This is a genomic window from Bradyrhizobium sp. 1 (assembly GCF_023073315.1).
In the GTDB taxonomy this organism is placed as follows: Bacteria; Pseudomonadota; Alphaproteobacteria; order Rhizobiales; family Xanthobacteraceae; genus Bradyrhizobium.
Window position 1 is genome coordinate 1 of sequence record NZ_JADPJH010000036.1, and the last position, 57,547, is coordinate 57,547.

At 59.8% G+C, this 57,547-nt stretch carries 51 protein-coding genes, 1 tRNA gene and 3 pseudogenes (1 of these 55 cut by a window edge); 38 read left to right on the forward strand and 17 right to left on the reverse strand.

Annotated features, from left to right (window positions below; translation table 11 throughout):
* From IVB29_RS33950 to IVB29_RS34030, 17 genes and pseudogenes are all read left to right on the forward strand, one after another.
* Positions 1–921, forward strand: a 921-nt coding sequence (locus tag IVB29_RS33950) for a lyase family protein (protein ID WP_247507786.1), incomplete at its 5' end; no start/stop codon positions are given.
* A gap of 990 nt (positions 922–1,911) precedes the next feature.
* Positions 1,912–2,901, forward strand: coding sequence for a hypothetical protein (locus tag IVB29_RS33955; protein WP_247507787.1), 990 nt, complete (start codon positions 1,912–1,914; stop codon positions 2,899–2,901).
* A 474-nt stretch (positions 2,902–3,375) separates the two neighbouring features.
* Entirely contained in the window at positions 3,376–5,067 is a 1,692-nt protein-coding gene (locus IVB29_RS33960; RefSeq protein WP_247507788.1) for a methyl-accepting chemotaxis protein, read from the forward strand.
* Positions 5,068–5,222: 155 nt separating this feature from the next.
* Complete coding sequence (locus tag IVB29_RS33965; RefSeq protein ID WP_247507789.1) at positions 5,223–6,086, forward strand: IclR family transcriptional regulator; 864 nt, start codon at positions 5,223–5,225, stop codon at positions 6,084–6,086.
* An 83-nt stretch (positions 6,087–6,169) separates the two neighbouring features.
* Entirely contained in the window at positions 6,170–7,519 is a 1,350-nt protein-coding gene (locus IVB29_RS33970; RefSeq protein ID WP_247507852.1) for an MFS transporter, read from the forward strand.
* 26 nt (positions 7,520–7,545) lie between these two features.
* Positions 7,546–8,571: an amidohydrolase family protein gene (locus IVB29_RS33975; RefSeq protein ID WP_247507790.1), complete on the forward strand. Its 1,026-nt coding sequence runs from the start codon at positions 7,546–7,548 to the stop codon at positions 8,569–8,571.
* A gap of 62 nt (positions 8,572–8,633) precedes the next feature.
* Entirely contained in the window at positions 8,634–9,785 is a 1,152-nt protein-coding gene (locus IVB29_RS33980; protein WP_247507791.1) for a Gfo/Idh/MocA family oxidoreductase, read from the forward strand.
* Between the two features lie 8 nt (positions 9,786–9,793).
* Positions 9,794–10,993, forward strand: a complete 1,200-nt coding sequence (locus IVB29_RS33985; protein WP_247507792.1) for a dihydrodipicolinate synthase family protein — start codon at positions 9,794–9,796, stop codon at positions 10,991–10,993.
* Position 10,994: 1 nt separating this feature from the next.
* Complete coding sequence (locus tag IVB29_RS33990) at positions 10,995–11,858, forward strand: sugar phosphate isomerase/epimerase family protein (protein ID WP_247507793.1); 864 nt, start codon at positions 10,995–10,997, stop codon at positions 11,856–11,858.
* A gap of 61 nt (positions 11,859–11,919) precedes the next feature.
* Positions 11,920–12,177, forward strand: a pseudogene (locus tag IVB29_RS33995) (DUF4147 domain-containing protein); the annotation flags it as partial.
* A 726-nt stretch (positions 12,178–12,903) separates the two neighbouring features.
* A tRNA-Lys gene (locus tag IVB29_RS34000) sits at positions 12,904–12,981 on the forward strand.
* 865 nt (positions 12,982–13,846) lie between these two features.
* Entirely contained in the window at positions 13,847–15,178 is a 1,332-nt protein-coding gene (locus IVB29_RS34005; RefSeq protein ID WP_247507794.1) for a cation:dicarboxylase symporter family transporter, read from the forward strand.
* 43 nt (positions 15,179–15,221) lie between these two features.
* Positions 15,222–15,770, forward strand: a complete 549-nt coding sequence (locus tag IVB29_RS34010; protein WP_247507795.1) for a carboxymuconolactone decarboxylase family protein — start codon at positions 15,222–15,224, stop codon at positions 15,768–15,770.
* Positions 15,771–15,846: 76 nt separating this feature from the next.
* Positions 15,847–16,647, forward strand: a complete 801-nt coding sequence (locus IVB29_RS34015; protein WP_247507853.1) for an SDR family oxidoreductase — start codon at positions 15,847–15,849, stop codon at positions 16,645–16,647.
* Between the two features lie 11 nt (positions 16,648–16,658).
* Entirely contained in the window at positions 16,659–17,570 is a 912-nt protein-coding gene (locus IVB29_RS34020) for an amidohydrolase family protein (protein ID WP_247507796.1), read from the forward strand.
* A 22-nt stretch (positions 17,571–17,592) separates the two neighbouring features.
* Positions 17,593–18,903 carry an MFS transporter gene (locus IVB29_RS34025; RefSeq protein WP_247507797.1) on the forward strand — a complete coding sequence of 437 codons (1,311 nt, stop codon included), beginning with the start codon at positions 17,593–17,595 and terminating at the stop codon, positions 18,901–18,903.
* Between the two features lie 146 nt (positions 18,904–19,049).
* The gene (locus tag IVB29_RS34030) at positions 19,050–19,715 is read left to right on the forward strand and encodes an alpha/beta fold hydrolase (RefSeq protein ID WP_247507798.1); all 666 of its coding nucleotides are present in this window, start codon (positions 19,050–19,052) and stop codon (positions 19,713–19,715) included.
* Between the two features lie 155 nt (positions 19,716–19,870).
* On the opposite strand, the gene IVB29_RS34035 is transcribed toward IVB29_RS34030, so the two are convergent.
* The 7 genes and pseudogenes from IVB29_RS34035 to IVB29_RS34065 all read right to left on the reverse strand — a co-directional run bounded on the left by IVB29_RS34035 (position 19,871) and on the right by IVB29_RS34065 (position 24,819).
* On the reverse strand, positions 19,871–20,815 hold the full coding sequence (locus IVB29_RS34035; protein WP_247507799.1) for a LysR family transcriptional regulator: 945 nt from the start codon (positions 20,813–20,815) through the stop codon (positions 19,871–19,873).
* A gap of 54 nt (positions 20,816–20,869) precedes the next feature.
* Positions 20,870–21,280, reverse strand: a complete 411-nt coding sequence (locus IVB29_RS34040) for an IclR family transcriptional regulator C-terminal domain-containing protein (RefSeq protein ID WP_247507800.1) — start codon at positions 21,278–21,280, stop codon at positions 20,870–20,872.
* Positions 21,271–21,711: a helix-turn-helix domain-containing protein gene (locus IVB29_RS34045; protein WP_247507801.1), complete on the reverse strand. Its 441-nt coding sequence runs from the start codon at positions 21,709–21,711 to the stop codon at positions 21,271–21,273. Before IVB29_RS34045 ends, IVB29_RS34040 begins: the two co-directional genes overlap by 10 nt.
* A gap of 411 nt (positions 21,712–22,122) precedes the next feature.
* Positions 22,123–22,356, reverse strand: a pseudogene (locus tag IVB29_RS34050) (enoyl-CoA hydratase/isomerase family protein); the annotation flags it as partial.
* A gap of 165 nt (positions 22,357–22,521) precedes the next feature.
* The gene (locus IVB29_RS34055; protein ID WP_346731322.1) at positions 22,522–22,995 is read right to left on the reverse strand and encodes a hypothetical protein; all 474 of its coding nucleotides are present in this window, start codon (positions 22,993–22,995) and stop codon (positions 22,522–22,524) included.
* A gap of 236 nt (positions 22,996–23,231) precedes the next feature.
* Positions 23,232–24,377 carry a thiolase family protein gene (locus IVB29_RS34060; RefSeq protein ID WP_247507803.1) on the reverse strand — a complete coding sequence of 382 codons (1,146 nt, stop codon included), beginning with the start codon at positions 24,375–24,377 and terminating at the stop codon, positions 23,232–23,234.
* 22 nt (positions 24,378–24,399) lie between these two features.
* Positions 24,400–24,819 carry a hypothetical protein gene (locus tag IVB29_RS34065; protein ID WP_247507804.1) on the reverse strand — a complete coding sequence of 140 codons (420 nt, stop codon included), beginning with the start codon at positions 24,817–24,819 and terminating at the stop codon, positions 24,400–24,402.
* Positions 24,820–24,916: 97 nt separating this feature from the next.
* Here IVB29_RS34065 and IVB29_RS34070 point away from each other — a divergent pair, with 97 nt between their 5' ends.
* The 8 genes from IVB29_RS34070 to IVB29_RS34105 all read left to right on the forward strand — a co-directional run bounded on the left by IVB29_RS34070 (position 24,917) and on the right by IVB29_RS34105 (position 31,674).
* Entirely contained in the window at positions 24,917–25,573 is a 657-nt protein-coding gene (locus tag IVB29_RS34070) for a TetR/AcrR family transcriptional regulator (RefSeq protein WP_247507805.1), read from the forward strand.
* Positions 25,570–27,123: an AMP-binding protein gene (locus tag IVB29_RS34075; protein WP_247507806.1), complete on the forward strand. Its 1,554-nt coding sequence runs from the start codon at positions 25,570–25,572 to the stop codon at positions 27,121–27,123. The genes IVB29_RS34070 and IVB29_RS34075 overlap by 4 nt, the downstream gene beginning before the upstream one ends.
* Positions 27,120–27,911, forward strand: coding sequence for an SDR family oxidoreductase (locus IVB29_RS34080; protein ID WP_247507807.1), 792 nt, complete (start codon positions 27,120–27,122; stop codon positions 27,909–27,911). The genes IVB29_RS34075 and IVB29_RS34080 overlap by 4 nt, the downstream gene beginning before the upstream one ends.
* 12 nt (positions 27,912–27,923) lie before the next feature.
* Positions 27,924–28,697: a crotonase/enoyl-CoA hydratase family protein gene (locus IVB29_RS34085; protein ID WP_247507808.1), complete on the forward strand. Its 774-nt coding sequence runs from the start codon at positions 27,924–27,926 to the stop codon at positions 28,695–28,697.
* 80 nt (positions 28,698–28,777) lie between these two features.
* Positions 28,778–29,674 (forward strand): nitronate monooxygenase, encoded by an 897-nt coding sequence (locus IVB29_RS34090; RefSeq protein WP_247507854.1) that lies wholly within the window; start codon positions 28,778–28,780, stop codon positions 29,672–29,674.
* 26 nt (positions 29,675–29,700) lie between these two features.
* On the forward strand, positions 29,701–30,921 hold the full coding sequence (locus IVB29_RS34095) for an ABC transporter substrate-binding protein (RefSeq protein WP_247507809.1): 1,221 nt from the start codon (positions 29,701–29,703) through the stop codon (positions 30,919–30,921).
* A 113-nt stretch (positions 30,922–31,034) separates the two neighbouring features.
* A complete protein-coding gene (locus IVB29_RS34100) occupies positions 31,035–31,235 on the forward strand; it encodes a hypothetical protein (RefSeq protein WP_247507810.1) in 201 nt (66 codons plus the stop codon).
* A 16-nt stretch (positions 31,236–31,251) separates the two neighbouring features.
* Positions 31,252–31,674, forward strand: coding sequence for a hypothetical protein (locus IVB29_RS34105; RefSeq protein WP_247507811.1), 423 nt, complete (start codon positions 31,252–31,254; stop codon positions 31,672–31,674).
* A gap of 683 nt (positions 31,675–32,357) precedes the next feature.
* On the opposite strand, the gene IVB29_RS34110 is transcribed toward IVB29_RS34105, so the two are convergent.
* The gene (locus tag IVB29_RS34110) at positions 32,358–32,825 is read right to left on the reverse strand and encodes a hypothetical protein (protein ID WP_247507812.1); all 468 of its coding nucleotides are present in this window, start codon (positions 32,823–32,825) and stop codon (positions 32,358–32,360) included.
* A 567-nt stretch (positions 32,826–33,392) separates the two neighbouring features.
* On the opposite strand from IVB29_RS34110, the gene IVB29_RS34115 reads away from it, so the two are divergent.
* The 5 genes from IVB29_RS34115 to IVB29_RS34135 all read left to right on the forward strand — a co-directional run bounded on the left by IVB29_RS34115 (position 33,393) and on the right by IVB29_RS34135 (position 39,192).
* Positions 33,393–34,205 (forward strand): ABC transporter ATP-binding protein, encoded by an 813-nt coding sequence (locus IVB29_RS34115; RefSeq protein ID WP_247507813.1) that lies wholly within the window; start codon positions 33,393–33,395, stop codon positions 34,203–34,205.
* Entirely contained in the window at positions 34,202–35,080 is an 879-nt protein-coding gene (locus IVB29_RS34120; RefSeq protein ID WP_247507814.1) for an ABC transporter permease, read from the forward strand. Before IVB29_RS34115 ends, IVB29_RS34120 begins: the two co-directional genes overlap by 4 nt.
* Positions 35,081–35,195: 115 nt before the next feature.
* Positions 35,196–36,203: an ABC transporter substrate-binding protein gene (locus IVB29_RS34125; protein WP_247507815.1), complete on the forward strand. Its 1,008-nt coding sequence runs from the start codon at positions 35,196–35,198 to the stop codon at positions 36,201–36,203.
* A 102-nt stretch (positions 36,204–36,305) separates the two neighbouring features.
* Positions 36,306–37,940: a GMC family oxidoreductase N-terminal domain-containing protein gene (locus IVB29_RS34130; RefSeq protein ID WP_247507816.1), complete on the forward strand. Its 1,635-nt coding sequence runs from the start codon at positions 36,306–36,308 to the stop codon at positions 37,938–37,940.
* Positions 37,941–38,007: 67 nt separating this feature from the next.
* Positions 38,008–39,192, forward strand: coding sequence for an ABC transporter substrate-binding protein (locus IVB29_RS34135; RefSeq protein WP_247507817.1), 1,185 nt, complete (start codon positions 38,008–38,010; stop codon positions 39,190–39,192).
* Positions 39,193–39,271: 79 nt separating this feature from the next.
* Here IVB29_RS34135 and IVB29_RS34140 read toward each other — a convergent pair whose 3' ends face one another.
* The 3 genes from IVB29_RS34140 to IVB29_RS34150 all read right to left on the reverse strand — a co-directional run bounded on the left by IVB29_RS34140 (position 39,272) and on the right by IVB29_RS34150 (position 43,366).
* Positions 39,272–39,811 carry a DUF2272 domain-containing protein gene (locus IVB29_RS34140; protein WP_247507818.1) on the reverse strand — a complete coding sequence of 180 codons (540 nt, stop codon included), beginning with the start codon at positions 39,809–39,811 and terminating at the stop codon, positions 39,272–39,274.
* Between the two features lie 585 nt (positions 39,812–40,396).
* Positions 40,397–41,962: an AMP-binding protein gene (locus tag IVB29_RS34145; RefSeq protein WP_247507819.1), complete on the reverse strand. Its 1,566-nt coding sequence runs from the start codon at positions 41,960–41,962 to the stop codon at positions 40,397–40,399.
* Between the two features lie 195 nt (positions 41,963–42,157).
* A complete protein-coding gene (locus IVB29_RS34150) occupies positions 42,158–43,366 on the reverse strand; it encodes an ABC transporter substrate-binding protein (protein WP_247507855.1) in 1,209 nt (402 codons plus the stop codon).
* Between the two features lie 294 nt (positions 43,367–43,660).
* On the opposite strand from IVB29_RS34150, the gene IVB29_RS34155 reads away from it, so the two are divergent.
* The 6 genes from IVB29_RS34155 (at position 43,661) to IVB29_RS34180 (ending at position 49,172) form a co-directional block, all read left to right on the forward strand.
* Positions 43,661–44,119: a nuclear transport factor 2 family protein gene (locus tag IVB29_RS34155; RefSeq protein WP_247507820.1), complete on the forward strand. Its 459-nt coding sequence runs from the start codon at positions 43,661–43,663 to the stop codon at positions 44,117–44,119.
* Complete coding sequence (locus tag IVB29_RS34160) at positions 44,116–45,165, forward strand: phosphotransferase family protein (RefSeq protein ID WP_247507821.1); 1,050 nt, start codon at positions 44,116–44,118, stop codon at positions 45,163–45,165. The genes IVB29_RS34155 and IVB29_RS34160 overlap by 4 nt, the downstream gene beginning before the upstream one ends.
* The gene (locus IVB29_RS34165; RefSeq protein WP_247507822.1) at positions 45,162–45,638 is read left to right on the forward strand and encodes a hypothetical protein; all 477 of its coding nucleotides are present in this window, start codon (positions 45,162–45,164) and stop codon (positions 45,636–45,638) included. The genes IVB29_RS34160 and IVB29_RS34165 overlap by 4 nt, the downstream gene beginning before the upstream one ends.
* Positions 45,639–45,681: 43 nt before the next feature.
* On the forward strand, positions 45,682–46,806 hold the full coding sequence (locus IVB29_RS34170; RefSeq protein WP_247507823.1) for a hypothetical protein: 1,125 nt from the start codon (positions 45,682–45,684) through the stop codon (positions 46,804–46,806).
* A 58-nt stretch (positions 46,807–46,864) separates the two neighbouring features.
* A complete protein-coding gene (locus IVB29_RS34175; protein WP_247507824.1) occupies positions 46,865–48,427 on the forward strand; it encodes a long-chain fatty acid--CoA ligase in 1,563 nt (520 codons plus the stop codon).
* Positions 48,428–48,503: 76 nt separating this feature from the next.
* The gene (locus IVB29_RS34180; RefSeq protein WP_247507825.1) at positions 48,504–49,172 is read left to right on the forward strand and encodes a TetR/AcrR family transcriptional regulator; all 669 of its coding nucleotides are present in this window, start codon (positions 48,504–48,506) and stop codon (positions 49,170–49,172) included.
* Between the two features lie 626 nt (positions 49,173–49,798).
* Here IVB29_RS34180 and acnA read toward each other — a convergent pair.
* The 3 genes from acnA to IVB29_RS34195 all read right to left on the reverse strand — a co-directional run bounded on the left by acnA (position 49,799) and on the right by IVB29_RS34195 (position 54,708).
* Positions 49,799–52,396 carry an aconitate hydratase AcnA gene (acnA, locus tag IVB29_RS34185; RefSeq protein WP_247507826.1) on the reverse strand — a complete coding sequence of 866 codons (2,598 nt, stop codon included), beginning with the start codon at positions 52,394–52,396 and terminating at the stop codon, positions 49,799–49,801.
* Between the two features lie 11 nt (positions 52,397–52,407).
* On the reverse strand, positions 52,408–53,721 hold the full coding sequence (locus IVB29_RS34190) for an MFS transporter (RefSeq protein WP_247507827.1): 1,314 nt from the start codon (positions 53,719–53,721) through the stop codon (positions 52,408–52,410).
* A gap of 111 nt (positions 53,722–53,832) precedes the next feature.
* On the reverse strand, positions 53,833–54,708 hold the full coding sequence (locus IVB29_RS34195; protein ID WP_247507828.1) for a GntR family transcriptional regulator: 876 nt from the start codon (positions 54,706–54,708) through the stop codon (positions 53,833–53,835).
* Between the two features lie 290 nt (positions 54,709–54,998).
* Between IVB29_RS34195 and IVB29_RS34200 the strand changes: the two genes are divergently transcribed.
* A complete protein-coding gene (locus tag IVB29_RS34200; protein ID WP_247507829.1) occupies positions 54,999–56,075 on the forward strand; it encodes a lactonase family protein in 1,077 nt (358 codons plus the stop codon).
* Between the two features lie 78 nt (positions 56,076–56,153).
* Here the strand turns inward: IVB29_RS34200 and IVB29_RS34205 are convergent, their stop codons facing one another.
* The gene (locus IVB29_RS34205; RefSeq protein WP_247507830.1) at positions 56,154–56,339 is read right to left on the reverse strand and encodes a hypothetical protein; all 186 of its coding nucleotides are present in this window, start codon (positions 56,337–56,339) and stop codon (positions 56,154–56,156) included.
* Between the two features lie 20 nt (positions 56,340–56,359).
* Between IVB29_RS34205 and IVB29_RS34210 the strand changes: the two are divergent.
* Positions 56,360–56,638: pseudogene (locus IVB29_RS34210) on the forward strand (ArdC-like ssDNA-binding domain-containing protein); the annotation flags it as partial.
* A gap of 72 nt (positions 56,639–56,710) precedes the next feature.
* Here the strand turns inward: IVB29_RS34210 and IVB29_RS34215 are convergent.
* Positions 56,711–57,217, reverse strand: coding sequence for a hypothetical protein (locus tag IVB29_RS34215; RefSeq protein WP_247507831.1), 507 nt, complete (start codon positions 57,215–57,217; stop codon positions 56,711–56,713).
* 18 nt (positions 57,218–57,235) lie between these two features.
* Positions 57,236–57,547, reverse strand: partial view of an antibiotic biosynthesis monooxygenase family protein gene (locus tag IVB29_RS34220; protein WP_247507832.1) — the 3' portion only. It continues 57 nt past the right edge of the window; only the last 312 of its 369 coding nucleotides appear in the window; the start codon falls outside the window, past its right edge; the stop codon is at positions 57,236–57,238.

Sequence of the window (57,547 nt, forward strand, 5' to 3'; positions counted from 1 at the left end):
GCAATCATTACGAAGAATTATGGCCTCGATCGGCCGTTAGTGGTGCCGCTGAACCGCCAGCGCGTCTCGGACCTGCTCGGCTTCGATTCTCCGCTCTCGCACACAATGGATGCCATCCTCAGCCACGATCTGGAGATGGAATATGCCGGTGTGCTGGCGGTTCTTGCTCAGAATGTCGGTCGGTTGGCCGATGACCTCTTTATCTGGTCGACGATGGAATTCAACATGGTCGAACTCCCCGACCGCTACTGCGGCACGAGCTCGATCATGCCGCAGAAGAAGAATCCCGACGGGCTCGAGGACATTAAGGGCGTCGCCGCGCAATCACTCGGCATCGTCGCCACGGTGATGATGGCGGAGAAGGGCCCTACCGGTTTCCCGATCATGGAGCGCCGCAACAGCCAGGCGATCCTGTGGGACCTGGGTCGTTCACTCGGCGTGCGCCTGGAGACGTTGTCGCCGCTGATGCGCGACCTCAAGGTCAAGGTCGAACGCATGCGTGAGCTCGCCGGCGCCAATTGGGCCCAGGTCACCGACCTTGCCGCGGCGCTCGTCCGCGAGAAGGGGATCGACTGGCGCAATTCCCACCAGATCGTCAGCGTGTTTGTACGCCGCAACATCGCCGCCGGCATCCGACCGGACAAGGCGACGTCTGCCTCACTGGATGAAGCCGCCGCCGAATTTGGCGTCGCCGCGCCGGGTCTGCCGGCGGCTGTTTTTTTCGATGCTATGGACCCCGCCGCGTTCGTACGTCGCCGCAGACTCCTGGGTGGGCCGGCTCCCGAAGCGATCAGTCGTGAAGTAGGCACGGCTCGTGGCAAGCTCGATCCAGATGTAAAACTGCTCGAAGGCTTGGAAGATCAGGTCGAACGCGCTCACAAGGCGATGGAGACAGCAATTTCCGCTTTCATCGCAGGTTGAACCGTCCGCCACGTCATTCCATGCCGCGAGTGCGGGAGGCATCGAGTAATCCATGCCTCTACTTGAATCCCGTACCGCTGGAGGACGTGCTGATCGCACTAAGTGCGCTTGAGGGGACATTACATTCAATGGTGACCGGTCAGCCGGTGATTTGCGAGTAGATGTCGGCGTAAGTCGCTAGTCCTCGTTGGAGCGCGATGGCGTTTCATCGGCCGTGAGTATGACCGAACTTCTTTGGGTAACGGGTGTTTCGTCGCTCGAAAGACCCCAGGTCTCATTGAATGACGGCCGGCCAGCGATTGATCTACGTTGTACACTCGAATCGCCTCGTCCTTGGGCGTCCCTCGGTCTCGCCTTGTAGCCGAAGGTTCGAAGGCGCAATTGTCGACATGAGCTGTTGGGGCCTAATTTGTCGAAGTGAGTGAGCGGCTTTCTCCCCGTTGCATCGGGCGCCGAGGGTGTCGAAATCCGGTTCGTTGAAGATCGACACTGCCCTCAAGGTGCCGTTCCACCATAATGGCGTCGATGTGCTGCGAATGATCCGTCTCGGAGGCGTCGCGTTTTCTTGGATGGGTGGCGGTTCTGTTCGGCGTCTATCGCTTTATGTCGACCATTGCGACCAACAACATGATCGGCAACAGCATCGCAGCAGTCGTGATTGCGAAAAGTTGTCGAGTTCGACGAGACCAGTTCGTCGCTAGGCAAACTTTTGCCGCAGCCCAGCAGTCAGTGCGACGGAATACCCGCTACTTCAGTATTGAAGTGGCGCGCCCGACACGATTCGAACCTGTGGCCTCCACCTCCAGAGGATAGCGCTCTAGAGATCGTGTTTTGAGTTTCATGGCAACTTTGAAGGGACGCTTGACGAAGAAGTGAATAACTTCTAGCTTCTGTATAACGAAAAAAGTTTCGCTATCCGAAATATGGAAACGCTGTAACGCCGAGTGATCTCTCTTCACCTGGTCAATCTTCGTCGTTTGGGGGACATCTATGAGAATCTATAAGTCGACGATCGCCGCCCTTATTGTCCTAGCAAATGGTGCGTATGCAGCGCACGCTGGCGATCCGGCAGTCAAGGCTATGCCAGCCGCGACGAATACGCCGTTCTTCTTGGTGAACGATAACCGCCTGACGTATTCCTACATATTCAATGCAGCAGATCCGGGGGTGACGAGTAACACTGCAAAGCAGGGCTATTCGTTTACTCATTTTGACGCATGGGCTTACGGCACGAACTTCCTCAATGCCACCATGTGGAGGGCGGATAGCAACGCGCCTGCGAATGGCTGCAAAGGGGCGGGCCAGGGATGCGCAGGTGCCACCGAATTCTATGGCATATTGCGTAGTACCTTTGGCTTCAACGAGCTCTTCAATACCAGAGTGTTCACCTATGGCCCCCTGCGCAACGTCTCGTTCGAGATCGGTGCGGATGCCAAGACCGTCAATAATGCTGTTGCGTCCGACAAGCGGGCCTTGTTCGCCGGGCTGCAGTTTGCATTTGACCTGCCGTACAAGGGCTTCATCAATCTCGCTCCCATGTACTATCAGGAACTCAACCACAACTCAGTCGTGCAGGGGCCGGCACTTCCAAGTGGTCAGATCCGCTATAACCCTACGTGGGCATTTGAAGTCAATTATTACATGGATCTCGGCTTCCTGCCGTCATATCTGCCTCTATCGGTCAGCGGTCGCGCGAGCATTATTGGCCCCAAAGGACCGCAGACATCTCCAATTCCATTCAATCCCATCACGAACGTTCAGACGACGACCGAAATCAACAGCGAACCGATCCGTCTGACACTCGACACCAGCCGAATGATTTGGGGAGACAAATACTCTCACTTCCTCGATGTGTGGGTTGCCTATCGTTACTGGGGAAACAAATACGGCATTTCGCCGGACTCACTGAGCTGCAAAGGCGTAGGTCTTAATAGCTGTACCGAATCATCCCTCTACAGTGGCGTGACCGTCAAGTTTTAGGAGGCGTTCCGGGCAGAGCTGAGGAAACGGCTCTGCCCGGTACGACCAGAGCATTCACCTTTCAAAGGCGGGCGCGCATTCAAGTACTTCTGTTGTGTTCGGATGCAACACATCCTCCCGAAATTCGGTATCGATCGGCCTCGAGTGGGAGTTTCCAGCCTGGGTAAATCACGACCGCTTTTTCGCGGCTGAGCCTCAGCAAGCGGTTGTCGATCGCCGCAATTCATCACGGCGGCACCGCGATTCACCGAAGTCGACTCAATTGCAGACGAGAGAGACAAGAGTAGCGTTTCGTCGAGCTATTGGCTTTGTAGCCGATGGGCTGGAACGCCCCAGATCCTAAGTCTCGTGTAGTCGTGGCGACTTCGGAATGCGAAACTTGGCTTCATTGTCGTTTTACTCGTTCTTGGTAGTATTTATCTGCTGCGATTAGGCATTTGTCGGTTGTATTCACGCGGTAAGGACCATCGCGCCATGCTCACTAGAATCGCTGTTCGAACAAAGATCGTTTTCGTCGTATCGATTCTCATCGTCGTGATGATTGGAAGTGGGCTGTGGTCGGCGCGGATGATGCGGTCAATCAATGCAAAGGTATCCGACATTCAAACAAACTGGTTGCCGTCCGTTCGCACGCTCGGAGAACTCCGGGCCAGCACCATTAACTATCGGAACGTCATTAGGGAACACATTCTTTCAGAGACCGCTGAGTTGAAGCTTGCGGCGGAAAAGACCTTGCAGAAGCCGACCGATCAGGGAAACGCTGCCCGTGCTAAATATGAGAAGCTGATTACTTCGCCGGAGGAGCGCGCGTTGTTCGAGCAATGGTCGAAGCTGTGGGACGAGTATGTTTTTGGAACCGGCAAGGTGATGCAGTTGTCGCGCGAAGAGGCGGGTAAAATTCCGCTTGGGGCGCATGATTTGAACCGCAAGGTAGTCAACCCCATTAGCCTGCAGGCCGACGAGTATCTGATGAAGGCGATCGACTTGAAAAACAAGGGCGCGGACGCAGCGGGTGCCGAAGCAAGCGAGAGCTACGAGTCCGGCTTTAAGATGTTGGTCTTGGTGATCGTGTCCGCCGCGATCGGAGGGATCAGCGTTGCGATTCTACTTGTCCGCGACGTTTCGAAAGGAATCGCGTCCATCATCCGCCCTATGCAAGCGCTCAGTGATGGCGACCTCACCGCGGAGGTATTACACCGCGGCGAGCGTACCGAAATCGGTCAGATGGCCGACGCCCTGCAGGTGTTCAAAGAAGCTCTAATCGCCAAACGGGCGGCAGATGAGTTAGCTACGGCTGAGGCGCAAGCCAAGGCTGCACGTAGCAGTCGTGTCGACGCGGTCACGCGGACTTTCGAAGCGTCGGTTTCGGAGATAGTAGAGACTGTGTCGTCCGCATCAACAGAACTTGAGGCATCGGCGACGACGATGACGAATGCGGCCGATCATTCGCTGGAAATTGCGACCGGCGTCGCGTCCGGCTCTGAGCAGGCCTCCTCAAATCTTCAGTCGGTGGCGTCCGCAGCCGAAGAAATGGGGTCTTCCGTCAACGAGATCGGCCGGCAGGTCCAGGAATCGGCAAGGATTGCAGCGGAGGCGGTTGACCAGGCGGGAAAGACAAACGATAGGGTCGCTGAATTAGCGCGGGCGGCAGCGCGGATCGGCGATGTGGTGGAGTTGATCAATAGTATAGCGGGTCAGACCAACCTGCTGGCGCTGAATGCCACTATCGAAGCTGCGCGCGCCGGCGAGGCAGGCCGCGGCTTTGCGGTGGTTGCTACCGAAGTGAAAGCGCTGGCTGAGCAGACGGCCAAGGCGACCGGTGAGATCAGCCAGCAAATTTGCGGGATTCAGACGGCCACACAAGAGGCGGTTGGCGCCATCAGGGATATCGGCGACACAATCGGCCGAATGTCCGAGATATCGGCGACGATCGCCTCTGCGGTGGAGGAGCAGAGCGCAGCCACGCATGAAATTTCGCGTAATGTCCAAGACGCGGCTCTTGGCGCCGCGCAGGTAACGTCCAATATCCTTGAAGTACAGCGGGGTGCTTCTGAGACCGGTTCGGCCTCGGGCCGGGTACTTGACGCCGCGCAATTACTGTCTGCGGAGAGCTTCCGACTGAAACGTGAGGTCGAGAGTTTTCTCGCCTCCGTCCGCGCAGCCTAGGTGCATATTCTCCAAGAACTGATCGACATGGCGAATTCAACGGGCACGCATAATCTTGAACACGCGGCCTCGGCGAGCACTTGACGGCGAATGTTAGAACTTCTAGTTTTCTGATAACGAAAAAAAATTCGTAATCCGAAAAATGGAAACGCTACATGGCAAATGTCCGTGCGAAAGGTGAGGCCCCGCGAAGACGGTCTGACCAGCCGAAGGAGGTTCGCGGCGCCACCGACCAGCGTAGCACCGTTCAATCTCTGGCCAAAGGATTTCGGCTGCTTGAGGCGTTCGGACCGGACCAAGAAGAGCCAACACTCAGCGAATTGGCGCTTGCGGCGGGGTTGGATCCAGGAACGACTTACCGGATGCTCAATACTCTCGTCGATCTTGGCTATGTCGACCGTGTTCCGGACAGTCGGCGCTTTCGTCTGACGCTTAAGGTTCTCGATCTTGGATTTCACGCCATTGCCCACCGCGATTTGCGCGCAATCGTTCGGCCGGTACTGCGAACGCTCGTGAACGACACAAGCGAGGCCGCAAGCTTTGGCGTGCTCAATGGCGCCGAGGTACTGTACATCGAGCGTGTTCGTGCCGGCGTCACCCGGCTTGGGGTCGACATACGGCTTGGCACAACAGTGCCGGCGCATCAGAGCATTATCGGCCACAGCATCCTGGCGTTCCTTCCGGAGAGCGAGTTGGCGCGGTTGGCGGAGCTTCCGCAACGCCAGACCTTATCGGCGAAGCGGCGCATCGAATGGCGTGATGTCGGTCAATCGCTGGCAGCGATCCGAAAGGCCGGCTATGCCCTCGGTGCCTCGACCCTGAGCGAGGGATTGCGCATTCTCGCGGTACCGGTGCGCGATGCCGATGGACTGGCTGTTGGCGCGATTAGCATCGCGGCGCCGGCGGGACGCAGCTCGGAGGCCGAGTTCCGAGCGCTCGCACTGAAGCCGGCGAAGGCCGCCGCGCGTGACGTGGCTCGCGCTATCGAGGCGTCCGGAAGCATCGGAACAAGTCACTGAGTATGACGGCAGGGCGGCGCGAGGGCGAACCTCGCCGCGCGTCCATTGCGCGAACGAGGGAGGTAATCTTGTTGCAAGCCGTCATGTCGTCGCACACCGTCGAATCCATCAGCGCCCGTATTGAACGGCTGCCGGTAACGCGGCAGCTATCCACGATTCGGTTGGTTATCGGGGCGGCAACGTTTTTTGATGCCTACACCGTGTTGGCGATAGCGTTCGCGATGCCCGTGCTGGTGCGCGAGTGGAAGTTGTCGCCGACAGAAGTCGGAATGATCCTCTCATTCGGCTACATCGGGCAACTGCTCGGCGCCGTCGCGTTCGGCTGGCTCGCCGAGCGAATCGGTCGGCTGCGGGTACTTTGGCTAACGATCACGCTGTTCGTCACGATGGACATTGCCTGCCTGTTCGCGACCGGCGCAGTTTCGATGATCATCTGCCGCTTTATTCAAGGCATCGGTACGGGCGGTGAGGTTCCGGTTGCGAGCGCCTATGTCAACGAGATGGTCGGCGCGCAGAAACGCGGTCGCTTCTTCCTTCTCTACGAGGTCATCTTTCCGATCGGCCTGATGTTCGCCGGGATGGTCGGTTATTTCCTGGTGCCCGCCTATGGCTGGAAGGCTATGTTCCTGGTTGGACTGGTTCCCGCCGTGCTGATGATCCCCCTCCGTCTACTGATGCCGGAGTCGCCGCGCTGGCTCGCGTCGCGAGGTCGGCTGGAAGAAGCGGACACGATCGTCGCCGCTTTTGAAGCATCAGCGGAAGCTCGCGGCGCGGTGTTGGCCGAGCCGCGGCTGGCTCCTCAGTTGAGCAAGTCTCGAAGCGAATGGCGCGAACTGTTTCGCGGCATTTATCGGGGCCGGACGCTGATGCTCTGGGCGTTGTGGTTCTGCGTCTACATGGTGATCAACGGCATGATCACGTGGATGCCTACGCTCTATCGCGAGGTATTCAAGCTCCCGCTTCAGACCAGTCTCGCTTACGGCTTTATCACTTCTGCCTGCGGTGTCGTAGCCTCGATCGTATGCGCTCTGCTGATCGACCGCGTCGGACGAAGACGCTGGTACGCCTCGGCCTTTGCGCTTGCTGTCTTCCCGCTCGGCGCGCTCGCGCTCTCTGGCGCCGACACCGTGATGCATGTTCTGGTTCTGGTATCGCTGGCCTATGCCATTGTTCAGACCATCGCCTTCTCGCTTTATCTGTATTCGGCTGAACTGTATCCGACCAGACTCCGGGCCTTCGGGACCGGCTGCGGAAGCGCTTGGCTACGCCTGGGATCTTCCGCCGGACCGCTGGTGGTCGGCTATTTTTCCGCAGGCTTTGGCATAGGTATGGTGTTTGCCGTCTTTGCCTGTGTGCTTGCCCTTGGCGCTGCCGTGACGATGCTTTTTGCCGTCGAGACGGCGGGCAAGCCCCTTGAGACGCTATCGCCCTGATCCATCCGCCATTCCGGAGCATACCCTTGTCTGAACGTATCGACGCCTGGACCCACATTTTTCCGCCGGCCTATTTCGCTCGACTGCAGACCATGGCGTCGGCGGCCGGGCCACTGCGGCGGTGGCTCGAACTCACGTCACTTTACGATCTCGACCGTCGGTTCAGGCTGATGGATAGTTTCGACGGCTACCGACAGATACTGACGCCTTCGATGCCTCCCATCGAAGATCTGGCTGACGGAACCGTCGCCGTCGATCTTATGCGGCTGATGAACGATGGCCTGGCCAAACTAGTCGCCACGTATCCTGATCGTTTCCCAGCTTTCGCGGCCGCGTTGTCACTTCACGACATCGATGCGGCGCTTGAGGAAATCGGCCGCGCCGACGCGATGGGTGCGATCGGTTTCCAACTCTGTACCCACGTGCGCGGACGGCCGCTTGATCATTCCGACTTCGCGCCGGTTTTCGACGAGATCGCACGGCGGAGATTGGCGATCTGGCTGCATCCGGTTCGCGGCCCGACACCGGACTACCCTAGCGAAACCAAGTCGCGCTTCGAGATATGGTGGTGCTTCGGCTGGCCCTATGACAGCAGCGTCGCGATGGCACGACTGGTGTTCTCTGGACTGTTCGATCGCCATCCGGATCTGAGGATCGTCACCCATCACATGGGCGCAATGATTCCCTATTTTTCGGGCCGGATCGTGCAGGGGTGGGGACTTGAGATGGGCACACGGACACCGCCCGGCGATGCTGGTTTGTTGCCTGGTCCTCTGCAGCGACCCGCTGAGGAGTATTTCAAAATGTTCTTCGCCGACACCGCGCTGTCGGGCGCCGTTGGCGCCACACGTTGCGGGCTCGATTATTTCGGCGCTGACAGGGTGCTGTTCGCGAGCGATTTTCCGTTCGACGCCGAGGGCGGGAGCTATCTGGTGCGCGAGACGATCAAGGCACTGGACGCGCTCGAACTGAAGAGCGGTGTCCGCCAGCAGATCGATATCGGAAACATATCGCGCATCATGAGCCGAGCGTCCGCCTTGGTCTTGGTCTGAAGACCGGCGATCAGAGCTTTCGCGCTCAGAGTAACTAACTAGATAATTAAAAGGAGCAACGAATGTCTACGCAGCGTCTCGGCATCATCATGAACGGCGTCACTGGCCGTATGGGTCTCAACCAGCATCTCGTACGCTCGATCGTTGCGATCCGTGCGCAGGGCGGCGTGACCCTGAAGAACGGCGATCGCATGATGCCGGATCCGATCCTGGTCGGCCGCAATGCCGAGAAGATCGAAGGCCTCGCCAAGAAGTATGGCATCGAGCGCTGGACCACCGATCTCGACAAGGCCTTTGCCGACGAGAACGACAGTATCTTCTTCGACGCGGCGACGACGCAGGCGCGCCCGGGTCTGCTCAACCGCGCCATCGAGGCCAGCAAGCACATCTATTGCGAGAAGCCGATCGCGACCAATCTCGAAGCCGCGCTCGACGTCATCAAGAAAGCCAACGCGAAAGGCCTCAAGCACGGCACGGTGCAGGACAAGTTGTTCCTGCCCGGCCTGAAGAAGCTGGCGATGCTGCGTGACAGCGGCTTCTTCGGCAAGATGATCTCGGTGCGCGGCGAGTTCGGCTACTGGGTGTTCGAAGGCGACTGGCAGGAAGCCCAGCGCCCGTCGTGGAACTATCGCGCCGAAGACGGTGGCGGCATGATCCTCGACATGGTTTGCCACTGGCGCTACGTGCTCGACAATCTGTTCGGTGAAGTCGAGAGCCTGACGTGCCTTGGCACCACCGACATCCCGGCGCGCTGGGACGAGCAGGGCAAAAAGTATACTGCCACTGCGGACGACTCGGCCTATGCGACCTTCAAGCTGAAGGGGGGTGTCATCGCGCACATGAACATGTCCTGGGCCACGCGCGTCTATCGCGATGACCTCGTGACCTTCCAGGTCGACGGCACCCATGGTTCGGCGGTGGCCGGTCTCACCGAGTGCATGATCCAGGCCCGTCAGGCGACGCCACGTCCGATCTGGAATCCCGACGAGAAGCGCACCCACGATTTCTACGCCGACTGGCAGAAGGTTCCGGACAATGCCGTCTATGACAACGGCTTCAAGGAACAGTGGGAAATGTTCATCCGTCACGTCTGCGAGGATGCGCCTTACAAATACACGCTGCTCGAGGGCGCCAAGGGCGTGCAGCTCGTGGAATGCGCGCTGGAAAGCTGGAAGGAGCGTCGCTGGATCGACGTTCCGACACTCAAGGTCTGAGGTTCGCCATGAACAGGCCCGTCATGTCCACGTCCACCGGCTCAACGCTGTCGCTGAAACTGCCCAAGGCCGATCGTTCGATCGAGACCTATCGGCTGGCGGCGTCGCGCACGTTTCCCGCCAAGCTCGAAGGCACGCTGAACCGCATCGCTTTCTCGGCGGCGCATATCGTTGCCGACCCGCTGGCGGAATGCGATCCGTGGCTCAATCAGACCATCGATTGGGACCGCACCATCGCGTTTCGTGAACACGTCTGGAACCTCGGTCTCAGCGTGGCAGAAGCGATGGACACCGCGCAGCGCGGCATGGGCATGGACTGGCCGACCTCGCTGGAACTCATCACTCGCTCCGTTGCGGCGGCCAAGCCGCGCGGCGCGCTGGTGTTCTCGGGCGCGGGCACCGATCACCTCGCGGTCGAAGACGCGAAGTCGATTGATGACGTGATCAAGGCCTATGAACAGCAGTTCGAAGCCATCGAGAAAGTCGGCGGCCGCATCATCCTGATGGCGTCGCGGGCGCTAGCCAAGCTCGGCAAAAACGCCGAGGACTACGGCCGCGTCTATGATCGTATTCTCTCGCAGTCGGCGCAGCCGGTGATCATCCACTGGCTCGGCGATATGTTCGATCCGGCGCTGGCCAATTACTGGGGTACGCCGAGCCTCGACACCGCGATGGACATCGCCGTCGACGTCATCAACCGCAACGCCGCCAAGGTCGATGGCGTCAAGGTGTCGCTGCTCGATGCACAGCGTGAGATCGACATGCGTCGTCGTCTTGATCTCAAGGTCAAGATGTATACCGGCGACGACTTCAACTATGCCGAACTGATCGCCGGCGACGACAAGGGCTTCTCGCACGCGCTGCTCGGCATCTTCGATGCCATCGCCCCTGCGGCATCCTACGCGCTATCGCGTCTGGCGGCGGGCGACGAGGCCGGCTTCCACGATGTGCTCGGTCCGACGGTGCCGCTGTCACGTCATATCTTCAAGGCGCCGACGCGATTCTACAAGGCGGGCATCGTGTTCATGGCCTATCTCAACGGCCATCAGGACCACTTCACCATGATCGGCGGCCAGGAAAGCACGCGCTCGACCCAGCATCTCGCCGAACTGTTCCGTCTCGCCGACAGAGCAGGCCTGCTGGCCAATCCCGAACTGGCGACGCAGCGCATGAAGGCGATCATGGCCACGCGCGGGATCGAGGCCTGAGATGCGCGATTTCACGAACGACCATCACTGGCTGTCGCTGAACACGGCGACGGTCCGCGAGCAGGGCGACTTTGTCGCCATCGCCGAGGCCTGTGCACGTCACAAGATCCGTGGCATCAGCCCGTGGCGCGATCAGGTGGCGGCCGTCGGCCTCGACAAAGCCGTGAAGGCGGTGCGGGACCATGATCTCGAACTGTCCGGTTATTGCCGCGGCGGCATGTTCGTGTCCGACGAAACCCATCGCCAGCAGCAGCGCGATGACAACCGCCGCTGCGTCGACGAGGCCGTCGCATTAGGCTCGCCATGCATCGTGCTCGTGGTCGGCGGGTTGCCGCAATATTCACGGCCGGGCTCTGCGCCGTCGAAGAACATTATCAATGCGCGCGCGCAGGTCGATGACGGCATCGCCGAGATGATGGAATACGCCGGGCAAGCGAAGATGCCGCTGGCCATCGAGCCGCTGCATCCGGCCTACGCGGCCGATCGCGCCTGCGTGAACACCACCGAGCAGGCGCTCGATATCTGCGATCGGCTCGATCCCGGCAGCTCGGGCAAACTCGGCATCGCGTTGGATATCTATCATGTCTGGTGGGACCCTATGCTGATGACGCAGATCGGCCGCGCCGGCCGGGAGCGGCTTCTCGCCTTTCATGTGTGCGATTGGATGGTGCCGACAAAGGACATCCTCAACGATCGGGGCATGATGGGCGATGGCGTTATCGACATTCGGGGAATCCGTGCTGCGGTCGAGGCTGAGGGCTTCGCCGGCTATTCCGAAATCGAGATTTTTTCCCACAACTGGTGGGGCAGACCGATAGATGATGTGATTGCCACCTGCATCTCGCGGCACAAAACAGTCGTGTGATCTCGACAAAATCGGACCCGGTGGCCGCGCCGTCGCCGCAACGACCTGGACAATATCCGGTATGACCGACAAACGTCCTCTCCTTCGTGCTATTTTTTGTGCTGCCGTCGACGCTGCCCATCCCGACTTCGTGCTGCCGGCACATCTGCTGTCGATGCCGAGAGGCGGCCGCGTGATTTGCCTTGCCGCTGGCAAAGCAGCGGCGGCGATGGTTGTCGCCGCCGAGCAGCATTATCTGGATGAACACAATGTTGAACCGTCGCGCCTGCTGGGCACCTCGACCACCCGGCATGGCCACGGTCTGCGCGGGCCGTCGCGCTATGGCTGATATCTCCAGTCACGAATTCCTGGTCTCGAGATGCGGTCCTCAGCTCTCTCTCGACCTGCCATCGTGCCGGATCCGAATGGTAGGATACAGTCGTTTCGGACAGCCATGGCGGAGTGTGCCAAGAAGAAACCGTCCCAGGTTTCGAGAGGCTTAGCTCTTGGGGGCGGTCTGAGCCACGTTTCCATACCCAAAGTAAAGGGTGTTGTTTTCGTTCCATTCCCCGATCGGGTGCGGATGGATATATTGAAGGCCTTCTAGGCAGGGCAGGGCAGGGCAGGACGGACAGCAGCTTGGGGCCCAAGGCGTGTTTTTCCGCGACCTTTAAGTAGCCAAATATGCGGTGATGCCGGTGCGTGTGTTTCGGCGTGGGGTCTCGACGCCAATCGGCGTGGAGTCCAATGAACCAGGTTCAATGCAATCAATGGCCTGAAGGGGCCACGAAGACGCCGCTGGGGGCCATTTCCATCAGCATCCACAAACCGGCAGCAGCTCAGGATAACGCTGTCTCATTGCATCTAGTTGGACATAGGTTACTGGGGCTAGCTCAAACTTGTCCATGATGGACTGGAGCGAGAGTTCAAGCCTCTCAGCCGGTTAAGACGCGGCGTGTGCACGACGTGTGCACAGGGAGATCAAGAAAAATACATTGACGGCAAGCGTGGAGGCAATGTGATGTCTACAGAAGCTAGAGCGCTTCAGCCTTCCAATTTTCACAGTGGGTGAATGCACAGCGAAGGTTCTCAGAGCAGCTGACTTTTAATCAGCGGGTCCCAGGTTCGAGCCCTGGTGCGCCCACAAGCAAGATCAATCGCTTGGAAGGTTTGTGCCTGGGAACAGGCGTTCCGGTTGGAAACTTAGGTTGATCGATCCTCTCTGTGGTCTTAGACTAAGTCACTCATCCATTTTGGCTCTGTCCTCCCTGTGCGTTCGAAGCATGAGATACTGCGCGAACGTTGCGTGGTACAGGCGGATAAATGACCGTCGCAGATTAGGACAATTTAGCGAGCAAAACGGACGTCCGAGAGTCTATTGCTATTTGCGTGCGAGGCGATCCCTGCGCGAAGAAGCTCCTGGCGTAGGTGCGAAAACCCAAAGCCACCACTAAAAAGGGGCCTTGTGCGTTCTGGCCACAAGAGTTGTGCTGGGCCTAACGGGCACGATGGTCCCGCCTTCCGATGGCTTGGGTTACGCGATCGCCGCAGTCCAGCAGTGCTTTCACCTGATCGCTCGTTTTCCGGTGTGGGGTCTCGGCGCCGTTCGGCGCTCCAAACCCTTGATGGAACACATGTGCACGGGGGCTCCGCGGCAGCGGGCCCGCCCCATGCCAGTCAGATCTCCACAATCGCTCGACGCTTAGTTCCGTGATGTTACCCCAGGCTCGGAGGAAGAATTTGGGTTGAGGAATTTGGCGCGCAGAGCTCGATCTCCGGAGGCCAGACGCGCAACGCGAACTATGCCGACCCGGCATAGGATGCGATAGCGCCAAACTATTGGACAGCAATTTGGCCGTTCATATTGTGCGGGCGGAAGGCAGCGTCGCGCACTTGGCTGACCCACGCGGTAGATCGGAAAATGAGCGCCAGATGAAAATTACAAAAGCTTAGAATCTCTGCCTTCTCTTCCGTCGCTTGGCGCGTGGAACTGTCGAAGGCGGGAGACAATGGCGGCGCAAGCCCCAAACGAGGAAACGGATCAAGATATGGCGCGGCTCAAGCAGCTTTATATTCAGGTCGTCATTGGAATCCTGGTCGGGATCGTTCTGGGCCTTGCGGCGCCGGACGCGGCCGTCGCAATGAAGCCGCTAGGAGACGCTTTCATTGCGCTGCTGCGGATGATGCTCGCCCCCATCATATTCTGCTCGGTCGTGCTTGGCTTGACGCATGTCGCCGATATGCGGCAGCTCGGCCGCCTGTCGTTGAAGGCGCTAATCTATTTTGAGGTCCTGACGACGGTCGCAATGGCGCTTGGATTCATTGCGGTCAACGTGGTCCAGCCCGGCGTCGGCCTTCACGCGACTAATCTCGCAGTGAACGAAAGCGTTTCGAAAATTGCGGCCAATGCCAGTCATTTTACTGCGATCGGGTTTTTCCTGAGTATCATTCCCTCGACCATGGTGGATGCGTTCGCCAAGGGTGAGATACTGCAGGTCCTTCTGATCTCGCTGCTAACGGGCGCAGCTCTCAGCATCGGTGGCATCAAAAAGGACTCGATCCTGTTACGAGGAATTGACGAGGCGCAGACCATCCTGTTCCGAATTCTCGGCTTTATCATGCGCCTCGCGCCGATCGGTGCATTTGGGGCCATGGCGGCGGCTGTAGGGGCATTCGGCGCGGCGACGTTGCTCTACCTTGCGAAATTGGTGATCTTGTACTGGACGACGTCGCTGGTCTTTGCGGTTGGCGTGCTCGGCGCTGTGTCGGCTTCGATTGGGCTTTCGATTTTCAAGATACTACGGCTCATTAGGGACGAACTGCTCATCGTGCTTGGCACAGCTTCGAGCGAGGTCGTGCTGCCGCGTCTGATCGAAAAGCTCGAACGGGTCGGTTGCGACGAGTCCGTCGTTGGGTTCGTGATACCGAGCGGTTACAGCTTCAACCTGGATGGCACCTCGATCTATATGGCCATCGCCGTCGCATTCATTGCACAGGCGACGGACACTCCCTTTTCTCTGGGACAGCAGATCGGCGTCCTTGCGATTCTGATGCTGACTTCCAAAGGGGGAACCACGGTCGCGGGCGGCGCCTTCATCAAGCTCGCAGCAACGCTGCAGACGGTGAAGGCGTTGCCGTTGAACGGGCTCGGCCTGCTATTCGGCGTCGACCGGTTGATGGCCACCTGTACCGCACTGACCAATGTGATCGGAAACACGGTCGCGACGTTCTACATCGCAAAATGGGAAAAGATGTTCGATCAGGCCAAATGGGAGGCCTGGCAGAGGGGTGTCGCAGCTGACCAGGTCGCTGCTTCCGGTGCCACCGTGGTCCACAAGTGAACGCTTGCAAAGCAAGGCCGGCACGCAGCCCGCAGGAGTGAAAATGCGCATTCGCGATATTGCCCACGATGATATGACTGAAGCGCAGCGGCGCGTGGCCGACGAAGCGGTGTCAGGCAAACGCGGCCGAATGCCGGCTCCCCTGCGGGCTTGGATCCACAGCCCTGAGCTCGGGCAACGAGCCCAAAAGCTAGGAGAGCTGTTGCGATACGATACGGTGCTTGAACCAAGATTGTCTGAGCTTGCAATCCTCGTCACCGCGCGATTTTGGACCTCTCACTATGAGTGGTTCGCTCACCGCGGTGAGGCGCTCAAGGCCGGCCTCGAGCCGGGAATCATCGAGGCGATTGCCGCACGTTCCGAGCCACATTTTTCGGATGCCCGGTCACGAGTGGTCTACGACTATGCGAAGCAATTGCATCAAGCCCACGAGATTACGTCCGATCTGCACGCCGGAGCGGTACGCGAATTGGGAGAGCAGGGCGTCGTCGAACTCGTCGGACTGCTTGGATACTACACGCTGGTCGCGATGACTTTGAACGCGTTCGAGATCGGAGTTCCCGTAGGAGCGGAGAGCGAACTTCGTCCCTGACAGACGGGTTTATGGAATTGGGAGCATGCTACTTGCGTTGTTGGCTCTTGAAAGCGAGATCACAGGAGACACCAAAATGACGAGACGACTTCAGGATAAAGTCGCCATCATCAACGGGGCAGGTTGTGTCGGGCCGGGGTGGGGCAACGGACGCGCCACTGCAGCGATCTTCGGTCGCGAGGGAGCGAAGATCTTTGCCGTCGATCTTAGGGCCGATGCCATGGAGGAGACCGTGGCAGCGACGCGAGAAGCGGGCGGCGAGATCCGTACTCATACCTGCGATGTGACGGAGAACGATCAAGTCGCGGCCATGGTTTGCGCCTGCATCAAGTCATACGGACGGGTCGATATCCTCGTGAACAACGTCGGCGGTTCGGCCGCGGGCGGCGCGGTTGCTTTGTCAGAGGAGGCCTGGGACCGGCAGATCGACCTCAACCTCAGGAGCGTCTTCCTGGCCTGCAAGCACGTCATTCCCGAGATGGAGAAGGTTGGCGGCGGTGCGATCGTGAACACCGCCTCGACTTCGGGGTTGCGATGGACCGGTTCGGCTCAGGTTGCATACGCTTCTTCGAAGGCGGCGATCATCCAGTTCTCGCGCGTGACCGCGGTCGAATACGCTAAAAAGAACATCCGCGTGAACACGGTCGTACCGGGCCAGATGCACACGCCGATGGTCGAGGTTCGCCTTGCCGGTCAACGAACGGGCGGCGACGTAAATGCCCTGCTGCAGTCGCGAGTCGCGCGAATTCCTCTCGGTTTCATGGGGGACGGCCGCGACACTGCGCATGCTGCACTTTTCCTGGTGTCGGATGAGGCGCGCTTCGTCACCGGAACAGAAATCGTCGTCGATGGCGGCATGACCGCGCGTTGCGATTAAAGGGAGTAGTCATGTCGCTACCGACACCGGCCGGGCAGCCGATCCCCGATGGACCGCCGCCGCTGGCTAACCCCCGCAAGCCGAAAATTGCGCTTCCCCCGGGTGCCTGCGACTCCCATTGCCACATCTACGGCCCTTTCGCGCGATTTCCACTTCCGCCGGAACGGAGCTTTACGCCGAACGACGCGCCCGAGACGGCGCTCCGCCGGCTGCACGATCACCTCGGATTTGCGCGCGCCGTAATCGTGCAGAGCCAGGGGCATGGCCATGATCACGAGCCGCTCCTCGATGCACTGGCTGTCGGGCGAGGGCGCTATCGCGGGGTTGCGCTGCTGCGGCCCGGTGATAACCCGGACCTCATTCGTCGTTTTGACGCCGCCGGTATCTGCGGCGTGCGGTTCAGTTTCATGTCCCATCTAGGCTTCCCGGACCTCGACGCGGTCCGCTCGGTCATCACGATGGTCGAGCCGTACGGTTGGCATGTCGCCATTCACGTCGCCGGCTCCGGGCTCATCGATCTCGAGGACTTCATCGGCTTGATTCCGACACCGGTCGTGATTGACCATATGGCACGGCCGGATATTGGCGAAGGCGTGGAGGGCCCCGTCGTGAGGGCTCTGCTTCGCTGTCTCGAAAACGGCCGCGTCTGGGTCAAGCTGAGCGGCGCCGAGCGTCTCTCCAAGCTGCATGCGCCTTACGAGGACGTCGCTCCAACGGTTCGCCGTCTCATCGCGAACGCGCCCGAGCGGTTGTTGTGGGGTAGCGACTGGCCTCACGTCAATCTTCATGGGCCGATGCCCGACGACGGCGACCTGGTCGACTTTCTCGGACGCCTGACGACGCCGGGCTTGCGGCGGCGCATTCTCGTCGACAATCCGGCCGCGTTCTTCGGGTTTCCGGCCATTGACGCGAAAACGGCATAAAGCGAAGACATCGAGGCTGGGCATGACCGCACGACCGCTCGAACGGGCCGTCGATCGACAAGATGCATCGCGCGACGCGCCGTTGAACAACGCGATTCGCAAGAACATCGTCCAACTTGTCCCCGTTCTGGCGATCGCCTACTTCTTCAATTACATCGACCGCACCAATGTCGGGTTCGCGGCGCTGACGATGAACCACGATATCGGGCTGACGAATACCCAGTTCGGAACGGCTGCGGGACTTTTCTTCGTGGGCTATTGCCTGCTGGAAGTGCCCAGCAATCTCGCCCTTTACCGATTTGGCGCGCGACGTTGGCTGGCGCGCATCATGATCTCCTGGGGACTGTTGTCAGCTGCGTGTGCGTTCGTCAGTGGCCCGACCAGCTTCTACGTCCTGCGCATCGCGACGGGTGCGGCGGAGGCGGGATTCTTTCCCGGGGTCGTCTTCTATCTGTCGTGCTGGTTTCCAGCGCGCGCGCGGATCAGGGTGCTCACCTGGTTCCTGGTGGCCATTCCGCTTTCATCTGTCGTTGGCGGGCCGGTCTCCGTCTGGATTCTCGCACTCGACGAGCTTGCCGGTCTGAAGGGATGGCAGTGGCTTTTTCTGCTGGAGGGGCTGCCGGCCTGTATTATGGGGTTTGTTACCCTGCGCTTGCTCCGCGACGATCCAAAAGATGCGAATTGGCTCAGTGACGGGGAGCGCACCGCCTTGTTGGAGGCGCTGGCCGAGGAGCAGGCAAGCCGGCCAAGAAAGGACTTTCTCGCCGCGCTCCGCGATACCAAGGTTGCGATCCTGACGGGTATCCTGTTCTGCTACTGGATCGGCATCAACGGAATCGCGATCTGGCTGCCGCTGATTCTGAAGTCCCATGGACTCGGCAATACGGAAATAGGCATCTTCTCCGCAATGCCTTATCTGATTGCCACTTTCGCCATGATCGCCTGGGCGCGCGTCATGGAGCGGAGCGGGCAACATCTTCTCAACATGGTCGCGGCCTTCGCTTTGACTGGTGCCGGCCTCGCCTTCGCCGTCTACGACAGCGCACTTTGGCCCGCCATGGCCGGCATCACGATGGCTGTGATCGGCCTGAGCTCGATACGTCCGGCGTTCTACAGCTTGCCGTCCCGCTATCTCTCCGGGGCGGCGGCCGCCGGCGGCATTGCCCTGATCAACGCCATTGGCAGCCTGGGTGGCTATGTCGGACCATGGATGGTGGGAGTGCTGAAGGATCAGACCGGATCGTTCGAACCCGGGATGTCGGCGATGGCCGTCATGCTCGGCGTCGCCGGCGCGCTAACATTGGTGTTGAAGAGGATCACCCGCGAAGCCTAGGGCCCACTTGGGTTGACGGAAAAATTCTCGCGAAAGGAAATTGTCGTGAACAAATGGCTCCCGTTTTGTTGTTTCTTCTCCTGTCCAGCGCGGCCGCGGCCGCCGACCTTGGCGCAGTGGACCATGTGAGCGTGACGCGTGGCGAGGTGACGATCGACGTGCTTGCCCAGGGCGAGGGACCGGCGATCGTCATCCTTCCCTCGCTCGGCCGATCAGGAAATGATTACGATGCGGTCTCCCGCATTCTTGCCGCGGATGGCTTTCGCGTCTTGCGGCCGCAGCCGGCATCGGCGACAGTCGGGGGGCCCATGGAGAATCTCACCATGCATGACCTTGCGGCCGACGTCGCGAGCGTTATCGCGCACGAGCATGCGGCTCCTGCCGTTGTAGTTGGCCACGCCTTCGGCAACTTCGTCGCCCGGCAGGTGGCTGCCGATCGCCCTGATCTCGTGAGCGGCGTCGTCCTCGCCGCTGGCTCCGCCGGCAAGGTTCCGCCGCGTTCCAAGGAGCTTCCGATCGGACCTGAGATGCGCCAAGCCATCGACGGTCCTTCGGAGACGTCGCTGCCCGAGAAAAAGCGGATTGAATACCTCAGGATCGCGTTCTTCGCGCCAGGTCATGATCCGAGCGTTTGGCTCGGTGGATGGAACACCGCCGTGCATCATATGGAATCCCATGCGCGTGAGCGTCCGCCGGTGACGACTATTTCGCCGGCGGCAAAGCGCCGATCCTCCATCTCCAGGCCGAGCACAATCCGGTCGCACCGTGGCGCTTTGCCGGTGTCCTCAAGTCGATGCTGGGAGATCGGGTGACCATCGTGGTGATCCCGGATGCCACCACGCGCTCGTGCCCGAACAGCCAGCGGCCGTCGGCGCCGCGATTGCCGAGTTGCGCGCAAGGTCGCTGCACGATGAAACCGAGTTGATGGTCATTCAACCACCGGGCGGGCGTTGGTGCCTGCCAGCCGCTACTCTTGGCTCACTGCTTCGGCCAGCCTCGCGCCCACCCAGATTTTCTCCGTAACCAATTGAGCGATAGAGGCCTTCAGCAGCCGCGCAACCTCGAGGGTCAGCCAGGAGGCATGCGCCTCGTGCGGCATCGCGATCCAAATCGTAGAGGTCAGGGGAGGGCGCTCGATTGCGCGTGTAACCAACTCGCCGCGAGCCGCTTCTGCGGCAACGCCGGCCAGAGTCTGAATCGTGGCGCCGTCGCCGCTCTTTACCATGGCCTTGATCAGCGGAATGCTATCGACCTCCAACGCGAGCTTGAGACGAATGTTGTGTCGCGTGGCGGCTCCCTCGATCAACCGCCGGTTGCTATGCGGCAGGCTCGGCAGGATCAAGGGGATTTGCGCAATGTCCTGAAGGCGGATTCCCCGCCTGGATGCCGCAGGATGATGAGGTGCGCAGGCCAGCACCATGCGCTCCTTCAGCACCGGCGTCATATGAATGCCGCCGAGCGGCGAGGGGTTGTGGAGGACGGCGACATCGATCCGCCTGTCCACCAGCCATTCTTCCAGAAACGAGCTGATGCCTTCCCTGATCGCAAGCGTGGCGTGAGGCCAGCGTTCGCGAAGTGCAGCGACCATCCGCGGAACGATCAGTAGGCCCGAGGTCGGCGGCACGCCGATCGTGACTTGACCGGCAAAGCTCTGATGTCCCTTCTTCAGGACATCTAGCGTTTGGGCGAGACGGTCAATGACGTGCTCAGCATCAGTTAGCAAGACAGCGCCTGCGTCCGTGATTGTGACGCCGCGGCCATGACGGAGCAGCAGTTGCGTCCCGAGTTCGTCCTCGAGCTTCTTGATCTGTCGGCTCAAGGCTGGCTGTGCGATATGGAGCTCAGTCGCGGCACGGCTGAAACTGCCGGCCCGGGCGACGTGAACGAAATATCTCAGTCCGCGAATATCCATCGCTTCGAGGCGCCTTTCGAGAGTGGGCGAATGCCGGGTTTCCGGAGCCGAACTTCAGAACGGTGCTTCCCTTCGCAATGTTGTCGGCGATCGGGGAGAATGCAGCTCGGCCGGTTCGTCCCGCGGCCCGGAGAGCTCGTCCTTGCATCGCGCGGCGAATACCATGAGGTACTCGGCGATCTCTGAGCAAAGTGCTTCGGTTGGCTTAATATCCTGCAGGCTCATGTTGAGTGCGTAGCCTGGCAGGCCGTCCAGGACGACCGGAGTGGCGACGGCGAGTACGCCCGGCTGCCGGGAGACCGCACAATAGCCCTCGCCCCTGACCGCTCGAATGGATGTCTGCACCTCGGCGATCAGCGCCTTGGTGGCGGCGGCATTGCGTCGCCTGAATTGCGCGAGCAGCGTGTCGCGCTCGGCGTCGGGGATGCCCGCTAGATAAGCGCGCCCGAGCGAGGTCAACTCCATCGGCCCTGTTCGCCGGCCACGATGCTGCGCAGCGTCGGACGCGGGTTGTGGCGAATGGATTCCAGGTAGACCATGATCGTACGATCCGCCGTCGCGAGACCGACGTTCAGCCGGCGCCGCGTGGATTCAGCCCGCATCAGCGGGCCGAGCACCTTGAGCACCGGCGACCCCATCCGAACGGCATGGGCGAGGCTGAGCACGGCGGCGGCAAGCCGATAAATTCGCTCGGTTCGAACTTCCTTGAGCATGCCGAAGTTGACCAAGGTCTTGGTCAGTCGGGTGACGGTGGAGCGGGGCAGGCCGGTGCGCTCCGCGATCTCGCCGTTGCCGAGCGTATCGACGCCGGGCCGGAACGCGCCCAAGATATGGATGCCCCGCTCCAGCGACCGATTTCCATTTGCGCTGCCAGAATATTGCCGCGCTGAAGCCATACCGCGTTCTCTCCGACCCATTCCACTAAGCGGTAATAGGGCATTTCCGCTTTTATGACGATTCAATATACGAGCAAGTAATAAAACATAGTGCAAAGCATCTCGGGAGCGCGAACCGCAATGTCTAACCTTCCTGTTGGGTAATCGTCCGGCGTGGTCCGGTTCGTCGACTTGGATGCGGCGGACGCCGGTTTGAAATCGATACATCGTTGGTCCTTCGGCGCGGGCGCGCCGAGATGTCGGGGTCGGCATCCGCCGGCGCGGCCGGAGTGATGCGTTCTCCGCGATGAAGATCGGCGCACCGTGCCAAACCACAATCGAAGGCTTCCACATGACCTATCAGCTCATCGAGTTCTCAGTCGATGCCGGCGTCGCTACCATCGCCAATATGGAGCATGATCAACCTGTCCAGAGCGCGGTATCGGCACCCAGACCGGCCGCAGCGCCGTTGACCGTGGCGATGGTCGGCTTGGGCAGCATGGACTGAACCCGATGCACGCCCTGCCGGCGGCTCCAGCCGTTGAACGCGACCTCGCCTTGCGGAGCTTCCAGGCGCCGCCTCATGCCGCTGATATCGCCGCCCGCGCAGAACGCGCTGCCGCGCCCGGTCAGCACCAGCGCCCTGATCTCATTGTCGCTTGTGACCGAGCCCGAGATTGGAACTTGCTCGCCAACGTCCAAAGGGTAGCTAGATCGCGCACAAAAGGCGGCTTTTGACGGATTATTAAAGCGTGCCGGGCCAACCAAACTGCTCCCCGACAAGAAACAGGCCCTCCGAAATGGTGGGTTTCGCGATGTAGCGCTCTCCCACTACGCCTTTCCGTCTGTCCGTACGCAAGATCGCCGTCGTTTCAGGACGGTTGCGCAATGAATTTCGTCACGTAGGCCTCGATCGAGGCGAGCGAATGTTTCCGCTCCTCCTCGGAAATGAAGGCAGCCGTGAAGCTGCCGAACGATCTCGTCCAAAGAGAGATCTAAGGCCCGACGGCATTCAATCAGGTTCTCGCTGACATACCCGTCAAAGTAGGAGGGGTCATCTGAGTTCACGGTCACATGCAGGCCAGCGTCCATCAGGTCCTTCAGCGGGTGCCGCTCGAGCGAAGGCACCACCTTTAACCGCAAGTTGGATAGTGGGCAAACAGTCAGGGCGAGCTTTCGTTTCGCTATTTCCTGAACAAGATCAGGGTCGGCCAGGCAGGCCCACGGTTCCGCCCGCTCAGGCGTTGCCTCAAATAGCAATTTGAGATGGGTTGCAGGTCCCGATTTGAGCCTACCATTTGACAAGCTTCCGAGTTTACCGGCGCCGTCAGACGAATGAATTCAATCAAGACTGCAGGATGATCCCTCGCGCGCGTTTTCCTATCGGCACCACGTTTCCATTGCTCCGCGGCACCATTTGGCCCTCTCAAGGCTGAAACAGGGGTTCGATTCCCTAGGGAGCCGCCAAAATTGCCACCACTCCGAATAAAACTGCGAACCCAGTGGCTATGCGGCCCTGAGATCCTTCGACAACGACGCAGTTAGCGTCGTCCCTCCATGATGTGCACGTAGCAAACCGCGCCGACGCCCACCATGTGGGCCATGCCGACGCGGGCGTGTGGATGTTGCCTCTCGCCGGCCTCTCCTCTGAGTTGCTTGGTGATTTCTCCGATCTGGCCGATGCCGGTTGGCCCGATCGGATGTCCCATCGCAATCAGTCCGCCCGACGGATTGATCGCGCATCGGCCGCCGATATCGAGGGCGCCATCCTTCAGCATCTGAACGCCATCCCCTTCCGGACACAAGCCGATGCTTTCGATGTAGTGAAGTTCTTCGACCGTGAACGCATCGTGAAGCTCGATTACGTCGAGGTCTTTGGGTTGCCGCTTGGCTTCAGCCAGCGCCAGTTCGGCTGTCTCCCGTGTGAGCGCGGCATCGAATCCCACGCCGGGTGGATAGATACGTTCGCTGCGTCCAACGGATGCAGTGACGCGAATGGCGCGATCGGGATTGATGCCGTATCGCCGGATGCCTTCGTCGGAAGCGACAATAACAGCCGCCGCGCCTTCGCCAATCGGCGTGCACTGGAGCGATGTGAGCGCTCCCGAAACCTTCTTGCCGCCGAGCACCTCCTGAAGCGTTCGCTCTTGCTGTCGCTGGGCGTTGGGGTTCTTCGCGCCGTTGCGATGATTTTTCACGGCAACGAGGGCGATGTCTTCGACCGACGCGTTGTAGCGCGCGGCATACTCGTTCGTGAGGAGCGCGAAATGGGTAAACGGAACGATCGCATCATCGGCGAGATGATCGATGCCCGTGTTCGAACGCTGTACCGGATTGCGTTTGTCCACACCCACCGCAAGGGCTACGTCGCTGATACCGCCCGCCACCTCGATACATGCCTGACGAAACGCCGTGGAGCCGGAAGCTGAGGCATTCTCGATATGCACGAGCGGCGCGCCGGTGGTTCCTAGGTGGCGCAGCATCGGCCGGCCGGCTGCCATGCCAAGCAGAGCGGTCGCGACATAGCTTGATTCCACGGCAGGCCATTCGATCTTTGCGTCCGTTAGGGCCTCGCGGATAGCGGCAAGACCGAGTGAGACGTAAGGGGTCTCGCTCGGGTTCTGGTAACGGTGCCAGCCGACACCAACGACATAAACCGGCCGCAGATCGCTCAAAGTCCGTACCATCGCAAAACTCCCGGGAAAGAAATCAGATCGCTGCGGTGAAACGGAGGTCGAGAACAGTTTCTCCGGATTCGCCTGATCGAACGGGCACCAGCCTTGCGGTCATTCGCTGTCCCGGCGAAACGGCGGCACTGTCTTCCGCCAGCACGGATCGGACGACCGGACCGTCATCGAGTGCGACTTTGACGATCGTGAAGGGAGCGGGGCGGTTCTTGTCGGCATGAAGATGCACAACGGCTTCCGCAAGCAGCGTCCCGCCCGTCGACAGTTCGCAAGGGGTGAGCGCATCGCCATGGTTGCCGCACTGCTCGCAGCCATAGGCCTGCATAGGAAAGAAAACGTAGCCGCAGCGGCATTGTCCGCCAAGCAGAACCGGAGCGGACCCGCGTGGGCCACCGGAGCCGAAAGAATAGATATTTGATTTCAATAGCTTGTCGGTTGACATCGGATTCTTCCAGAATATTTGTTGACTGACCAACAAACATTGTTCTAGATCATTTGCAAGTGAAAAAGGGCGATTAGACAGGGGAGCGAGGGTCAACATGATCCGGACGGTTCGGCGCACGAAGGAGCGGCAAAGCGACGAGTCCGCTTCAATGCGCGAGGGACGTACTCAAGCCGAGCGTCGCGATGAGGCGGAGCGCCGGATACTCGAGGCAGCAGCGCTGATTGTCGCCGAGGAGGGCTTCGAGGCCATCACGCTGGCGGACGCGGGAGAACGTGCCGGCTATAGCCGTGGGCTGCCGTCGCATTACTTCGGGACCAAGAACGATCTTCTGTCGGCGTTGGCGGTCTACATTATCGGCTCGTTCATGGCGCGTCGCCGCGCCAGTGCCGACCTTTCCGGATTCGAGGGTCTGATCGCTTCGGTCAAATACTATTTCGAGTCGCCGCCCCAGAACACGAAGATGGTTCGCGCCTTTCATACGGTGTTGGCCGGTGCACTTCACACGCCTGCGATCAGGGCCACGGTCGCGAAGGTCAATCGTGACTCCATAGCGGAAATCGTGAGCGCCATCAGAGCTGGAATCGAGACCGGCGCGGTTCGTGCCGACGTCGACCCCGAAGTCGAGGGGGCACTGATCCTGGCAACGCTGCGCGGGTCGGTGGCGCTATGGCTGGCCGATCCCGGCGGGACCGATCTCGACCGGATCGGCGCACAATTCATTTCGACTCTCCGGCGGAGGCTGGCAAGATGATCGAGATCCAACCCAATAGCGTCGAATTCTGGGCTGCGAACCGGCCCGACGACATCGCATTTGTCGAAGGCGACCGTCAGTTGACGTGGTCGCAACTCAACGACGCGGCCAATCGCGTTGCGCATGGTTTGACGGCGAGGGGTGTGGCCGCAGGCGACATTGTCGTGCTGCGAACCCAAATCCGTATCGAATGGCCGATCTTGAGTGAGGCGCTCGGTAAGCTCGGTTGCTCGCTGCTCGGTCTCAACTGGCGGCTGACGGCGGCCGAAACGAAATACGTGCTGTCCAATAGCGGTGCGCAAGTTGTCGTCTGTGACGATACCGATCCGTCGGCGCTGGTGCCGGCTTTTGATGGTCTTCTCGTCAAGCTCGCCGTGTCCATCGACAAGTCATCGCCGGGATTCGTTGACTTCTCGGACCTGCTGAAGGCGGCAGCGGAGCCTGCGCTCGTGTCAAGAGGCCGCCCGCCGCTGATCCTTTATACGTCCGGGACGACAGGCCTGCCCAAGGGCGTTGTCTCGGCGCTTCAACCCGTCGCGAAGATCGACACGAAAACCAACGAATACCTCGCGGACGTCGCGCAGACCCGGCGCGGACATCCCGGCGGCGTCTCGCTGCTGACTCTGCCGCTGCATCATGGCGCAGGCCCTTCGCAGGTGTGGGGCGCGATCCAACTCGGCAATACCACCGTGATGATGCGGCGTTTCGATCCGGAAGGTGTGCTGCGCCTGATCGCCAAACACAGGGTCACCAATTGGACCGGTGTCCCAACCATGTACAAGCGGCTCGCGGCTCTTCCGCGCGACTTACTCGAATCCCATGACGTGTCGTCTATCCGGGCGCTTTCGGTCGGGGCGGCTCCCGTGCCTTACCAGCTCAAGCGATGGATCATCGACTATTTTGGGGACGGCGTTCTTGGCGAGGGCTACGGCGCAACCGAAGTCGGAATGATCAGCTTTCTTCCACCGGATATGCAGGACAAGAAACCGGGATCGAGCGGCCGTCCGCACAAGCATGTGCATATCAGTATTCGAGATACCCAGGGCAACGAGTTGCCGCGTAGTCAGACTGGTGAGATATGGATCAGAACGCCTGCGACGATCAGGTCATATCTGAACGGCAAGCCGCTCAGCCCCGATACGCTGGATGCGGATGGTTACTTTCGCGTTGGCGACGTCGGAATGCTGGATGACGACGGCTATCTGTTCATCACCGATCGCGCCAAAGACATGATTATCGCCGGCGGCGTCAACATCTATCCGGCCGAGATCGAGGCCGCGATTCTCAAGCACCCGGATGTTCAGGATGTCGCCGTGATCGGTATTCCTGACGAAGAGTTCGGTGAGCAGATCAAGGCGTTCTGCGAATTGAAGCCCGGCCATCAAACGGACGAGGGCTCAATCCTGGATTTCTGCCGCGAGCATCTCGCATCGTACAAACGGCCGAAAACACTATCGATCGTCGAAGAATTGCCGCGCAACACAATGGGCAAATTGCTCAAGCGAGACCTACGTGAGCCCTACTGGAAGGGCCGGGAGAGAAATGTATGAGTGAGCTTCTCGATCTTGGAAACAAGGTAGCGCTGATCACCGGCGCGGGACAAGGAGTCGGGCGTCAGATTGCATTGCACTTTGCTGCGCACAACGCGGCGGGCATTGTCGTCAATGACTATTTCCTCGATCGCGCCGAGCAGGTCGCCCAGGAAATCAACGCGAGCGGCGGCAAAGCGCTCGCGGCGCAAGCAGACGTCACGAGTCTAGCGTCGGTCAAGGCCATGGTCACCAAGGCCGAACAAGCCTTCGGGCCGATCGACGTGCTCGTCAACAACGCCGGCAACGCAGGCGCCGTTCCCGATCCGGATGCGCGAAAGCCATTCTGGGAGACGGGTCCGGAGGTGTGGAACAGCTTTATTGGAGTCAACCTCTATGGCGTCATCAATGGCGCAGCAGCCTGTATCCCGAGGATGATCGAGCGCAAGGGTGGCCGGATCATCACTGTTATTTCGGATGCGGGTCGTGCCGGCGAAGCGGGCTTGGAAGTCTATTCCGGTGCGAAAGCTGGCGCCGCAGGTTTTACCCGAGGAATCGCGAGATCGCTGGGGCGCTACCAGATCACCGCCAATTGCGTGGCGATTGCTGCCACCATGACGCCGGCGATCGAAGCGCGCTTGAAGGCTAATCCCGAACTGCAAAAGAAGATGATGGAGAAATACGTCATCCGCCGTCCGGGCCAACCCACCGACGTCGCCAACATGGTTCTGTTCCTTGCATCCGACGCCAGCGCCTGGATCACCGGCCAGACCTATCCCGTCAATGGCGGATTCAGTTTTGCACTGTGAGGCCAGCCGACGATGACCAGCGAGACTGAACAAGTCGTCCTCACTGAATGCCGCGGGCATGTTCTGGTGGTGACCATCAACAGGCCGGTTGCGAAAAACGCGTTCAATGCCGCGGTCGCGCACGCCGTTTCGGCGGCGATGGATCTGCTCGACGCCGAGGACGAATTGTTCGTCGGCGTCATTACCGGGGCGGGTGGAAACTTCTCCGCCGGCGCCGATCTGAAGGCGGTCATGCGTGGTGAACGTGCCGTCACCGAACGCGGCGGCTTCGGACTGTTTCGCCGGCCGCCTCGCAAACCCCTGATCGCGGCGGTCGAAGGATATGCCGTCGGCGGCGGCCTGGAACTGTGCCTGTCTTGCGATCTCATCGTCGCCGCGCGCGACGCCAAGATGGGATTGCCGGAGGTCAGGCACAACGTCGTTGCCGTCGGAGGCGGCTTGTTTCGCCTGCCGAAGAGGATTCCGTATCACGTTGCGATGGAGCTCGCACTGACGGGACAGTTCAAGAGCGCGGAATTCTTCGAAAGACTGGGGCTCGTCAATCGCCTGGTCGAGCCGGGACAGGCGCTTGAAGCCGCGGTCGCACTCGGCAACGAGCTGCTGACAAACGGTCCGACCGCTTTGGCAGCTTCAAAGGAAATCATTTTCCAGGCCGCGAACTGGACCGATGAAGCCGGCTGGGCCGCGCAAGCGCCCATCGCACAAAAGGCGCTGAATTCGGAGGATCGCACGGAAGGTCTCAAGGCATTTGCCGAAAAGCGCAAACCGGTCTGGAAGGGCAGATAGCTGTGAGCGTATCCCCAGGCCGAAGCGCATTACCAGCGACAATCACCGAGCGGCTGCGGTTGCCGCTGATCGCCGCGCCTATGCTTCGCGTATCCGGCGTGGACCTCGTCACAGAAGTCTGCCGGGCAGGAGCAATCGGCGCCTTCCCGACGGCCAACGCACGGACGGTCGAGGAACTCGATGCCTGGCTTGGGCAGATCGAGCGCAACGTCGCTGGTCTTGACCGTCCGGCCGCGCCGCATTGTCCGAACCTCATCATCCGTCAGCCACGGCTCGAAGACGATTTGGCATGTCTGGTTCGGCACAAAGTCGAACTGGTCATTACCAGCGTCGGATCGCCCGCCGCTGTTGTGGAACCGCTTCACGATATCGGCTGCCTGGTGCTCGCGGACATCGCCTCGCTGCGCCATGCCGAGAAGGCGCTCAAGGCTGGAGCGGATGGTCTGATCCTGCTGAGCGCAGGGGCGGGCGGACAGACAGGCTGGGTCAATCCCTTTGCGTTCGTTCGTGCCGTCCGATCCATGTTCGATGGCCCGATCGTACTTGCGGGCGGCGTGACGGATGGTACGTCGCTGGCTGCGGCGCGTGTTCTCGGCTGTGACCTGGCCTATATGGGGACGCGGTTCATCGCGACCAACGAGAGCATGGCGAACAACACTTATCGTCAGATGCTGGTCGACAGCACGCTCGACGACGTCCTGTTGACCAAGGCTTTCACCGGGCTTGATGCCAGCATGCTGCGGCCATCCATCGTCGCCGCGGGCCTGGACCCATCGAATCTCGATGAATCGGTGTCCGAGGCGCGGGCGCGCGAAAAGTTCGGCGGAAAGAATTCCGGAGAGGGACCCAAGCGCTGGAGCGAAATCTGGAGCGCGGGGCATTCCGTGTCAGGCGTCCGCTCCGTCACCGGAGCGGCCGATCTCATCAACGAAATAGTTGAGCAGTACGATGCAGTATTCGGAAGATACTCGCCGTAATTTGCTACGAACTATCAGGAGGAAAAATGAACAAAATAAGCCGAAGAACTGTATTGGCAGCTTCTGCGTCGGCACTCGCAGCCGGAGTAATCGGGCGAAAGGCGTCCGCAGCCGGTTCATACGATCCGGGCGCGAGCGACACGGAAATCCGTATTGGGCAATTCGGGCCGCTGAGCGGTCCGGTATCGTCGTTCGGTGTGCTTGCCAGCGCCATGGATGCTTACTTTCGTATGCTGAACGAAGCGGGAGGCATCAATGGCCGCAAGACCAAATTCATCTTCTACGATGATGCCTACAGTCCCCCAAAGTCGGTTGAGGCCGCGCGGCGTCTCGTCGAGGGCGACGAAGTTCTTTTCATCTCAGGCGCAATGGGATCCGCCGGCAATCTCGCCGTGCAGAAATACATGAACACACGGAAAGTGCCGCAGCTATTCCTCGCGGCGGGTGCGGGAAAGCTTGCCGAGCCCGCGTCCAATCCCTGGACCATGGTGGGCGCAACGACATTCGAGATGGAAGGAAGCGTCTCCGGACGTTACATTGCCGGTGCGCTGCCGAATGCCAAGATTGCCGTAATCTACCAGAACGACGATGCCGGCAAAGCGACCTTGGCGGGATTGAAGAAGGGTTTAGGTGCACACACGTCTCGAATCGTCTCGGAACTGAACTATTCAGTCGGAGATCCGACGGTCGATTCGCAGATCGTCCAGATGAAATTATCCGGGGCGGACGTGGTCAACTTGATTACCATTCCGAGGATGGCGAGCCAGGCGCTTCAGAAAATAGCCGCGCTCGAGTGGAAGCCTCAGGTGTTTCTAGGTTCGGGCAACTCGTCGACGCGGGCGACCTTGAAGCCGGCAGGTTTCGAGAACGCTCAAGGTGTTCTTGCAACGGTCACCCGACAGGATCCCGGAAACCCTCTCTGGGCCGATCAGCCGGACATGAAGGAATATCTGTCATTTCTCGATCGCTACGTGCCGAACGCGGATCGTGCCAACGATCTCTACTCCATCGGATACACGATTGCGGCATCGACCGCGCATGTCGTTCGACAATGCGGCGATCAGCTGACGCGTGCCAATGTCTTGCACCAGGTGACGAGCCTGAAGAATTTTGTCGCTCCGCTTCTCGTTCCGGGTATAACGCTTAACACGTCCCCGACCGATTACGTGCCGGTAAAGCAGTTTCAATTGATGCGCTTCAAAGGCGAAGCTTACGAGAAGGTCGGAGAACTGCTGAGCGCCGTGTGATCCGTGGCCACGCTGCAAGATGGCCTGAATCCGGGCAGGGGCGCTGGGCGCGGAAATTACAAGGAAATTGAATAACATAAGAGTTCGCAGTTTTATTCTGAATGGCGCACCTCATGTTCGACACGGAAACCACCGAGCTTTTGCGCGCGGTCCTCGATGAAGTCTGCGAAAGCGTTTCGCACCGCGAGATCGGAGCACGGACTCACGTAGCCTCGAAAATACTAGAGGCCGCCACCCAAGGAGAGGTCTCGCCCGATGGCCTTAGGCAGGTCGGCCGCGACGCCCTGTCCCGTGCACCCACGATGTGGCGCTGATTGATCCGGAGGGGGCGTGAACTTCCAGGTGACGGTCCTCAAGATCCTAGTGAGCTATCCGGATGGCTTTGCCGTCATGGAGGACCTCAAACGCGACATGGCCATCTTGGCGACCAGTGGCCGCGAATGGGCGGACCGGACCAACCGTCTTGCCGCGCGGGTGCCCGAGCTCGATGTCTTTTCCCATGGGCTGGTCGAACGCATCAGCGGCGGATGGCAGATCACGGCCAAGGGACGAGCAGTGCTCGAGTTCATGGAAGCCCGCCCACCTGCGTTCGAACCGATCCAGCCGCCTTTGGTCGAGGAGACTACGGCTGCGGTAGTCGCTGTGACGCAGGTTCCTCCGCTTCGGCAGCCCGTTGATCGAGCCAAGCGTCGGCGCGAACGCCGCGAGCGTCGGCGCGAGGCGCGCGAACGAGCGAGGGCGACCGCCTCCTGAAGTGTCCTACAGAGCCGGCGAGGCACGAAGAGATGACGGGAGCCGAACCCGCGCGTATCGCCAGCCGCGACAGCTCCGCTGGCCCTGACCGCCCAGCAGCCCCGTTTCAATGGAGAGCCCGTTTCCGCCCACGAGACCACCTGCCGTTTCAAACCCGTCTTGAAGCGTCGATGAGAACACAGGGGTCCGGAGGCCGGTCAGCTCTATGAGCGCCGAGGGGCCGAGCTCGAGGAACGTCCCGAGCGGCATCCGCTCGAGGTTCAGGCGCGCAGTGGTGACGTTCTCGCTGAGCTGTCCTGCTCCGACATTCAAGCCCGCTCCGAAAGGGACACGCCGAGCTCGGATGGAATCAGGTGAACCTGCCGCAGATTCGAAAGGCGAGGCTTGCGGCGGACGAGATAGCGGTGCTGGACAAATGCGCCGGCGTGAGCGTCGCCTTAGACACTATGGGGCTCCACCTGCACGATCCGATCCTGAGGCGGTTTGCAGAAGTGGTGACCGCGATCGGCCGCGGCTGGACGGCGTCATGCGCCGAGGAACCAAGCCAGGTTCATCGGTGCAATCCGCTTCCTACCTGTCCATCGACGCGGCCTCAGTATAATCCCCCGGTGCGGCTGAGGCCGTTTCCTTGTCAGCAGCATTTTGACCAGCCGGATAGCTCACTTATGAGGTCAGTGGCGTCGTTAGGCCGACATTGCGGCCAGGGTCGCAACAAATCTCTCCGCGACATCACGGCGTGAACACTGGATGCGCTCGTTCACGCCACCTGCGGAGCGCATATCGATCTCACCGTAAAGACAGATCGGTAGTTGTCGGTTGTTGTTGAAGCACCGGTCCGGACCGCCCTTGCGGTTCACGTAGCGCCAGGTCTGGTCCACCACAATGGCATCGGCAGGTGGGACCTCTTCGTCGATGAACCGAGCATTTCGAAACGTGAATTCGACATCCTGGTAGGCGAAGGCGGCGACCGCCCTGCCGGTCGTGACGAGGATGGCGTCAGGCCTCAGGTAGAAGGTCTCCTTTCCCAGTGGCACTTTCAGAAAATCGACGTTGCTTTTGATCAGGTGCGGCTTGTCTCTGCTCAAGGAGACCGGGTGCCGTTGGATCAGCTTCGAGGCACCTGCGTTGCGCTTCCAATCCGCTTCCTGCATTTCGAGAGGGACGTTCCAGATGCCGCCGCAACTGGTTAGGCGTGGAAGGCCGAAGCGAGTGTTTCAAACCGCGACGAATACTCCGCTGAGAACTCGTACTCGAGGGATACGGTGCTGGATTCGCGGCCGTGAACACGCAAGATACAGCGACGCTTTGATGCGCTGCTCCACTATGGAGATTTCTCGTCAGCGCTGCTTGGTCCGGACGCTGCGCGGGTTTTCGGGATGCGGTAATTCGTCCGCCTCGCACAAAGACTTCAGAGCAATCCGTACTTGACACCTTACCGATTAAAGATACGGTCGTTTGTTAGAATAAATATGCATCGGGAGGTTAGGCATTTGATCCGATCGATTCCACCCGTGCGGGGTTTGCGGAATTGTAAAATTCGCGGAGAAGAGGACTCCGCAGCACGAGGGCGCGTGCGTTCCCGCCAAACAATCACCGGCCCGTGCGCGTTGTGGCGAAGCTTCCATTCTATCTGCTTGAAGCTGAGGTTGCGATTCTGACAATCGCGTTCACAAACAGTATGGCCTAACCGCCGTAAGCTCGGAGGCTAAGGACGCAGAATGATCGATAAGATTTCCGTTTCGATCAGAGACGTCACCAAAATCTTCGTTTCTCGTACCGGGGAAACGAAAGCGTTGGCAGAAACAAGCCTCCATGTCCGGGAGGGAGAATTCGTCAGCCTGCTTGGACCTTCGGGATGCGGAAAGTCGACGCTACTGCGGCTTCTCGCGTCGCTGGACCGGCCCAGCACAGGCGAAGTCGAACTCACATTAAACAACGCCGGAAGGTCGCCCGTGTCCGTCGTGTTTCAGGACTACAGCATCTTTCCATGGAAGACTGTACTGGGCAATGTCGCTTTCGGACTTCGTCTCGCCGGCAAGAAGCGCCCCGAAGCCGAACGGATCGCCAGAGAGCACATCGTCCGGATGAACCTCGCGGGATTCGAAAATGCCTATCCCGGCCAGTTGTCCGGCGGCATGAAGCAGCGCGTTTCGCTCGCGCGCGCGCTGGCTCTCGACCCCGACCTTCTGCTTCTCGACGAGCCATTCGCAGCGCTCGATCCGCAAATGCGTCAGATCCTGCAGGAGGATCTGCTTCGTCAGTGGGAAAACGGCGACGTTAGGACCGCGATCTCCGTCACGCACGACCTCGACGAAGCCATTCTCCTCGGCGACCGGGTCGCGCTGATGAGCGCTCGTCCGGGCCGGATCAAGCGCATCTTCGATGTGCCATTCGGGCGACCGCGGTCTCCCGATATCCGTTACAGCCAGAAATTCTCGGAGATTCGGCAGGAAATATGGGCCAGTCTCCGAGACGAGGTCAGACCTGCCGGCCCGGACGCCGCCCCAATCAAGCATTCGGAGCCGATATGAACGTTGCGCCTGGGTCGCCGAGGGCCTTAGAACGTACGACGCGGATCGTAAATAGTCCCGGCCAGCTCGAACGGCAGCATAGCAAGTTGGTCGCGCGGCGCAGCCGTTTCCGCCTGCTCTTAAACTTTCTTATTCCTGCCGCGCTCCTGCTTGGCTGGGAAGTCGGCGCCATCTTTGGAATGATCGACCGGCGTTTTTTTCCGCCGCCCTCGGCCACGACAATCGCGGCGATCAAGCTTTTCGCCAACGGCTCGCTTCTCGGGCAAATCGTCGTTACACTTTATCGCGTATTCGCCGGTTATCTTCCGGGCGCGCTGATTGGAGTGGTGTTCGGAATTTTCACTGGATCTTATTGGACGGCGGATGCGCTGTTTCGGCCGGTCCTTACCGCGATGTATACTGTGCCGAAACTCGGCATCTTTCCCTTGATGCTTCTGATCTTCGGTCTCGGCGATCTCCCAAAGATCGCGCTCGTCGGACTTTCGGTGTTCCTCCTGATTGCGATTACGGCACATGATGCCGCACGCGCCGTTCCCAGCGGCTTCATCGATGTCGGTCGGGTGTTCGGCGCAAAGCCCCACCATCGCTTCCTTGAAATCACGCTGCCCGCCTCCGCCACGATGATTTTCAGTGGTCTACGCCTTGCGATGGGCCAAGCGATCTTGGTGACGATCGCCACCGAAATGGTGAACGGCGACGACGGCGTCGGCTTCCTGATCTGGCACTCCTGGAGCATTTTCGAGCCGGCCTCAATGTTCGTGGGGATCGTAACTTCTGCCCTGGTCGGAGTCCTCTCGATCGGTCTCGTGACCATCGTTGAGCGGTTCTGCATTTGCTGGGAAGACCAGAACCAAACCAAGCTCGCTTTCACCTAACCATCAAACATGCGTCATATTGAGGCCCAAAATGCGTTTGCTTTTGCCGAAAAGTGGGCTAATCGCCTTCGCAGCCTGCGCATCGCTCATGCTCGGAGCGCTCTTCGGATATCCTATGAACGTGCTTGCGCCGCCGGCGGCGGCTGAGGATTCTCCCTGGCGGACTTCATACGATTGCAGCCCGCTGACCAAGATCGAGCAAGTTACAGTGGGCACCGCGCTAGCGCTCAGCGTCGGCACCCCAATCACGGCCGAAGGAGCCGGGCGCTATACCGAGGAAAAGCTCTCAGCAAAAACCGAGATATTTCCAACCACGCAAAATGCGGTCGCGCTTGTGGCGGCGGGGAAATTGGATGCAGCGGTTGGCGGCCTGTCGTCGAACGTCTTCAACTCCATCGCGAACGGCATTCCGCTTGCGGTCGTCGCGGCCTATGGCCAGATAGATGCAAGCAATCCCGCAGGCGGCTTCATGGTTCGCACCGATCTGCTCGACAGTGGGACCATCCGCACGATGAAAGACCTGAAGGGCCGCACAGTTGCCTTTCCGGGCACCGTCGGCAGCCCTTCGGCTTATCTGACTGAATTGCTTCTGGCCGAAGGTGACGTCACCTATCGAGACATCAAGCATGTCAATCTGGGGTATTCCGACATGCTCGCCGCGTTTCAAAACCAGCGCGTCGATGCGGCGTATGTCGCGGCACCCTTCAAGGTCGGAGTCGAACAGAGCAACGTGGCGCGCCCCTTCGGAAACGTGGCGCTCGTGGCCGGCCAGAGCAGCACCGGCATCCTCTTTGGCACGAGCCTGCTGCGCGATCGGCCCCAGGTCGCTTGCGCCCTCCTGCGCGCCCATCTCAAGACAGCGAGAATGGATCTTGCTCCTGGCTACAGCAAACGCGGCGACATCGCGAAATATTTCGTCGAGATCGGCAAGATGCCGGAAACTCTGGTCCGGTCCACTCCGGAGTATCGGTACGATCCGGAACTCGCCGTGTCTGAAAAAACCATGGCTCAAATGCAGAGAATGTTTATCGCGGACGGGGTCCTGAATATCCCGTCCCCGCTACCTTACGAGAAGATCGTACCTCTGCAGTTTCGAAAGGCCGTTCTCGATTCGATGAAGTAAGAGCTCGATATCCGATTTCAAGCCCGAAGAGGGATAGGCACATCACGCTCGCGACAGGACCACGAAGACTGGTACGAGCATCTCTGTTAGAAGGTATGAATATTGCCAAGCGCTCATTTTTTCACGGATGATCTTGAATTTGACTTCGTAATCGTCGGAGCCGGCGCGGCCGGCTGCGTCTTGGCCAATCGTCTCAGCGAAAATCCGGAAAATTCGGTCTTGCTGATCGAAGCCGGCGGATCGGATCGGCATCCACTTATCCGGATTCCGGCAGGCTTCTTCTACCTCCTGACGCATCCAAAGCTGAGTTGGGGTTTCAAGACCGAGCCCGAAGAAGGTACCTATAACAGAGCCATCAACTATCCGCGTGGAAAAGTGCTCGGAGGCAGCAGTTCGATCAACGGCATGTGGCAGTCTTGGGGATTACCACGGGACTATGATTCCTGGGCGAAGGCCGGTTGCGACGGGTGGAGCTTCGACGACATCGCACAGTATATGATGAAATCGGAAACCTACGAGGCCGGCTCGGAAGGAAGAGGCAAGACCGGTCCGCTGATCATATCCGATTTCGTCAAGCACCATCCCCTTACCGAGGATTTTATCCGGGCTGGTCGCGAGCTACAGCTACCGGTCTTGAAAGACTACAATCGCGACACACGCGAGGGCGTGGGACTGGTGCAGCAGACCAGAACAGGCCGCTTCCGTGTAAGCACGGCGACCGCCTATCTTCGTCCTGCAATGAGCCGACGCAACCTGACTGTCGTCTGTCACGCTCACGCATGTCAGATTACCGTCAGGAACCAAGTTGCGACGGGCGTCACCTATCGTCGGCACGGCGAAACAAAGACGGCTCGCGCGCGCCATGAGGTAATCCTCTCGGCAGGGGCAATCGGATCGCCCCATCTGCTGCAACTTTCCGGGATCGGAAAGAGCGGCGACCTGCAAGCGCTTGGTATTCCCGTGATCCTCGATCTGCCGGGAGTGGGATACAACTTACAGGATCACTATCTCGCGCGGGTTGTATATGAAGTTAGCGGGCAGTTGACGCTGAACGAGTTGAGTCGCGGCTGGCGACTGTGGCGCGAAATAGCTCGGTATATATTCAAGGGCGAGGGAATTCTCACCTATTCCGCCGGCAACGGCACCGGTTTCTTTCGTAGCCATCCTGCATTGCCCCAGCCCGATTTGCAGTTCAATTTCACACCGGCCAGCTACTCTTCGGCAAGGATCGGTAAGCTCGAGACAGTGCCCGCAGTCTCCTGCAGCGTCTGGCAGATGCGCCCCGAAAGTCGCGGCAGGATATCCGCAAAATCGACCGATCCATTCGCGGCACCTGACATCTCGCCTGCTTATTTAACGGCAGAGATTGACCGGAAAGCGATCGTAGAAGGACTGCGCATGTGCCGCAGGGTTATGAATTCATCGGCTTTCGCTGCTAATCGGAAAGCCGAACGATTACCCGGCGCAGCCGTGGAATGCTACGATGATTGGCTCGACTTCGCTCGCAGAACCGGATCGACCGTCTATCATCCCGTTGGAACATGCCGCATGGGAGCAGGAGAAGATGCGGTCGTGGCTCCGGATCTAAAGGTTCGGAATATCGAGCGACTGCGCGTGATCGACGCATCGATCATGCCGAGCATCACCTCATCGAACACGCATGCACCGACAGTCATGATCGCCGAGAAAGGCGCTGCCATGGTACTGGCGGACTTGCGGCGGAAGAGGACACCCTGATCAATCGGATTGCGCGCCGGACGCCGGATGAACAGGTTAGCAATAGCGATACCCAAACGGAGGACCTATGAAGACCCTATCGCTCGCTACCGCTCTGATGGCATGTCTCAGCTCGTCAGTGCTCGCGCAAAAGGCCTATGACCCAGGCGCAAGCGACGCCGAGATCAAGATCGGCATGACCGCGCCGCTGAGCGGTCCGGTCTCAGGGTATGGCGTCTCATGCGGAACGTTTGAAGCCTTCTTCAAGATGACCAATGAGAAGGGCGGCGTGAATGGCCGCAAAATCAATTTCACTTGCGAGGATGACGCCTACTCGCCGCCGAAGACTGTCGAAAAAACGCGCAAACTCGTCGAATCAGATGACGTCCTGTTCATGTTCGCTTCCATCGGGGCAGGTGCCAACGCCGCCGTGCAGAAATATCTGAACCAGAAGGCTGTGCCCCAGATCTTCATCAATTCGGGTGCCTCACGATTCAACAACCCGAAGGAATTTCCCTACTCGATGCCTGCGGTCCCGAATTATCATACCGAAGCAAAGTTATTCGCTGATCACATCCGCAAGAATTCACCGAACGCCAAGGTAGCTCTGTTCTTTCAGAACGATGACTTCGGCAAGGATTATCTGAACGGCCTCAAGGACGGTTGGGGTGACGACACATCGAAGTTCCTGCTAGCAACCGAGCCTTTCGAGGTCTCCGAACCCACGATCGACTCCCACATCGTCAAGCTCAAGGCAACCGGCGCCGACGTCGTCGTGCTCGCAGCGGTGGGCAAACAAGCCACGCAAACGATCCGAAAGATTGCGGAACTCAACTGGAAAACTACAATCTACATTACCTGGGGCGCAGCCAACATTCCGCTGGTCTTCGAACCGGCCGGATTGCAGAACTCCGTCGGCATCATCTCAACGGCGATCTACAAGGACATTGGTGATCCCGGCACGGCGAAGGACCCCGACACAATCGCGTACATGGGATTCATGGAGAAGTACGCTCCCTCGATGAACGCTGCTCACACGACCAACGCCCAAGCTTATGTGATGGCGAACGTTTTGCTCGATGTCCTCAGCCGGGCCGGCGATAACCTGACGCGGTCAAACATCATGAAAATGGTCGGAAGCATCGACATTGCACCGCCGCTCTTCCGTCCGGGCTTGAGATTTAAGACCGCGCCGGATGACTATGACGGCATCAAGACCTTCAAAATGATGCGATTCGACGGCAAGGGGTGGGTCGAGGCGACCGGACTCTAGTTGCCGGGAAAAATCCGCCGGTCTGGTCTAGTGTGGCCTGGACCGGCGTCGTCCTCGCTAGCTGCGATATTCCTGGGCTTTACGAGCCGCAGCAACAAGACTTTCGCCGACGGTAGCGATTCAAGCCCATGACTTCCGCTATACCAGCGGCGCCGACCCTGTGAGTTGGCTTGCCAGCTGCATCTGGAACAGGTGCCGCGATAGTCGTGATGCCAGCCAGTAAATTCCCGAAATCGACGCCATTACCATCGATGCGACAGCGTTTCACTTCAGCGAGCCACTTCCGCTGAGTGGGCGGTTGCGCCCAGCGACCAGACGTCCTCATGACCCATGATACAAAGGCAGCCGACCATGGAACGCTGTGGTCGAGGCCGGTCAGGGTGTCATTGCCAACGCCTTCCTTCCAGTATTGGCCGAAATATTTATGCCATGCGTCTTCGCCTTCCTTGTGACCGATCTGGGTTGCGTGTCCGGCAATATCATAGGTCTGATTGCCGAATTTTTGCCATTGGTCGAGCGCCGTTTGAGCGGCCCGCGCGGCGAACGAACCCGCTGACACGCTAGCGACAACGGTGCCGGTGTTGGTGGCGTCCGATACCGAGGCGTCGAGGTTGGCCACGGCGCGACTCGACAACAAACTGGTCGCGACCAGGGGAGCAAGCCAGATGACCTTTGTGCGCCCCAGCCAGTATCTTCGGTCGTCAATTCCCGTCTGGCCACCGTTCACGGCAAACGTAACGCCGACGATATCGTCGGCATCGGCGAGGTCGTTGCCGGAGTTTCCCTGGTAAGCGTTCGCAGCCCATTCCGCGGCGGCAATTTCAGGGCAATGAGCGGGATCGTACGCGAGGTGTCGGGAGTTATTTCGAGCGCGACTCCTAGTTGTTGCCCGTATTTGGCATAAGACCCCCGGCTTCGGTCAGTTGCACGCCCTTTGACGAGCGCATGTCAATTTGTTGCTCGCCCTTTCGGTCGTTCCCAACATGGCTATGATGACGAGAGTGATTGGCATGATACCATTTTCTCGTTTCTGTCCTGGTTCTGATCGCTAGAATAGGGGGGGTCTGTCGATGTCGCTTTGGTTGCGGCATGTCCTGTTCAAGAGTCCCGCGTGACCATCGAGGATGTCTGACCGCCGATTTGCATTGGCTTGCTCGCTCGGCAGTCCGCGCAACGCTTTATACCGGCGGTGCTGTTTTCAATTTCAGGAACCGCTGATGCGGGTCGCGCGGTCCTTCCAGAACGGCGCCTTGAGCTCTCCGCGCAAGACCTTTCCGGTAGCGGTCCTCGGCAGAGCCGCGACGAAATCAACCGAGGTCACTTTCTTTACGGGCCCGACAACCTCTCTCGTATACGAAATGAGTTCTTCCTTGGAAGCCTTCGCTCCTTTCTTCAGTACCACGACGGCCCTGGGCGTTTCCCCCCATTTTTCATCCGGCACACCGAAGACCGAGACTTCGGCCACGGCCGGGTGATTGGTAAGGGCTTCTTCCAGCTCTGACGGCCAGATATTGTAGCCGCCCGAAACGATCATATCGTCCTTGCGGTCGACCAGGTAGACGAAGCCGTCCTCATCCATGAAGCCCATATCGCGGGTCAGGATACTGCCATCCGGCAGCGTGCGCACGGCCTTTCCCTCCGGATCGTTCCACAAGCCGCTCATGGTCCCCGGTCCAAGGCATGCAATCTCACCGATGGCATCCGGCGGAAGAAGGTTTCCGTTTTCATCGCGAATTGTCACGAAGTTGTTTCCGGTAGGCCGGCCAGCCGACCGGAGGCGACGCAATTCAGCCTCGGTGCCATCAACACGGTGATGATGAGGCAGCAGCATCGTGATCGGCATGGCTTCGCTTTGCGCATAGAGCTGGTACAATGTTGGGCCAAAGACACGAATGGCCTCCCGCAGCGTATTCGTTGCGATCGGCGACCCAGCATACATCAAGCATTTGAGGGCGGAGAAGTCTCGCGATCGTGCCGTGTCATCCGCAACCATCTCGCGTATCATGACGGGAGCCGCCGCGGCGTGCGTAATCTTCTCGCGCTCGAGCAGTTCGAGGGTGTGTCTGGCATCAAACGCGGGCATCGGGATGATCCGACCGCCAACGGTCAGAAATCCCCAAAGGAACGCGATTCCCAGATGCGCGAGGGAGCAGGGCACGAGATAGCGGCTTGTTTCATCGATCATCGGCGTACCCCAGCGCCATTCGCTATTGTAAGCGGTCCAGCGCCCCACCGAATGATAGACCCCCTTGGGCTTGCCGGTCGTGCCACTGCTGAACCGGATGATGTGCACATCGTCATCGGTCACCGGAACGATTTTGTCCTCTGCTGACGCAGAGGCCAACGCGTCCTCATAGCAAACCGTTCCGGCCGGAGCCTCGCCGTCAAAGACGATCACGGTTTTGAGGCTCTTCAGATCGGTCAGGAGGGGGGCGAGGGCTCTGTAGTATTTGGCCTGAACTAGAAGAACACGTGCTCCCGTCAACTCAAGCAGATAACGGTTCACACTCGGTGCGTGGTACGTATAGAGGGTCGCTCGCGGATTATTCGCCAAAGCGCAGGCTGCGGCCTGCTCGACGGTTTCGAAAGCATTGTCAGCGAGCACCGCAACGGGATCGCCTTTGCCTGCGCCGGAATGACGCAATACGTTCGCCAACAAAATTGCACGATGGTACAGTTCTGCGTAGGTCTGCTCGCGTTGCTGAAAAGATACGGCGATATTCTTTGCATAAATTCGACCGGATTGGCGGATAATCGAAGCCGGATCCATTTGTTTCTCCCAGTGTGATTGCTGTGTTGGAATAGCCGAGCGATCTTTGAGCCGCTCTTTCGTATTAACAATCGGACGCAAATCCCAAGTTCGTGCAGGCAAAACGCGGCCGTGGGATAACCGAGCTACAATCGCGCCGCAGCTAGGGGCCTCCTGGCTAAAGCGCACCCTCTCAGCTCGCGGAGACCTACTATTTCAATCCGACGTCCCTGCGTTGATGACATCCCCAAACAGCTCCCAACGCTCTCCTTTGAATTTCATGAGTTGAAATTGCGTGATCGGTGCAAAGTCTGTTGGGCTGGTGTTGATGAGGATGCCCGGCAACAATCCAGGAAGTTGGAGGTTTTTGACGCTCGCGGCCTGCGCCATCACGTTTTCGCGCGTCAGATTATTGCCGCACTTGGTGAGGACATGAACGAGAGTTTGGGCTGCGCTGTACGCATATACTCGCAGAGTGTCGGATTTGTTGGCCTCAGGTAGATATTTGGCCATGAAGTCGTAATAGGCCTTCATGCCGTCATCATCCTTCCACTGCGGGTCGGTCGGATCCTTCAAATAGGCAACCGAGATGATGTCCTGTGCGTTTTCGATACCTGCGGGAGTTATGACACTGGCAATCGAGATTGCATTGTTGTTCAGGATATGAATCGGCTTCCACCCGATCTCACCGGCCTTGCGGATGGCCTGCGCCGCAAACTTGTTTGTCGTGACGTTCACGAAAACGTCCGCGCCGCGTGACTTGAAGGTTGCTACCTGGGATTCGATGGTCGGTGACGTCGTTTCATAACTTTCTTCGGCAACAATCATGGAGGAGACCTTCGCTCCCAGACCCTCCTTCAAACCTTTGAGATAGTCTTTTCCAAAATCGTCGTTCTGATAGAGAACGGCAATCCGCGCATCAGGCTTCGTCTTCAGGATGTATTTTGCATAGACGCGAGCCTCGCTCTTGTAGTTGGGCTGCCATCCCATCGTCCACGGAAAGTTCTGAGGATCATTCCACCGCGTCGCTCCGCTGGCGACAAAAAGCTGCGGGACCTTCTTCGCGTTCAGGTATTTCTGAATGGCGGCGTTGGGCGGCGTGCCCACCGCGTGAAATAGCAGCAGAACATCATCGTCCTCCACCAGCTTTCGCGCCTGTTCGACTGCCTTTGGTGGACTATAGGCATCATCGTAGGAGATGAAATTGATCTTGCGGCCATTGATCCCACCGTCGTCATTTACTTTTCTGAAATAGGCTTCCTCGGTTCTTCCTATTACCCCATAAGCTGACGCCGGACCGCTGTATGGGTTGGTGTTTCCGATCTTTATCTCGGTATCACTTACACCAGGACCATATTTTGCCTGGGCAATCGCTGAGCCTTTGCCGATTGCTGATAGCGCGACGACAACAAGAGCCAGTCTCATCAGATTGGTCCACATATTGTTTCCTCTCCCTGGAAAATTGAATCGACTCGGCGGAGGCAGATGTGTCTTCGGCGCCTGGATCCGAGCCACGTGTCGACGAGTTTGCTTGGACCGAGAATGTTCGCCGACAAGGACAATCCCTTGAGGAGGCGTCCGTCCCCGCCCGACGCAGCCTCGTCAAACGGCGAGCCTCCGTCGTCATTTTCCCAATCCTCAGCATCGAGGGCCGTTGCTCTCTCGGATCAAATGTGGTAAAAAACCAAATCGAAATTCGATTCTATAAGGAATGTGCAGATGACGCAAGCGATGAAAAAGGCCGCCCCCGTTTTTGAGGTGGTCCCCTACGGCCATCCCGACTTCTTCAAGCGCTACGGGGATGCCTGGGGTAATAAGGAAACTCTGATCAGCTATTACGCAGAGAACGGCCAGTACACTGACAAGGCGTCGAGTGTGGTCGTGAAGGGGCGTGAGATGATCTCTCGCTTTATGAACGTTTATCTTCGGTTCTCCCCTCTCTGCACGGTGACCTTTACGAACGTTACCGCTGCTGAAAATGGCTTTGCGGCGGAATGGGTCTGGGAAGGGACCAACGACGGGCCGTTGCGTCTCCATGGGTTCAATTGCCCGCAAGACGGCTCGGCGTGGTGTATCGACGGCGTGTCGGTCTGTACGGTCAACAGTAAAGGGCAAATCCAGACGCATGCTGACTACTGGGATTCCGAGGCGCTGTTGCGAACCTGGAAGGTGTTTTGACAATTTTTCACGAAAAGCGCGTCGTGAGTCCCGCGACGTGGGACTTCGACGTCGCGACCATAGTTTCCCGACTGGAAGCGTATCTGTCGGCGCAACTGGCCTGTCCGATCCAAATCGAAGACTTCGTTCGCCTGACCGGCGGCTTGTCCTGGATCACAGGCATATTCGTTGTGCGAACAGCATTGCCCCATGATCTCAACGGGCGAGTGCTGGTGGTCAAAATCGGTTCGCCGCGGGGGTTAATGGCGCCTTACTCCGCGGAGCCGCAAGCTATGGCGATGCGGATTTTTGCCGATTATCCGGAAGTGCCGGTGCCAAATTTGCTCTGGTGCAGCGATGATCTCGCGATTCTTGGCGCTCCATTTCTGATCACAAGCAAGGTCGAAGGAGCGGAGCTGAATCCGTTCGTGCCCGGCATCGGTCTTCGCAATCCCGGTGATCGGGATAACATAGGTTCGCAGTTCGCCGACGTATTGGGCGCCATGCACGCGGTCGATCCCGGTGATGACCACGGGCAAGCTCGAAGCGGCGGCGCCAGGTACTGCGGCGTCGAGCAGGTCGACAGTTGGCAGCGGCGATATGAATCGTGGGCAAGCAAGCCTTATCCGGTGATCGAGCTTGCGGCCTCCTGGCTGCGCCGGCACAGTCCGGCTGCGGCGCGCGTGGTCGTGGTGCACGGCGACTATCGCATCGGCAATTTCCTGGTACACGCCGGCCGAATCACCGCTGTCCTGGACTGGGAGATGGCGCATTTCGGCGATCCGCACGAGGATCTCAGCTGGGCGATGATGCCGGAAGTGCGCTTGACCGAACTCATTTCGCATGGCGATTTCATCGCGCGTTACCAGGCGCGAAGTGGCCTCCAGGTTCTGCCCGAGTCGATGCGCTACTATAGAATTCTTACGCTCTACAAATTGGTCATGATCAATTTGGGGGGGATTGCGGGCTTCGAACGCGGCGGCCAGGATCTGCGGATGGCCTGTATGGGATTTCTCGTCCCGCTCTATTTGATGCGGCTTGCTCGCGCACTGGAGGAGGTCGTATGAGCAATTCCCTAAACCGCCTGGTAAACGGCGCAATCGCGACCTTGAGTCACGAGGTGATGCCGCATCTCAGCGAACCCGCGGTGAAGGCGTCGGCGGCAAGTGTGCTCCAGGTGCTCAACCTGCTGGCGCTGCGGGCAGCCTGGAACCCGGATTGCTTGGCGGCGCAACTTACGGTGCGAAGTCGGGCGCTGAGCCGATTGCCGACCCTGATGAAGCGGATGCCCGCTATTCCCCCGGTCCCGACACTACGGCCGGACGGCTCGTCAGCGGCACTGCAACAAGCCCTGGACGAAGCCGACGCTTATGTAAGTTCCCTCGTGCGTTGGCTCGACATCGGCAGGATCGGAATCACTACAGAGCAACGCACCGCGATCAAGCGATGGATCGCCGGATACGGAAAAGCGGCGGCATCCATTGAGCTCGAATACACTCCCAGGAGCCAGCTCGGCGCTCTCACTGATACGTCTGTCTAGGACGTTTTTGAAACGAACGATTTGATGGTGCGCGAGTGGCAATATGATCGACATTATTCAGCCCAATGATGACTTGCTGGGACATCAGACCAGCAGGCCGATGTCGCAGCCCGCTGAGGCAGACCGCGGCGGCGCGATATTCACCGAGCGGTTCTGGTATATGGGAACGACCGTTCCTGATGGCGCGATCGTGTTTGGCGCGGGGCTCGGCTATTACCCCAACCGCGGAATTATGGATGGCTATGCAGGCATCACCGTTGAGGGTGTGCAGTATTGTTTCAGGGCCTCGCGCCATACCAATCTAGCTCCTCTGTCCACGGAGATAGGCGCGCTTCGCATCAGCGTAAACGAGGGTCTGAAAGACCACAGAATCGAGCTGGGACAGAACGAGTCTGGTCTATCAATGGACTTGAACTATCAGGCGTGTTTGCCACCGAACGACGAGGGGAGGGAAATCCTGGAACGTCCCGAAGGGATTGTCTCCGACGTCTCGCGCTTCGTTCAATTCGGCCGCTACGACGGTTGGATCGAGTTTCGCGACCGCCGCTGGGAATTTAACGCGGCGCAGTGTTGGGGCGCCCGGGATCGATCCTGGGGATTGCGTCTGGAGGCGCGGACCGACGAATCTCACCCACCTGTAACGCGCTTCAGAGCGCTGTTCTTCGGCTGGGTTTGCGCCCAGTTCGGTGATCGCGGGGTCCATTTTTTCTTGAAGGAGACGGCACCGGGCAAGCCCCGGTTCTTTGTCGGCAACGAGACTTATGCGAATGGCAAGGCGGCACGTGCGATCATCGCGGTCGAGCATGAATTGGAGTGGTTCGACGATCACTTCAGCCAACATTTGAAAGCGGGCCGCCTGACGCTGCGCTTCGCCGACGGCAATCAGACGGTATTAAAAATCAGGGCGCTCCCGGGCCGCTTCTATTTGAAGGCTGGCCTCTATGGAGGGCTCGATGGGTGGTTTCAGGGCGACGATCGCGGCCAACTTCACACCGCGCACGACATCTGGAGCCACGCTGACGTCAAGACGCGACGGAAGCTCCGCACCCTTGCGGAACAAGTGGTCGAGTTCGATGACAACGGCGATATCGGCTACGGCACGATCCAGGCTGGCGTATCGGCTGGCTATCCAAAGTACCAGGAAATACAGCATCTACCTGCCATGTAAAAAGGTACTCGCGCCGCGGCGGTACTTGCAGACTGCGAAAGGCTGGGAGCCAGAAGCGATGAAAATCACACAGTCGTTGCATCGCGCAGCTCGAATGCGGCCGCACAGTGCGGCCGTCAGGTGCCGCGATCGTTGCCTGACTTGGTCGGCCGTCGCGCAGCGCGCTCCCCGCATCGCCGCCGCGTTGCGCAGTGCTGGATTGGAGATAGGGGATCGGGTTGCCGTGTTAGCCATGAACAGCGATCGCTACACGGAGCTGCTTTACGCGGTTCCCTGGGCTGGCGGTGTCATCGTTCCCCTTAACATCCGCTGGGCCGCGGCCGAAATCGTACACGCATTGCAGGATTGCGCTGCAAAAATCTTGATCGTGGATGCAAGCTTCCGGAGCCTGATTCCAGAATTGAAGGCGCGGGCGCCTCAGGTCAGGGACATCCTGTATCTCGACGATGATGCACCTCCGTCCGGCACCACGTCTTTCGAAGAGGCAATCGTCCGGGCCGAGCCAGTCGCTGACGTCGAGCGACAGGGAGACGAACTCTACGCAATCTTCTACACCGGGGGGACCACCGGACATCCCAAAGGTGTAATGCTTTCGCACAAGAATGCGCTGGCGCTGGCCTGGAGCTGGCTCGCCGTGAATCCTCCCGGCGAAGAACCCATCGTTCATTTACATGTAGCCGGATTATTCCATCTCGCTGGTGCCGCCTACGTCTGGTACACAACCGCAGCGGCGGGCACGAATGTCATGCTTCCGAAATTTGAGGCTGAGCCGGTCATGCAGGCTATTGCCGAGTACAAGGTCAACAGCGTGGTCCTGATCCCGACCATGGTGAACATGTTGCTCGCTCATGCATCATTCTCCGCTTATGATCTTTCCTCCGTCCGGACATGTATTTATGGCGGCTCACCGATTCCTCAATCGCTGCTACTTGCCGCGATGGATCGCTTGCCAACATGGCGTTTCATCCAGGCCTATGGAATGACCGAAACAGCAGGCATGGCTGTGACGCTGGCCTCCTCCTATCACGTGCTTGAAGGCGAGATGGCCAAGAAGATCACGGCTGCAGGCCGCGCAAGCGCAGTTTGCGAGGTACGGATCGTTGGTCAAGACGACGAGGAACTGCCGGCAGGTCGGGTAGGAGAGATCGCTATTCGCGGTGACAATATCATGCTGGGCTATTGGAATAATCCTGAGGCGACTGCAATAGCATTGCGTGGCGGCTGGATGCATTCCGGTGATGCCGCCTGGATGGATGAGGATGGTTTCGTCTACATCGTCGACCGAATCAAGGATATGATTGTGAGCGGCGGCGAAAACGTCTACTCGGCCGAAGTTGAAAACGCGATCTGCAAGCATCCCGCCGTGCTGGAAAGCGCCGTCATCGGCATCCCGGACCAGAAATGGGGCGAGATTGTTCATGCCGTGGTAGTGCCCCGCGAAGGCTCGAAGATCGATGTGCAGGAATTGCTGACGCATTGCCGAGGCTTAATCGCCGGTTACAAATGCCCGCGTAGCATTGATATTTTGTGCGATCCTCTACCGAAAACCGCCGCTGGAAAGATCGCCAAAACCGTGCTGCGTGAACCATTCTGGCTCGGCCAAGAACGGCGCGTGCATTAATCCATCCGTAAGATGTTGGCAGGTTCGGTATCGAATCGAAAAGCCTTTCTGAACTGAATTGTGCGAGTTTGCAGCCATGAAGAGATTGACCAAGAGCGCGGCCAAGGCTGCGGCCGAGCGTAACACGCTGAGCACCGATCTGGCCGAAGGCGAGATCAGCAAAGGCGATAATTCGAAGATGCGAATCCTGGATGCTGCTGCCTATGTCCTGAGTCGCCGCGGTTATGCGGGGACCAGGCTCGAGGACATTGCCAAGCAAGCGAAATTGAAGATTTCGACGCTTTACTACCATTTCGAATCTCGCGAGGAGCTGGTCCTGGAGGTGCTTCTTACCGGGAGCCAACGGGTCAAACGGCATACAGAAGAAGCGGTCGCTATGCTTCCGCTGGACGCTTCATCAATGGATCGCCTCTGCGCGGCCGTAGAGGCTCATCTCCGATATATTCTCGAGATATCGCATTACAGTGAAGCGACCATACGCAATACGGGGCAACTGCCGGATCGCTTGCGCCGCGCCGTCATGGAGGAACAACTCAAGTACGGGCAGTTTTGGCAAGCTTTGGTCGACGGAGCGGCGGGGACCGGTGTTTGCGCATCTGCGAATGAGCGGCGTGCGCTGAGGCTCCTCATTATCGGCGCGCTGAACTGGACCATCGAATGGTGGAAGCCTGGGCGCATCTCCATTGACGAAGTCGTCACCGCGGCCTTGACCATGACGCGACGCACCCTCAATGCCTCACGCTGACTGCCACCGGGGAGGCCATAGCTGAACGTGCTGATCCAATACAAGTCTTCGACCCGTATCGTTCTGCGGCGAATAGGCGGACATTTACGTCGAATCAAATTCGAGTTAGTGGGTTAGGAGTTGAGGGGGGCGGAGAACCGGAGAAGGCCGGGCGATTATTTTGTGAGAGTTCTCGGGATATTCTGGCGCAAGCAACGCGAACTCGCCGCCCTCTTCGGCTTCCTGTTCGGTGAATGTCGTGAGAATGTAGTCGGTACGGCCCATGGAGGAGTGCTGTTGGGCGCTGGCGGATCACGGCCTAGGCATGATCTGCCGCAAAGAAATGAGACACCGGTGACGCTGACACTGCTGGCAAGTTCATCGGCGCAGCCCGCATCGATCAGTTCATACAAAGAGCTGCCAAAGTAAGCGAAACCGCTCGTCTGCGTTCGCGGCTGTGGAACGTGCGATGGGCAAATTGTCTTCAGCTGTGGGTCAGTAGCGCGAGAACAAGGCGTGTTGATCGACCCGGTGCCCAATATGGAACGGGAGGGCGCGCAACGCCCAAGACTCGTGTAATGTGGGTCGGTAGTGATTCCCCGCGGCCGACCGTGCGATTTTACGCGCTGATGTACGATTCTTGCGGTTCACACGCTAGCTGACATAGCCTTCTGCAACATAAGCGGCAGAAGCCCACCAATGCGAAGGGTTTCGCATTCGAGATTCGTCTCGATCGCTGCCGTCGCGATAAAGCTGCCAAGCGGGGTGCCGTTCCGCATGATCCTGATTGCCACGGGAGCACGCGGTGCGATGGCCTCGAGGCCGGCCTCGATCTCCAGGCCGTCGCCGGGTCTTAGTCCGAGATCCTGCGGCCGACGATCGGTGGGCAGGCGCAGCGGCAAGACCCCCATTCCGATCAGGTTGGAGCGGTGGATGCGCTCGAAGCTCAGCGCGAGCACGGTGCGGACGCCGAGCAGCGCTGCTCCCTTGGCCGCCCAATCTCGCGAGGAGCCCATGCCGTAGCGTTCACCAGCAACAATCACGACAGACCGTCCGTCCGCCGCATAACGTTCAGCGGCAAGCCGGAGCGGTAAGCGTTCGCCGGAGCCCGCGTGAATCGTGGTGCCGGGCTGCAGATCCGCGCCGAGCAGGTTGCGAACGCTCTTGTTTGTGAAGAGGCCGCGCAGCATCACCTCCCAATTGCCGCGCCGCGAGGCAAAGACGTTGAGATCATGCGCCGCCTCGCCACGCGCGATCAGGTATTCGCCGGCGTCGCCGGCAGCGGAGATGGCGCCGGCAGGCGAGATATGGTCGGTCGTGATGTCGTCGCCGAGCACGAGCAATGGCGTCGCAACATAGTGGCCGAGGCGCGTGCCGTTGCCGAAGCCCGCGAAGGGTGGACGCCGGATGTAGGTCGACGCCTGATCCCAGGGAAACAGCGCCTCGCTCGGCGCATCGAGCGCGGCCCAATCGGCGCTAGCCTCGGCGGCCTCATAGGCGGTGACGTAATCGGTCGCGTCGCGCGCTTCTGCGAGAGCAGCGTCGATCTCGGCGCCGGTTGGCCAGAGATCGGCGAGGCGGACGTCTTCGCCCTCGATGCTGCGTCCGATCGGATCATGCAGGATGTCGCGCAGTGCATCGCCTGCGAGCGCGAAGGCGACGACCAGCGGCGGCGAGGCGAGGAAGCCGTTCTCGACCTGCGCATGGACCCGGCCGGGAAAGTTGCGATTGCCGGAAAGCACCGCGACCGGCGCGATCTTCCGCGACGTCACGGCCTCGGCCATGACGGGCGCGAGCGGGCCGGAATTGCCGATGCAGGTGGTGCAGCCATAGCCGACGATGCCGAAGCCGAGCGCTTCGAGATCGTCCAGGAGCCCGGCACGGTGCAGATACTTTTCCGCGGTGGGCGAGCCCGGCGCGAGCGATGTCTTCACCCAAGCCGGCGGCGCGAGGCCGAACCGCCGGGCCTTGCGGGCGACGAGACCTGCGGCGATGAGCAGGCGCGGATCCGACGTGTTGGTACAGCTCGTGATCGCGGCAATGGCGACCGAGCCGTTAGTCGGAGCATTGGCGGGAGAGGTGGGACGGGCGGCGCCGAGCGCTTCTGCAGTGCGGCTGGCAGCTATGCGATCCTGCGGTCGGCGTGGGCCGGCGAGGCTGACTTCGACCTCGTCGAGGTCGATGGTGAGCGTATCAGTGTAGCGCGGATTGGCGTCGGGCTCGAACCAGAGCTGCTGCCGGCGGGCGTAGGCCTCGATAAGCGCGACCTGTTCTGGCGAGCGACCGGTTTGGGTGAGATAGTCCAGCGTGCGCTGGTCTACGGGGAAGTAGCCGGAATTGGCGCCGAACTCCGGCGTCATGTTGGCGACCACGGCGCGATCGCCAGCGGACAGGGTGGAGACACCGGGGCCGTAGAACTCAACGAAGCGGTCGGCGAGATCGATGCGGCGCAGCTGCTCGGTGACGGTGAGTGCGAGGTCCGTGGCGAGGACGCCCTCGCGCAAGGAGCCGGTGAGCCGCACGCCGACCACGTCGGGCACGCGCAGCATCACGGGCATGCCGAACATCACGCTTTCGGCTTCCAGGCCGCCGACGCCCCAGGCCAGCACACCGATGCCGTTGATCATCGGTGTATGGCTGTCGGTGCCGATCAGTGTGTCAGGCGCGGCCCACAGCCTGCCGTCGCGCTCGAAGCTGGTGACGACGCTCGCAAGACGCTCGAGGTTCAGCGTATGCATGATGCCAGTGCCGGGCGGATGCACGCGGACGCCTGACAGTGACGACGTCGCCCATTTCATAAAGCGATAGCGCTCGGCATTGCGCTTCAGCTCATGATGCATGTTTTGCTTGAGCGCGTCCTTGCGCCCGGAGACGTCGACGCCGATCGAGTGATCCGTCGAGACGTCGACCGGCAGCACCGGATTGAGCCGGGTCGGATCGCCGCCGGCTTCAGCCAGCGACGCACGCAGGCCTGCGATGTCGACCAGCGCCGGGCCGCAGGTCGTGTCATGCATTAGAATGCGCGCCGGTTGAAACGCAATCTCCCGCTCACTGGTGCCGCGCGCAAGCCAGCCGTGGATCGCGGCAACGGCCTCATCGCGCTCGGCGCCGGCATTGCGCAGCACGTTTTCGAGGAGGATGCGCAGGATCACCGGCAGGCGCGTGAGATCGTCGCCCAAGGCTCCTGCGATATCCGCGATGCGGTAGTTCTTGTCAGCTACATCGAGCGTGGTGAAATCCGGCATGTCTTTGGTCCTCAGGCGCGCTGCCCGGCCGGTCCGGCGGACACGGCCTTTGCGCTCTCCATCCGGGCGAACCAGGTCATCAAGAAGGAGACGAACAGCAGGCCGCTCAGGAACAGCAACCCGCCATAAGTGCTGCCGGTCCAGTCCTTGATCGCGCCGATCGCGTAGGGCCCCGCGAAGCCGCCGAGGTTGCCTATCGAGTTGATCGCGGCGATCGAGACCGCAGCGGTCGAGCGGCTGAGGAAGAGTCCCGGCAGCGACCAGAACGGCGATTTGAAGGCGTAGAGGCCAGCCAGGGCCAGCGAGATCAACGCCATCGAGATCGCCGGCTGCACGACGAGGCCGGTGAGGCCGAGCGCGACCGCGCCGAGCAGCAGCGGTAGCGCCGAATGCTTCTGCCGCTCACCGGTGCGGTCGGAATTGCGGGACCATAGCACCATCACGACGGTCGCGAAGGCATAGGGCAACATGGCGACGAGGCCGATCTCGAAATTGGTCAGCGACGACGACAGTCCCTTGATGATCTGCGGCATCCACAGGCCGATGCCCAGATTGCCGACCTGGTAGACGAAATAGATCACCGACAGGAACAGAACCTTCGGGTTGGTGATCGCGGCGATCACGCCGAGATGCTCGACGTCAGGACGCGCGGCGTGGTCCTTGCGTAGCTCCCCGGAGAGCCAGTCACGCTCTTCCGCCGTGAGCCAGCGCGCCTTCTCGGGACTGTCGGTCATGACGAAATAATTGACGATGCCGGCAATCACAGCGGGGCCGCCTTCCAGCAGGAGCATCCAGCGCCAGCCGCTGAGGCCGAAGCCGGAAACGTGATCCATGATCCAGGTGCTGAGCGGTGCGCCCAGGAGATACGACACCGGGATCGCTGCGGTGAACAGGGCGACCGTGGTGGCCTGCTCCTTGGCGCGGAACCAGTAGGTCAGGTAGATGATGATGCCAGGAAAGAAACCGGCCTCGGCGACGCCGAGCAGGAAGCGCAAAGCGTAAAGCTGCGTCGCGCTCTGCACGAAAGCGGTTGCTGTCGCGACGATGCCCCAGGTGATCAGGATGCGTGAAATCCAGATGCGGGCGCCAAACTTGTTGAGCGCCACGTTGCTCGGCACCTCGAACAGGAAATAGCCGATGAAAAAGATGCCCGCCGCAAAGCCGAAAGCCTCGCTGGTCAGCGCCAGCTCCTTGTTCATTTGCAACGCCGCGTAGCCGATATTGGCCCGGTCGAGATAGGAGATCACGTAGAGCGCGAAGCAGTAGGGCACGATGCGCCAGAACACCTTGCGCGTGGCGGACTGCTCGACGGATGTCGTGGACATGGCGACGCTTCCTCGGGGCTTGTGGTTTTGGCGCGCTTGTCCGTCCCTCCGGCGGCCGCCTTCGGGCGTTATTGCATTTCATATGATAAAAGACAATATGTCAGTATTGCATCAGACGCGGGGGATTTTGATCAGTCCCGCGCCGGAGATATGGACCCGTAGGAAGTCCGCCGCCTCCTGGCGCAGGCCATTCTCCAGCAGATCCAAAATATTGAGGTGCTCGCGGCACTGCTGGGGCAGGCGGCTGCGGTCGACCGTGATGTGATATTCGACGAGGCGGCGCAGTCGGTTGACGCGTTTGACCGCATCGAGGAAGAACGGATTGCCGCCACAGGCCATGAGCATCTCGTGGAAATCGTTGTTGGCGGCGAAAATCTCCGCGCGCGAAGCCCGCTTGTAACCGCCGTCGAGCAGCCATTGCTGCTTTTCGCGTGCCGCGGCAAAGGCGGTGCGGTCGATTTTGAAGCTTGGCAGCAGCAGCGCCTGCGGTTCTAGGGCAATGCGCAACTGATAGCCCTGCTGATAGCTCTCGCGCGAGGTCAGCAGCGGACCGAAGGCCCAGCCATTGCCGGGCAGGCGTTCGATCCAGCCTTCATCGGCGATTTTTGTGAGGACCTTCAGCAGGCGCGTTCGCGACAGGCCGTAGCGCCGCATCAATTCACTTTCGCTGACGCGCTCGGGCAGCTTGCCAGACAGGCGGTCCTCGGCGATCGCGAAATACCATTCGTCTTCTTGTTCCGTGCCGCTATCAGGGATCTCAGGCAGCTCTCGCGCGCTCTGGACCAGGAAGAAGCCGCGATTCGGCTCCGAGCGCACGACCTTCATGTCCTCCAGGATTTGCAGCGCCGCGTTGATCGGCGCGCGCGAAACGCGGAGCGCGTCCGCCAGCGCCTGGCTCGGCAGATGCCGGTCGGCTTCGAGATCATTGACGCGGATGTAGTCCAGGATCCGCGCGGTCATCTGGGTGGCGATGTTAGGGCGGGGCATTCGGACGACTCAGGATCAATTGGGGCCTCACAGCATTGTGCCGACCGGGCAGGCGGGCACAAGCCGCCGGCACGGGACTCTTGTCACTACCGCAAAACTGTGTTTCAAAAAATAAAAGACAAGTTTGGAGAAAGGGCATGGCACTAGGGAATTTGCCGGCCGGTGAGCCGCCGGCCGCGGCCGGAATGTCCCGGCGCAACCTGGCGTATCTCGCAATTGGCGGCGCGCTTGCTGCTGTTGCACCATCCCGATCTCACGCGCAGGCGCGCCAGGCGCCCAGGGAGCAAACCATGCCCGAAGCAACCACCTCGTACGTCTATGTCGGAGCGCGCACCACCAGGGAACGCAACGCCCGCGGCGACGGCCTCAATGTCTATCGTATGGACAATGCAACGGGTGCGTGGACGCACCTCCAGCTGCTCGGCGATCTCGTCAATCCCACCTTCCTCGCCTTCGACCGCAGCCAGCGCTTCCTATACACCGTGCATGGCGATCTCAGCGACATCACCGCGATGGCGATCGATCCCGCCACTGGCGCATTGCGCGTGATCAACCAGCAGAGCACGGAAGGGAAAAACCCCGTGCATCTGGCGATCGATCCGAGCAACCGCTTCGTCGTGGTCGCCAATCACATTACCTCGACGCTGGCGCTGCTGCCGCGCAACGACGATGGCTCGCTCGGCGCGGTGATCGACTTGGTGAAGCTCGAAGGCAAGATCGGACCGCACCGGGTCGAGCAGCCATTTGCCAAACCGCACCAGGTCGAGTTCGATTCGTCAGGCCGCTTCATCATCGTGCCAGACAAGGGGCTTGACGTTATCTTCACCTACCGGATCGATGCGGAGAAGGGGAGGTTGGTGCAGGCGGCGGCGCCGGTGCAGGCCCGCGAGGGCGCCGGTCCGCGCCACGTTGCGTTTCATCCCGGTGGCAAGCTCGCTTATGTCGTCAACGAGCTGGATTCGACGGTGACGACCTATCGCTTCGATCCGGCCGATGGCGCGCTCACGCCGTTCCAGATCGTCTCGACCGTGCCCGACACCTTCACCGGCAACACCCGCGCTGCGGAAATCGCCGTCTCGGCGGATGGTCGCTTTGTCTATGCTTCAAACCGCGGCGACGACAGCATTGCGATCTACGCCGTCGATGCGGCGAACGGACGCCTATCCTCGGTGGGCTGGACGTTGAGTGGCGGCAAGACGCCGCGGTTCTTCGCGCTGGGAGCGTCGGACAAGTTCCTGTTCGTGGCGAACGAAGACGCCGACACGGTCAATCTCTTCACGCGTGACGCTACGAGCGGCCGCCTCGTTGCGACGGGCCAGACCGTCAAAATTGGAAGCCCCGTTTGTATTGTTTTCAAGACGGTTTGATGGGAAGGGCCGGCGGCTTCGCGTGACGCGGCAACCGTATTCGATGCCGTTCCGACAAAGAAACTTTCTGTAATGATCTCAACTACCAGAAAGGCCGTGAATTGTCAGAACGGGACTTGAAAACATTGCGAGACCGCGGATCCACTTTCTGGCCGCTTGCTTGCGCCGCTTGATGCGCTTTATCTGTGGGTCCTGCTTGGCCTCGTCGTCGTGATGGAGGTAGTGCGCCATCGCCTTGGTCGACGACCATTGGCCCTTCTTCATCAGCTGCGTTTTCTGTGAGGCCTTTGGCCGTGCCGAAAAGCGCAGTATCCGGCCGTCCGTCAATATAGCGGCATAAACATCTTAATTCTCGGGGGGCGGCGACCGAGCACGGATTTACAGGGCAGAATTGGCTTACCTTCCGCCAGGCGCAGTCGCTCCGTAGTCACGTCCGCAAGGGCGAGCGCGGCACGACTGCCGTCTATGCCGACCGCTTTGTGCCGGCCGACGAAAAGCGCCGCGCGAGCGAGAACGGTGAGGAAGCGCAGGCCATTCCGTTCCTCAAGCGCTTCACGGTCTTCGGGTCGGGCAGCGTCACATAGATTGCCTGCCAGGCCTCAAACGCGAAGCCTTCAGGCTTCTTCAATGAGACGCTACCGTGCCCTTTGAGACCTCTTCCCGGGCCGCAACGCTGGTCGAGAAAGTAGCGGCAGGACGAAGAAGCTTTTGCGGCGCCACTGCGTAAGCTTCATGCCGTCACGCATGTTGAGACCGAGCAGCGTGATGTTCGTCGCGCCTGCGATTAGCTCGAGCGCCTGCACCGTGTAGAAGGCAGTATCGAGCTCTCCGGCCCTGGCCTTGGAGGCGAGGGACAGCGCCGCCGGGATGAGTACCAGAAGGCCGTTCGCAGCAATGAACGGCATTCGCTTCAGCTTCTTGCCGATCATGCCGGTTCGCACACCCTTCGCCCGGGCGAAGCCCGAGGCTCCCGTAGCCGCCAGCGCCGGGATCAGCAGCAGGAAACCCCAGGGGATGGCCGTCTTGACGGCGATAACGGTCGCCTCGGACGCAAACAGTTCGCTGAGTGCCGTCGACAGCCAGAAGGTCGCGATTGTGAGGAGCGCGAGTGTGCCGGCGACCGGATGGATGAGCTTGGTCATGGCTTTCCGTCCTTCCCGCTAGGCCACGCAGATGCCCGGCACCCCGACCTTCTGGAAGAGATGCGGCATGGCCACTGCGGAGGATGGATAGGCCGAGAGTTTTGCAATGAACTCCGGATGCGTGAACGCGGTCCTGAAGTCGGCGGTCGATTCCCAGACCGCATAGTTGAGATAGGTCGGGCTTTCGCCGATCGCGCGGTGAAGCTGGGTCGAGATGAAGCCCGACTGCCGCTTCATGAAGTCCGCATCGTCCTGCCAGGCCTGGAGGAAGGTCTGCTCGTCCGCGTTGTCCAGCGTGAAGACATTCACGAGCACGACGGGGGCGGCATC

Bases quoted from the DNA above. Each gene is read 5' to 3' on its own strand.
- IVB29_RS34065 (WP_247507804.1), bottom strand. From the start codon at position 24,819: ATGTCAACCGACAAGCTATTGAAATCAAATATCTATTCTTTCGGCTCC.
- IVB29_RS34175 (WP_247507824.1), top strand. From the start codon at position 46,865: ATGAAAATCACACAGTCGTTGCATCGCGCAGCTCGAATGCGGCCGCAC.
- IVB29_RS34080 (WP_247507807.1), top strand. From the start codon at position 27,120: ATGAGTGAGCTTCTCGATCTTGGAAACAAGGTAGCGCTGATCACCGGC.
- IVB29_RS34155 (WP_247507820.1), top strand. From the start codon at position 43,661: ATGACGCAAGCGATGAAAAAGGCCGCCCCCGTTTTTGAGGTGGTCCCC.
- IVB29_RS34145 (WP_247507819.1), bottom strand. From the start codon at position 41,962: ATGGATCCGGCTTCGATTATCCGCCAATCCGGTCGAATTTATGCAAAG.
- IVB29_RS34215 (WP_247507831.1), bottom strand. From the start codon at position 57,217: ATGACCAAGCTCATCCATCCGGTCGCCGGCACACTCGCGCTCCTCACA.
- IVB29_RS33985 (WP_247507792.1), top strand. From the start codon at position 9,794: ATGAACAGGCCCGTCATGTCCACGTCCACCGGCTCAACGCTGTCGCTG.
- IVB29_RS34045 (WP_247507801.1), bottom strand. From the start codon at position 21,711: ATGGCTTCAGCGCGGCAATATTCTGGCAGCGCAAATGGAAATCGGTCG.
- IVB29_RS34025 (WP_247507797.1), top strand. From the start codon at position 17,593: ATGACCGCACGACCGCTCGAACGGGCCGTCGATCGACAAGATGCATCG.
- IVB29_RS34040 (WP_247507800.1), bottom strand. From the start codon at position 21,280: ATGGAGTTGACCTCGCTCGGGCGCGCTTATCTAGCGGGCATCCCCGAC.
- IVB29_RS34135 (WP_247507817.1), top strand. From the start codon at position 38,008: ATGAAGACCCTATCGCTCGCTACCGCTCTGATGGCATGTCTCAGCTCG.
- IVB29_RS34090 (WP_247507854.1), top strand. From the start codon at position 28,778: ATGCTTCGCGTATCCGGCGTGGACCTCGTCACAGAAGTCTGCCGGGCA.
- IVB29_RS33980 (WP_247507791.1), top strand. From the start codon at position 8,634: ATGTCTACGCAGCGTCTCGGCATCATCATGAACGGCGTCACTGGCCGT.
- IVB29_RS34095 (WP_247507809.1), top strand. From the start codon at position 29,701: ATGAACAAAATAAGCCGAAGAACTGTATTGGCAGCTTCTGCGTCGGCA.
- IVB29_RS34190 (WP_247507827.1), bottom strand. From the start codon at position 53,721: ATGTCCACGACATCCGTCGAGCAGTCCGCCACGCGCAAGGTGTTCTGG.
- IVB29_RS33970 (WP_247507852.1), top strand. From the start codon at position 6,170: ATGTCGTCGCACACCGTCGAATCCATCAGCGCCCGTATTGAACGGCTG.
- IVB29_RS34115 (WP_247507813.1), top strand. From the start codon at position 33,393: ATGATCGATAAGATTTCCGTTTCGATCAGAGACGTCACCAAAATCTTC.
- IVB29_RS34200 (WP_247507829.1), top strand. From the start codon at position 54,999: ATGCCCGAAGCAACCACCTCGTACGTCTATGTCGGAGCGCGCACCACC.
- IVB29_RS34035 (WP_247507799.1), bottom strand. From the start codon at position 20,815: ATGGATATTCGCGGACTGAGATATTTCGTTCACGTCGCCCGGGCCGGC.
- IVB29_RS34005 (WP_247507794.1), top strand. From the start codon at position 13,847: ATGGCGGCGCAAGCCCCAAACGAGGAAACGGATCAAGATATGGCGCGG.
- IVB29_RS34100 (WP_247507810.1), top strand. From the start codon at position 31,035: ATGTTCGACACGGAAACCACCGAGCTTTTGCGCGCGGTCCTCGATGAA.
- IVB29_RS34015 (WP_247507853.1), top strand. From the start codon at position 15,847: ATGACGAGACGACTTCAGGATAAAGTCGCCATCATCAACGGGGCAGGT.
- IVB29_RS34060 (WP_247507803.1), bottom strand. From the start codon at position 24,377: ATGGTACGGACTTTGAGCGATCTGCGGCCGGTTTATGTCGTTGGTGTC.
- IVB29_RS34120 (WP_247507814.1), top strand. From the start codon at position 34,202: ATGAACGTTGCGCCTGGGTCGCCGAGGGCCTTAGAACGTACGACGCGG.
- IVB29_RS33955 (WP_247507787.1), top strand. From the start codon at position 1,912: ATGAGAATCTATAAGTCGACGATCGCCGCCCTTATTGTCCTAGCAAAT.
- acnA (WP_247507826.1), bottom strand. From the start codon at position 52,396: ATGCCGGATTTCACCACGCTCGATGTAGCTGACAAGAACTACCGCATC.
- IVB29_RS34180 (WP_247507825.1), top strand. From the start codon at position 48,504: ATGAAGAGATTGACCAAGAGCGCGGCCAAGGCTGCGGCCGAGCGTAAC.
- IVB29_RS34020 (WP_247507796.1), top strand. From the start codon at position 16,659: ATGTCGCTACCGACACCGGCCGGGCAGCCGATCCCCGATGGACCGCCG.
- IVB29_RS34170 (WP_247507823.1), top strand. From the start codon at position 45,682: ATGATCGACATTATTCAGCCCAATGATGACTTGCTGGGACATCAGACC.
- IVB29_RS34110 (WP_247507812.1), bottom strand. From the start codon at position 32,825: ATGCAGGAAGCGGATTGGAAGCGCAACGCAGGTGCCTCGAAGCTGATC.
- IVB29_RS33965 (WP_247507789.1), top strand. From the start codon at position 5,223: ATGGCAAATGTCCGTGCGAAAGGTGAGGCCCCGCGAAGACGGTCTGAC.
- IVB29_RS34075 (WP_247507806.1), top strand. From the start codon at position 25,570: ATGATCGAGATCCAACCCAATAGCGTCGAATTCTGGGCTGCGAACCGG.
- IVB29_RS34085 (WP_247507808.1), top strand. From the start codon at position 27,924: ATGACCAGCGAGACTGAACAAGTCGTCCTCACTGAATGCCGCGGGCAT.
- IVB29_RS34205 (WP_247507830.1), bottom strand. From the start codon at position 56,339: ATGAAGAAGGGCCAATGGTCGTCGACCAAGGCGATGGCGCACTACCTC.
- IVB29_RS33960 (WP_247507788.1), top strand. From the start codon at position 3,376: ATGCTCACTAGAATCGCTGTTCGAACAAAGATCGTTTTCGTCGTATCG.
- IVB29_RS34150 (WP_247507855.1), bottom strand. From the start codon at position 43,366: ATGAGACTGGCTCTTGTTGTCGTCGCGCTATCAGCAATCGGCAAAGGC.
- IVB29_RS34070 (WP_247507805.1), top strand. From the start codon at position 24,917: ATGATCCGGACGGTTCGGCGCACGAAGGAGCGGCAAAGCGACGAGTCC.
- IVB29_RS34165 (WP_247507822.1), top strand. From the start codon at position 45,162: ATGAGCAATTCCCTAAACCGCCTGGTAAACGGCGCAATCGCGACCTTG.
- IVB29_RS33990 (WP_247507793.1), top strand. From the start codon at position 10,995: ATGCGCGATTTCACGAACGACCATCACTGGCTGTCGCTGAACACGGCG.
- IVB29_RS34010 (WP_247507795.1), top strand. From the start codon at position 15,222: ATGCGCATTCGCGATATTGCCCACGATGATATGACTGAAGCGCAGCGG.
- IVB29_RS34195 (WP_247507828.1), bottom strand. From the start codon at position 54,708: ATGCCCCGCCCTAACATCGCCACCCAGATGACCGCGCGGATCCTGGAC.
- IVB29_RS34125 (WP_247507815.1), top strand. From the start codon at position 35,196: ATGAACGTGCTTGCGCCGCCGGCGGCGGCTGAGGATTCTCCCTGGCGG.